Below are 57,671 nucleotides of genomic sequence, written 5' to 3' on the forward strand. Positions count from 1 at the left end.
GTGCAATCAAACTTAATCCTGCCTAAGACTATTGTAAGGCAAAAAGAGAAGTGAAAAAAGTAGTGGAGTCAGTATCCTATTTTCATTATAGGCTGAGATAAGCTTTCATGATTCGTTGATAATTTTATACCTTATCAGGAAATGTATATAGGTGCTGCAGATAGTGTCGCATAAATGCACGCCTGCAGCTTGATGATTACATAGTAACACCTCATACGTGCATGAAACATGGCATAGGAAACGGTTTCCTGATATGTCTACTCTTTCATTAATCTAATTTATAGAGGTGATTATATTGAGTGAAACAGACAATCTCTTTAAAGCATACTCCGTTCAGGAGATAGCATCCATGCTCGGCATTGGAAAAACAAAAACCAGGGAACTTCTTGACAGTGGAATTCTTCCCGTTACAAAAGTTGGGCGGCAATATTTTACTTCACCAGCTTCTATTCAGGAGTTTCTCAAGAAAAACATAGGAAAGCAAATATTCTTTTAGGCCCTTTAGAAAGTTATTGTCAATCAGGCTTGGCTATATTAAAATAGACCTTATACCTGATTTGGCATGAATATCTCATTAAAGAAAGGGAACTATTCATGGCGAGAACAACGAAAGGTACACAACAAAAAAGAAGATCCAAAGGGGATGGATCACTATTTCCAAATAAGAGAGGAGGATGGACTGCCCGATATAGAAAAAAAGGGCTACCGGACAAGGAGTTTAATGCTCCTACCAAAGGAGAAGCGAAAGCATTATTAGATGACTGGAAGATAAAAGTGGCAATACAAGACGCAATTACTTCAAACATCAAAGTACAGGACTATGCGAACAAATACTTATTCCGCAAAAGTCTCATGGTTGAAGCTGGCAAATTCAAACAAACCAGCCTAGATCGATTAGAAAAAACATACGAAAATCATTTAAAAGATACGGATGCTTTTAGCAAAACATTTTCTAATCTGACTGCTGATGATATTACAGCAACGATTAATGCCAAAAAGGAAATCCTGAGTTATTCATCATTAAAGAAAATTTACTTATTTTGGTCTGCAATGATTAAAACAGCAATTTCTCTCGGCGAACTGCCAAAAAACTTTTCTGATATTTTAAATCGGGTGATAATGCCGGAAGAATCCGTTCTTCCTGTAGAAACAAAGGAAATCTCAATCATCCCACCAGAACATGAGCAGATCATAAAAGAAATTGCAATGGAACCCAGTCCAAATAAAAATGAACGCTATTTGTATAGATATGGTCCTGCCATTGTATTCCTTTTAAACACAGGTTTACGTGGTGGTGAATTGCTTGCATTAGGTCAATCTTCTATCGTGCCCTTTTTAGGACGGCGTGGCATTAAAATCACACATACGCTTAGCAGGGTTAAAAACAGAGAGGCCGGTTCCAAAAAAAAGACTAAAATGATTTTGACTCCTCCAAAATACCCAAATAGTTTACGGACTATTCCATTAAACAAGGAAGCTGAATTTTCACTATCATGTATGATGGAGCTATACGATAAAAATCGGGTTTTTCCAGATTTGATATTATCTACGCAAAATGGTGTCAGCCCTACAATCCAAAATTTAGCCAATACGCTAAAGAAAATTTGTAAGCGTGCTGAGATTCCAGAATATAATCTTCATGCACTACGGCACACTTTTGCAACAAATCTGATCCGGCAGACTCACAATATGGGAGAAATAAAGGAAGCTGCTGAAATCATTGGCGATAACTATGAGGTGATCATGCGTACTTATGTTCATACAGACAGTGAACGTAAGGTAAGTTTAATTGATGCTATGATTGCATAAATCATCCGCTTAACAGAGGTAATGGTTGTCTACAGTATGATGGCACAGGCTGTAACAACCAAAATTCTGCCACCTTATCGTCCACCTTACGAAACGATTTTACTTGATTTTATAAGGTTTTTAACGGTTTTTGGCGGACATATCTATAAATATTAAAGCATGAAAACTTATATTTTAGAATTAATTTTTTAAAAAAGGGAATTGGATTATGGAAAAATGGACTTGTAGAAAAAATTGTGAACTTTTTCTTTCCTATAATTTTGCCACCTTATTTTTTTAGACAGAATTATAGGATTTTGAAAAAAGAAAAAGCCTCGAAAACCTTGATTTTCTGGGCTTTTTAAGAGGCGCAGACCGGATTTGAACCGGTGAATACTGGTGTTGCAGACCATTGCCTTACCACTTGGCTACTGCGCCGTATTTAGTTATTTTGCACAATTATTGGGTTTGTAGCTCCCCCTGTTGGACTCGAACCAACGACACTGCGGTTAACAGCCGCATGCTCTACCGACTGAGCTAAGGAGGAATAGATATATTATTTGACTCCTTAGTTTGTGGTGTTGCAGACCTTTGCCTTACCACTTGGCTATGGCGCCATATCTATATTATTCTGTTTGAAGAAGTGTTACACTATATTATATTACCACATTTTCAAAAATATGCAAGTAAAAAATGACTCCAAGGGGATTTGAACCCCTGTTACCGCCGTGAAAGGGCGGTGTCTTAACCGCTTGACCATGGAGCCGTTAAGATAAATAGATAAAAGAGGCGCCAACCAGATTTGAACTGGTGATAGAGGTGTTGCAGACCTTTGCCTTACCACTTGGCTATGGCGCCTGAGTGACTCCAAGGGGATTTGAACCCCTGTTACCGCCGTGAAAGGGCGGTGTCTTAACCGCTTGACCATGGAGCCGTGTTTTATCGGAGCGACCATGGACTATAATAGCATAAGGAAATACAAATTGCAAGTATTTTTTTCAAAAATTTACACTACTTACATTGTTTCCATAGGTTGTATGGTGTATACTGAAATTGACTGTAGTACACTGCATAGGAAAAGCACTTTTTATGGCACATGTTGACGGGAATGCATGAGAAAGGTGGTTTTATATGAAATTTAAGGGGAAAATAGCAGTATGGTTCTGGATGATACTTCTGGCGGGAAATGCTGCGATGGCTTACGGACTGCTGGTATCCAGCGATGTATCCGCTGAGATCGTGGCTGCCCTGGTCGTCTACAATGCCATATTCATTCCCATTGTTGTGAGGAATTATGTAGTGGTTGACGGAGACAGGATGGCAATTTACTTTGGGATCATGAAGGATTCCATGGAAATTTCAGAGATCAGGGAGATACGCAGGACATGTAACCCCATTTCCGCCACAGCGGCGTCACTGGACAGGATTGAGATCAGGGGCAGAAGGCAGGAAATGATATGTGCGGTCCGGGACAGGGAGCGGCTGATCGAGGAGCTGGTAAAGTGCAATCCGCAGATAAAGGTGTGAAAAGAGAGCGGGAGAAAAAGTTCTGAATCTAAAGGTTCAGGGCTTTTTTCTATTTTTTTGCAGATAAGTGTAACTTTTGGATGATACTTTCGATTAATAATCAGAAAGTAAACGATTTCGCGGCTGTGAGGGTATTGAAGAGGGTATTAAATGTTTCATTATTTCGTGCACACTTAGTATATTTACTTTCGGAAACAGAAAGGAAACCATATGACCCGGGAAGCGCTCAGCAGTATGACAGATGACCAGCTCATGGAATTGGTCAGGGATAAAAATTTAAGACAGGCTTATGACGTGCTGGTTCTCAGGCATTACCGGGAGGCTGTGCGCTTCTGCATGAAAATGTTGGGGGATCAGCAGGCTGTCCTTGATATTGTACAAGACAGTTTTGCGGATATCTATGTGCATAGATCCAGGGTTTCTCTGTCCTGTGCATTCAGAACGTATCTTTTGGCTGTGGTGAAGCACAAGGCACTGGATGAGATCAGAAAAAATGCCAGACATAGGACAGAGGAGCTGGTCGCATCCAGGATTGAGGTGCCGGGGCAGTCAGAGCAGTCGCCGGAGGAACTTTATGTGAAAAAGGAAGAATACACAGAAATTCTCCAATGGATCGAAGAATTGCCGAGGGATTACAGACAGGCGCTTATATTATTCTGTGTGGAGGGAATGTCTTATCAGGAAATAGCGGCAGCCATGGGGAAAAATCTTGCCCAGGTCAGGATAATACTGTACAGGGCAAGGAAAAAATTGCAGAGGCAGAGGAGGGAACAGGAATGATGCAGCCGGAAAATGAACTTTTAGAAGCTGTGTGGGAAAAAGCAGAGCGAAAAGAAGAGAATCTGAAACTGGCAGGGGAACTGAGCCGGATGCCCAGGCAGGAGGGACTGGATTCTTTTTTGTGGGAGATGTTCTGCGGAACCGGTATCCGGCATCTGTATGCGCATATGACGGATATTTTATTGCTGTCCTTTATCCTTATGGTGCTCTTTTTCTATATCGGGCTGAAGATGGTGGGGATTGGCGCTGTGACTGCTTCAGGCGCTGTTTTTGCTGCAGCCCCGGTTCTCTATGCAGCTATTTTTTATCTCTCTTTGGTGAAGGAAAAGCAGCAGCAGACCTGTGAACAGCATATGAGCTGCAAATATACTTCTTTTTATCCGATGGCTGCGCGTATGTTTTTCAACAGCCTGATGGGGCTTGGATTTGATCTGGGGTATGCATGCATTCTGGCTGTCAGATTTCAGGCGGATGTTCCCAGGCTGCTGGCAATGGCCTTTGCCTCCCTGATGATCTTTTCCCTTCTTCTGGTTCTCGGAATTGTGAGGGGGAAGAAAATCGCGTGGGGGTCGGCAGTGAGCAGTGTCTGGATCATCGGGAACCTTCTTCTTATGGGGCTGGCAGCGAGCTGGTATCGAACGCTGCTGGAACAGGTTCCGGTGGTTCTGTTAGAAGCGGCAGGTGTGGCAGCCGCGTTCATTTATATCCGTCATCTGCTTCTGTTATGCGGGCAGCGGCAGTGATAGTTCTGGGAAGCGGAATAGTGACAGCGGACCTGCAGTTTGCCGCGGAGAGAAGGTGTAACATCCGCCAGAGAGGTTTTAAAATGTATGAACCGGTTAAAATATGTTAAAAATGGAACTGTACGGTAACTTTGCAGCAACGTGTAAAAATCCATACAGAACCGCTTTAAACGCGAATACGCGGCAGCAAGGAGGAAGAAAAATGCTGGAAGAAAACATGATGATACAATTTTTAAAAAAATTTGATGAATATCCGTTTCTGGTGAAAGCATCAGGGAAGGAGTATCTGATCGGAGAGGGAAGTCCCCTGTTTACGGTAAACTGCCATAAAATGATTCCCATGAAGGAGCTGGTCACGAGCACCTCCCTGGCATTGGGAGAGGCGTACATGAACGATGATCTGGAAATAGAAGGGGATTTATACGAGGCGCTGGATCATTTTCTGGGGCAGATGGATAAGTTCTCCACGGATCGAAAGGTTCTGAAAAAGCTCATTTTCTCCTCCACAACGAAAAAGAACCAGCAGAAAGAAGTCAGGAGCCATTATGATATAGGAAACGACTTTTACAAGCTCTGGCTGGATGAGACTATGAGCTATTCCTGCGGATATTTTCTTCATGAGGATGATACACTGTACCAGGCACAGGTCAATAAGGTGGACTATATTTTACAGAAACTGTATCTGAAAGAGGGGATGAGCCTGCTGGATATCGGATGCGGCTGGGGATTTCTTCTCATAGAGGCAGCTAAAAAATATAAGGTCAAAGGCACAGGAATCACTCTGAGCAAAGAACAGTATAAAGAATTCCGGAAACGAATCCAGGAGGAAGGGCTGGAGGACCTGCTCACAGTGGAGCTTATGGATTACAGGGAGCTTGAGAAAAGTGAGTGGAGATTTGACCGGGTTGTGAGTGTGGGCATGGCGGAACATGTGGGACGTGAGAACTACAAGCTGTTTACAGACTGTATCAGCCACGTTCTGCAGCCGGGAGGTCTGCTTCTTCTGCATTTTATCAGTGAGTTAAAAGAGCATCCCGGGGACCCCTGGATCAAGAAATATATCTTTCCCGGCGGTGTTGTGCCGAGCCTCAGGGAAATGGTCTCCTATCTGGCGGAGGACGGCTTTCATGTGATGGATGTAGAGAACCTGCGGAATCACTATAACCGCACACTTCTGTGCTGGGAGAAGAATTTTAAAGAACACGCAGATGAAGTGAGAGAAATGTTTGATGAGAAATTTGTCCGCATGTGGGACTTATATCTTGCATCCTGTGCGGCCACTTTTCACAACGGTGTGATAGATATCCATCAGATACTGGCGTCAAAGGGAATCAATAATGAACTGCCGCTGGTTCGGTGGTACTGAGAAGAAGAAAAAAGACTGCGGCAGCAGAAGGGGATGGTTTCGATGTCCCGTTTCTGCTGCCGCAGTTATTTACATACATGTCTCTGCCATCCCTGCCAGTGACAGCATCTTTTCCTGAGTAAGGTGATTGAACACAGCGATTACCCGCCCCACACCGATCACAGCGATCACGGTGCCGAGACCGATGCCTGTGAGATGTCCGGCAAACAGCAGGCTGACTGCAATGGTGAAGGAGATATTCAGAAGGTCAAAACAGTTTTTGGTAAATCCCACTTTCCAGCCGGTGCAGTCCGCGATCGCCTGTACAATACCGTCTCCCGGGTTGGGGATCACGCGCATGTTCAGGGACATAGCAGCCCCGGCTCCGGTCAGCGCTATGGCAAAAAGTAAAATAAGGATCCTTCCGGCAAAACTGCCCCAAAAGCTGCCTGCGTAAGCCGTCTCAAATTCCGGGATCCTGTCTGAGAAAAGATTGAGAAACCGGGTAAAGACAAGGCTCAGGGGAAGCTGCAGCACATCCATCAGAAGTACCAGCTTCAGATTCGTCCGGTTGGCATGAGCCAGGACCTGCCCTCCTCTGGCAGAGTATTTTTTATTGCGAACAATGTGGAGGCACATTTCCACCAGGACAAAAATACTGTAAAGGATAAATGTCATGTCTCCGAAGTTCAGATTCCAGATGGAGGAGATGCTGTAAGAGACGGATATGATGGGAGAGACACCAAGTCCGGATTTGGTGTTCAGGGAAATCCCCAGGGCCAGCAGCAAAAGTCCTGCCGCGTAATACAGTCCCCGGTAAAAAAATGGTTTTTTCATAATGCTTATGTACACTTCCTGTTTTCTTTTATTTACACGTTCTTATCTTACCACACAATAAAATAAAAATGAAGAACATTTCGTCCCACTTCCGAATATGTTATAGGAGGCAAAAACCGAAACATAAGCGGGAGGTATGAGGATGGCAGAAAAAAACAGCGGTGCAGAGGGGCGGACAGCACTCGGTGCGCCGTTTCCATGTGATTCTAAAATGATATTGTTTTCCGGGAGGCCCACAAGCTGGTATGAGGTAGAGATGGTGACCGGCAGGGCAAAGCTTCGGGGAACCCTGGTTCCTGAGAGAGAGGTAAACGCCATTGGCTACAATGTGCTGGATTCTTATATTTACGGATATGACCAGAAAAGCGGCCAGTTTGTCCGGGTGGACAGCAGCGGCGCGGCGGAGGTCCTGACACCCAGGCCCCGGGGACTGCCTGCGGCTTTTTATGATGTGGGGACCCTGGATCTGAACGGGTATTATTATCTGTATGCGTCAGGGGAGCAGAGATTTTATACCGTGGACCTGAGGCCGGGTTCCCCCACGTATTTAAGACTGGTGGACCCGGCTGCCGGTTATGGGGAGCAGACGGAGAACTACGGCACAGCGCTCACACAGCCCCTTAAGATCGGAGACTGGGTGTGGCAGTCACAGGAAAATGTTCTGTATGGGGTAGCGGATGACGGAACCGTGTACCGGATTTTTACTGACGGTCAGGTGACAGCCCTTGATACTACAGGGCCTGATCCGGGCAGTACTTTCGGGGCAGCGGTCATGGACCGGAATGGGGTGCTCTATGCGGTGGCAGGCGGGGACGGAACCATTTACCGGTACCTGATCGAACAGGACAGGGCGCAGGCAGCCCGGTTTTCCGCAACCGTGCAGAATGCATACCAGGATGGTACCATGTGTCCGTATGCGGCTTTGGAGGTGGATTTTGGTGATGCGCCTGATATCGGAGGCACAGCGGGAAGCGGGAATTATAATACGCTGCTTGCCAGTGACGGGCCGCGCCACAGAATTGTTGACGGGCTGACCCTGGGACTTCTGATAACCGGGGAGGCAGAAGCGCATCAGAATGCCGCGGCGGATGGGGATGATCTGGAACGCCGGATACAGGATGATGCCCTGACGGTTCCTCTGGATTCCCTGCATGTGACAGACAGCACATATCATGTGATTGCGGGGGTCAGAAACCTTACGGGCACCCCTGCGAATCTGTACGGGTGGATCGATTTTAACAACAACGGGCTTTTTGAGGAGGAGGAATCGGTACACCGGGTCGTGCCGGCCAGTTCCCAGACCCAGATGATCCCCCTGGATTTTACAGTTCCGCCCTCAGTCAGCCTTCGGCCGGGGCATACATTTTTAAGACTCCGCCTGACCACGGATGATCTGCCGGAGGGGACATTGCTGGGACAGGACACGAGAAGCGTAGGACCTGCGTCTGACGGGGAGGTGGAGGACTATATCATAGAAATCCAGGCGCTGGCAGATCTATCTGTGGAGAAAACGGCTGAACCGGATTCCCTCAATGAGGGGGAACGGATCACCTACCGCATTGTGATCAGAAACCAGGGGCCTCATCCTGCTCTTGCAGTGCGTCTGACGGATGATATCCCGGAAGAGATTTTTGATCCTGAATACAGCACAGACAACGGAGGAACATGGAATCCGTGGACGGGAAGCCTGGAGATTGGGGAGATGCAGGCCGGCGAGGAGCGGGTGGTTCTTATTCGCGGCATCTTCCGCAGCGGCACAGCCACTGAGGTGGAGAACACCGCCCGCATCACAACAGGCTCCCAGGATGACAATCCGGATAACAACACGTCCACAGTGGTAACTCCGGTTAACCGTTCGGCTGATCTGTCTGTCACTAAGAAAGCAATCCCTTCTCCGGCTGTTGCAGGGGAACAGGTGGAATTCCTGATAGAAGTCACAAATCATGGGCCGGATGATGCGCTGAATGCCAGGATGACGGATGATATTCCGGCGGTACTGGAAAGACCTGAGATATCTTATGACCAGGGCGCGTCCTGGCAGGTATTCAGCGGGCAGACCGATGTATTTCGTGTGCCTTCCGACAGCAGTGTGACATTCCATATAAGAGGAATGCTTTCGGCGTCGGCCGCAGGCAGTTTTTCCAACAGGGCTGAGGTGCAGTCTGAGACACCGGACCCGGACCTTTCTAACAATACAGATACCATAGAAGTTCCCATTGACCGGTCCGCAGACCTGTCCGTGATAAAAAGGGCAGTCCAGGCTGCAGTATACGAAGGACAGAGAATCGAATTTACCATAGTGCTTGAAAACAAAGGGCCATCGGATGCGGAAAATGTCACACTGACGGATGCAGTGCCGGCGGAGATCGTGAACGCTGAATTTTCCCTGAATGGGGGAGGCGTGTGGAATATCTGGAGCGGCTCCTATACCTGGCCCGATTTCCCGGTGGGAAGCAGTGTGACGGTACAGCTTCGCGGTACGGCAGCCCCCGGATTTACCGGAACAGTGACGAATACGGCGGTGGTGACTTCATCCGTACCGGACCCGAACCCGGATAATAATTCATCCGAGGATACAGTCACAGTGGAACCGGGCGCAGATCTGACAGTGAGCAAGACAGCAGAGCCGGACAGCATCACAGCAGGACAGAGAGTTGTGTACACCATAACAGCCGGCAACCTGGGACCCGGCAGGGCTGAAAATGTTATCATCCAGGATGCAGCGTCCCCGTATCTGATGGAGACAGAGTATTCCATAGACGACGGAAGGACCTGGCTTCCCTGGAGCGGTTCCTATGCCGTCACATCTCTGGAAGCAGGGGAAAGTGTGGAAATCTCCCTGAGAGGCAGGACAGAGCCGTCCTTTACGGGCACACTTCGCAACACAGTGTCTGTCAGTTCGGATACACCGGACCCGAACCCGGGCAATAACACAGATGAGGCGGAAGTGGTGGTGGATGTGTCGGCAGACCTGTCTGTGAGAAAGACGGCAAAACCGAATCCCGCCAAACCCGGCGTACCGGTCACCTATGAAGTTACGGTAAAGAATCTGGGACCGTCGGATGCCGTGCAGGTGATTCTGGAGGATGCCATGCCGGCCGTTTTGGTGAACCTGGAGGTCTCCGCAGATGACGGGGAGAACTGGGAACCCTTCAGCGGCTCATGGACAACGGAATTTCTGGCTGCGGGTACTTTTGTAAGGCTGCTGCTCAGGGGATTTGTGCCCCATAATGCCACGGGACAGTTGGTAAATACCGTGGAGGTAAGCAGCAGTACCAGGGACCCCTATCCTGACAACAACAGGTTCGAGCTTGTGACCCCCATCGCGCCCATGCCGGAGTTATTTATCACCAAGACCGCGTATCCGGACTGCGCCATACCCTGTGAATATCTGATCTACACCATCCTGGTGGAGAACAGCGGTTCCGCAGACGCGGAAGAGGTGGTGCTCACGGATTACGTTCCGCGGGAACTTTGTAATCTGCAGTTTTCCGCAGACGGAGGCAGGACCTGGTCAGAGTGGAATGGGTCAGAAGCGATCGGAACGATCAGGAAGGGAGAAACTGTGACCATACTCATTGCGGGGATGGTCCGTGGCAGAGCCTGCGGGGTTATCACCAACACCGCATCCGTATTCCGCGCAGGCTCGGAGGAATACTATCCGGATGACAGTGTTACCATAACCACGCCGGTAAAACAGTGCTGCTGTTGTGAACCGGGAAGGCCGATCCCTCTGGAAAATAGCAGGGTGTACCGGGATTTCTTCCATAACATGTGATTAATGACACATCCCCCGGGCTGTCCGGCATATCCCTGTGCGGGGAATACCGGGCAGCCCGGCATAATGTAACAAAATGTTCACGTGACAGAATGGGAAGTTCTGGTATAATAGACATATCACTTTATAATTGTCTATTATTTCAAGGCATAAGGGCAGAGCAGGAGAGGAGAAACAGCATGAATTTTGTCATAGAACATCTTTCAAAAGCCTTTGAGAAAAAGCAGGTACTAAAGGATATTACATTTACTTTTGACAGTGGAAAGATCTACGGACTTCTGGGAAGAAACGGGGCAGGTGACCGTGTTATAATAAGACCAAGTTAGCAAGGAACCCAATGAAATCAAGGGTTTGCGGCTACTTTGGTCTTAATTTATTATACCACAATCGAACTGCTTTTTCATTAAAAATCCAGTGTCGTTTTCCAAAGAGTGGGATATTTTAAGGCTAGGGGTCGCAACCGGGTGGTTTGGGACCTGCTTATACTTAGTCCTATTCCAAATATCCTTTTCTTTTGCTTCGTCCGAAGTAAAAACTCTCTTTCGGGAGAACAGCGCTGTTAAAAATAAATGAATATAGAGGACTAAGTGAAGCAACTTTGTTAGCTGACCTTAGTCCTCTTATGCATTTTAGGAGGAAAAGGGTATGCAGATACTATTTATTGTGATTATTTTTTTGATAGTGTTGCCAATGGTCGTAAGTATTTCGTTGGCTGTGACAGCAAAGAAATCAGACGAAAGATTACGCACCATCTGTACTTCTCTTGAAAAGAAGGGCAGGTGAGCGTGATGCGAGAGTATACGACAGGAAATCGAATCGTAGATGCAAGTGCCGAAATCAGTATTACCGGCAACATTACACCACAAGCATGGTATAAGACGATTGTTAAAGAGACGGGAAAACCGCATTTGGCTGCAATCGTTATATTATCAGATATTGTCTATTGGTATCGTCCTACTGAATTGAGGGACGAAAGCACTGGACAGATCATTGCAATTCGTAAAAAATTTAAAGCTGATTTACTCCAGAGAAGTTATCAACAGATTGCGGAACAGTTTGGATTGAGTAAAAAAGAAGCTACTAATGCAATCATCTTTTTGGAGAAATTAGGCGTAATAAAAAGAGTATTCAGGACAATAAACTTGAATGGACTTGTTGTAAATAATGTACTGTATATTGAGTTGATTGTTGAGAAATTGAAAGAATTAACGTATCCGCACTGTTATGATGCCCCTATCCCTTCTATGGGAGACAGGGGGGAAGACATTGTAGAGGAAATCGTTGAAGGACAGTGCTTTACTGTGAATAATAGTGAGATGGCAGTCATTGGTGAGGGAGCTGTCTCCCCAAAAAGAGAGAGGGTATCACCCAAAAAAGAGATACCTGCCACGCCGCAAAATAGCAGGTGCCACTTTTCAGAAGGTACAGCACTATCTGGTAACAGGCAGACAAATACAGATATTAACACAGATATTTCAACGACAGATTATACCAATCCAGTCCAGTCCTATCAAAAAACGTTACAGGCATTTAGAGAAAAGATTGGATACGATGCGTTATGTATTGATCGTCCCTTTGATATTGATCGTCTGGATGAAATTGTGGGAATTGCAGTTGACGTACTGACTTCAACGAAGGATACGATTCGTATTAACCAGGAAGAAAAACCAACAGCCATTGTTAAATCGGTGTTTTGGAAATTAGATATGTTTAGAATACAGTTTATTTTAAATAACCTGTCAGAGACGAAAACAAAAATCAGGAATATGCGTGCAGTGTTGCTAACCGCCTTATATAATGCGACATTCACATTAAGTAATTCCGTTATGAATCAAGTGGTGATGAATGGTGACATCTCCCCTCAATATGCATGAGCAAAGGGGGTGATGAGCAGTTACTAGGGTTAGACAATTACGCATAGAGAAGAATTTGACACAGTGGGAATTGGCGGACAAGCTGGATATCAGTCTCCGCACATATCAGAGAATTGAATACGGGCAACAAAAGCCGTCCTACAAAGTCATTTTAGTCTTGCAAAAGATATTTAACGAGAATATTGAATCTATCCTGCAGGAATTATAACTGCCAAATAAGAAGTGGAGGAAAATATGTTTGATATTAACAAGCTGGAGGTAATGGACATAGTATTTGCCGATGAAGCACATGAGCGTTTCTTTTATGAAAAGGTGCGGGAACTTCCAAATTCACGCAGGGACAGTGAAGAAATTGCTATGATATATACTCTTGGTATCTGTGACAAGACAAGGGCAGCTTTTTCAAATATTGTGGATCAAAGAACTTTTCAGGTGAATCCGTTGGTTTTATTCGCTGGGTGGCAGACATCTGCTTCTGTGAAGGTAACACGGCTGGCGATTAACCTCTATACTGGATTTTCGCAGGAAGTAAAACGGGACGATTCAATAGAAGGATATCATATAGGGGAAGACAGTTCAGATTATGCTGTTGAAGAAATCTTTGATTGCCCATATGCAAAATATTTTCTGGAAGCCGTTAAACTGCGTTATGACATATAGAGGAGGTAGAAACGATGAAAATGTATAAGATTGACCAAATCATGGAGTTATTACAGTTAGGAAAAGAATCAGAAGATTGCTATGTGGGTTTTGAGAATAATGACAAGGGAAATCTTGTTATTATATTAAAGCAACATGAACCAGATTGGGAAGATGATGAGGGTTTCGGAGAAGCGGTTGAAGAAGTCGAACTTTTGGAACATTCTGGAGAATATTAAACATAAGGAGGAGACAGTCATTATGGATAGAGAAATACTTGGAATCGACCATGGTAACAGACAGATGAAAACGGCGAATACCGCATTTTTGTCTACAGTAACACAGAATAAGGTGAAGCCCAGTAATCTAAATCAGATTTTGGAGTTTAAAGGTAAGTATTACTCAATCGGTGGCAGTAGGGAAGATGTGGATACAAAAGTTGATAAAACAGTGGACGATGATTACTACATTCTCACATTGGCATCACTTGCCGCTGAATTGAAAGCCAGAGGAAAGAATCAGGCGGCGGTCAGGCTGGCTACAGGATTACCACCGAGGTGGTATGAATCGCAAATGAAAGCATTCAGGAAATACTTGGGCAGGGAAAGGGAGTTATCTTTTCGTTATCAGGGAGAAGGGTTCAATGTCTTTCTGGAAGGCGTGAGCGTATATATGCAGGGGTTTGCAGCAATCACAGATATATTGGCAGAGACACAGGGAAAATCCTGCCTTCTGGTAGATATAGGAGGAGGAACCGTTGATGGAGTTCCAATAGAAAATATGCGACCCAGTGGAGCACAGCCTATTATAGATAATAATGGTACAATAAAGTGTATATCCAATGTAAATGAGGCATTAATGGCTGAGTTTGGGGAAAAAGCCAAACCATATATCATTGAAACGATAATGCGGACAGGTACATATGCGGGTGACGAAGCCTATCTTCGTGTAATCCGAAAGGCATTGAACCAATATACGGAATACATCTATAGCTTGATAAAAAAGCACGGATACAATCTGCATTTGGAAAAAATAATCTTTATGGGTGGAGGAGCCGCAATCATGCAGAATTTTGGTGATAACGAGGGTAAGGACGTAATCTGTATTCCGGATATACATGCAAATGCAAGAGGATATGAAGAAACTTTAAAGAGCATATGGAAGGCCAGGCAGAATATGGCCGGTTAAGGAGGCCATAAATGGACGATAAATATGTTACAACGCTTCGGCTTTATAAAAATAACCCGGTACATTTCCAGGCACTTACCTGTCTGGAAGAGTACAACCGGGAGCTGTTTACTTCTCAAAATGACTATATTGCCGAGGCGGTAATCTATTATTCAGAGTATCTGAAGCAGAAGGCTGAATATGAGAAATTGGAAAGTATCCTCTCAAACATAAGAGAGCAAGAGGAATACTTCCGTGAACTGACAAAACGTGCATTGGAAGACGTACTGAGATCAGTGCAGACGACTACTATTCCTGCAGTTACTGGAAGTGACACGAAAGCAAAAGAGGAACAGGAACCCCAAAGTGAGAGTGAACGATCAGCGGAGACGGCGAACCAGGCGACAGAAAAGGATTTTAATCTGCTTAATTTCTATAGTTCATTCACTGGATTTGAAGACGAAGGAGAAGATTGAATATGACCATATTATGTGCTATGATAAAATTTATAGGAAAATTATTACTTGGAATTGCGTATGCAATATTAAAAGTTGTATCATTTAGTGTCAAAGTGATAGGCTGTATGTTTTTATTTGTATTTCATATTTTCATGCTTTTAGTAGACATGGGAACCCCTTCCTAATAAGTCAAGGAGAGTACAATTATGGCTATTTGTAAAATTTGTGGCGGAGAAATGCTGGAACATGTGGGTTGTAAAATAGGGATATGCAATTGTAATGGAAAGAGTTACCCGCGTATCATTTTTGGTGCAGAGAAAAGGTTTGAGGATGTATTTGGCGAAGATGATATCTGCCCAGATTGTTTTGCGCCATTTGGGAGTTTTCACCATTTGGGCTGTGATATAGAGGAATGTCCGGTATGTGGAGAAGCAATTTATGGTGATTGCGAATGCCAGTTGATTCTTCCCGATTTAGCGGATATGGAAGAAATGTTAAAGTAATAGTGAATAATGAGTATCACTGTGGTAGGCTGATTCGTCAGCCTGCTTTTTTTTGCGCTTTTCTTGGTACTTATAATGAAAAATAAATGAAGCGGGGTAGTGTAAAGAACATGTCTGGATGCTTTACCAGGAGATTGTAGGGCGGTACTACACTCCGCAATAAAGGGAACCATTTCCAAAGATTAATAAGTTGACCAACCAATTGAAAAGAAGAGGAGGAATAGGAAGCGAATATAAGAGTTTTTACAAAAAAGTAAGAGGTAACGAAGGAGACAAATGCAAATACAGTGTACGACTGGATACGTATGGATGTGGCTGTCAGCACGATTGTGATTATTGTTATGCACGGTCACTTCTGTCTTTTCGTGGATTTTGGAACCCATCAGCGCCGAGCATCGCAGATATTGATAAGATTAAGAGGAAGATTCGGAAGATACCTCCGGGAACCATCCTGCGCATGGGTGGAATGACAGACTGCTTTCAGCCTTTTGAAGCGGAACATCATGTGACTTATGAGACAATCTGTGAAATGAACCGGTGTGGTGTTGGATATCTGATTGTAACAAAATCCCATTTGATCGCACAGCCCGAATATCTGGAAATTTTGGACAAGGATCTGGCCCATATACAAATCACGGTCACGACTTTAGATGATAACAAGGCTTTGACCTATGAAAAAGCAAGTATCCCATCAAAAAGAGTAGAGGCAATAAAAAAATTGCAATCTGCGGGATATGATGTGTCAATCCGGTTAAGCCCCTTGATTGAGGATTTCATGGACTTTGACAGCCTAAATTCATTAGGGATCAATCGCTGTGTTGTGGAATTTTTGCGTGTCAATAGCTGGATCAAGAGCTGGCTGCACGATGTTGATTTCAGTGGGTACAGGTTAAAACAAGGAGGATACTGCCACTTACCACTGGAAAAAAAGATGGAAATCATCAAGAAGATCAGGATACCGGAGATAACAGTTTGCGAAGATGTAACAGAACATTATGAGTATTGGAGAGATAACTTCAATCCAAATAAGGATGATTGCTGTAATCTGCGATTACATAACGGATGATGAAATAAAGAAGTGGAAATGAAAGTTCCTTTAAATATATGCTGACAGGCAGGAAGGGCGTGAAGATGAACCGGATTCGTGACGAACCTAAATCGTAAGGGAAATGACTTGAGTGGGTTACTGAACTTTAGCAGAAAAGGGGAAACCGTTGGATAAAAAAAGTTTTGAGTATGGTGGATATCATTTTTATCCATTAAGGACATTTGAGGATAAAGATGGCGATTTTATGGAACGCGCATGCAAACTGCGGGATGACCGGGAACTAGGGATGACATCCACTGATGAACCATGGAGAAAATATGCATATGATTATGAAGCTTTTTATAAAGCTGCCGGCGGCAAGAAATATGATATTTTTCTATGTGAAGAAAACCGCAGGCAGTACGTACCGTGCGGTCATGGCTTGCAGGAATTTGTTAATGCCCCGATCAAGAGTAAAAATAACAGGGCAGTCCGCTGAGAGTATGATGGCGCGGGTATTAAGAAAAACACATGGAATGGGCTGATCTTCAGTCCGTTTTTATTTTTGAAAATCAATTAAATTAGAAAACCAGTAGGAGGTATGTAAATGAAAACAAAGATGAGAAACTATCTGATCGCTAAGGTAATGAAGGTAAAAGCGGCTATTAACAACAATAAGGCGGAGGGGTTCGTTGATACGGCCATCAAAATTTTAATGGCTGTTGTGATTGGAGCGCTGCTTCTGGCAGGGCTGTATGCACTGTTTGGTGATACAGTGCTGCCAACATTAACACGGCGTATTACTGAAATGTTTAACTATGCTGGATAGAAAGGCAGTTCAAACAATTGTATTTTTGCTGTTGCTTTTGCTGGCATCTGTCACGGACTTAAAGAAGAGAATCGTGCCGGATCTGTTATGTATGCTAATTGCATTAACCGCCGCTATTTCTTTTCGTCCAGAACAGTTATGGGGGATTTTCAGCGCACTCCCATTTCTTCTTGCAGCAGTTTTTTGCGGAGGAATGGGGGGCGGTGATATCAAACTGATGGCAGCCGCAGGACTTGTCCTGGGACTTCCAGCAGGGATTTTTGCAACTATTTTGGGATTATTACTGGTACTTGCTTATTCTGTGTTTTTGAAAATATGTAAGAAAACCCAGGTTATCGCAGTGCCGTTAGTACCCTTTTTATCGGCTGGGTGTGCAGCGGGGTATTTGATTGGATAGGAGGATGGAATGAAAAGAAAAGCATTTTATTGTATTTGTGTAGCGGCTCCAATTACCTTTGTGGGTGCTGTCCTGGCATTTTACAGATGCCGGAGGAAAAAGAGATACTTAGTGAGGTAATCACGGCGGCAGGTATTCCCTGCCGCATTTAAAACGATAATTTTGATTTGATTGAAAGGAATGGATAATAAGTATGAAAATATTAAAAAGCCGTACCGTGCTTGGAGTAATATGCATTGTGGTATCACTGCTCATTTGCTTCGGAGTTACCCCTTTATTTAATAAAGAGGTCAGTAAAAAGGTAGAAATCGTGCGGGTGGTAAAGGATATAAAAATCGGGGATAAAATCACTGGCGATATGGTCAGGACTGTTGAGGTGGGAAGTTTAAATCTGCCGTCTGAAGTCATGAAAAATAAAGAAAATGTCATTGGGAAATATGCATCTGCAGATATGGCTCCAGGCGATTATATCATTAATAGCAAGGTCGCAGACGAACCGGCTGCGGAGAATGCCTACTTATATAATTTATCAGGAGAGAAACAGGCAATATCCGTGTCGGTCAAATCTTTTGCAACGGGGTTATCCGGAAAACTCAAATCTGGTGATATTGTATCTGTGATTGCACCGGACTACCAGAAGCAAGGCGAAACAGTGATTCCTCCCGAACTCAAATATGTCGAAGTTATTGCTGTAACTGCAGGCAGTGGCTACGATGCCAATACAGGAGAAGAAGACCCGGAGGAAAAGGAACTGCCCAGTACGGTGACACTCTTGGCAACACCGGAACAGAGCAGGATACTCGCCATGATGGAGAAGGACGGGAACCTGCACATATCTCTTGTATACAGGGGAACAAAAGAAAATGCAGCAAAGTTTATTACAGAGCAGGAACATGCTTTGCAGGAACTTTACCCGCCGGAAACGGAGGCGGCGGAAGCGGAAACTGGACAGCCCGAGGAACAGATAGAAGGGAGTGCAGAATAAATGCTGAACTTTAAAATCAAAAAGCGCGCAAATCAGCCTGAGAGCGAGGAAGTGCATGAGGTGGGAAAACATCAGGCCCAGATACTGGCTGTCTGGGGTAGCCCTGGATGCGGAAAGACTACGGTTTCTGTGAAGATTGCAAAACACTTAGCGGAAAAGAAGAAAAATGTAATTCTTGTGCTGTCCGATATGACTTTACCCATGATGCCTTGTATCTGTCCAATGGACGAGTTAGAAAACATATGGTCCCTTGGCAATGTACTGGCAGCGCCACATGTTACAAAAGGGCTTATAGAAGAAAACTGTATTGTCCACAAAAAAATAAAGTATCTGGCAATGCTTGGCATGTTAAGAGGGGAAAATGAATACAGCTATGCCCCCTATGAAGCGGAACAGGCTTTGGAATTTCTTACAGGGCTGCGGGAATTGTCCTCATACATTATTATTGACTGTAGCAGTTATATATCTAACGATATTTTATCGGCAGTTTCTCTAATGGAAGCAGATGCTGTTCTGCAGATAGTAAATTGCGACCTTAAATCTATCAGTTACCTGGCAAGTCAGTTACCGTTACTTCAGGAACCAAAATGGAGAATAGAGAGGCATTTAAAAACGATCAACAACATAAAGGGGCAGGAAGCCATTAACCATATGGAACAGGTGCTTGGAAAAGTAAGTTTTCAGATTCCGTCTGCATCCGAAGTTACGGAACAGGGGATGGCTGGGAATTTGTTGATTGGTCTGGAGGGGAAAAAAAGCCGTGGTTTTAAAAATGAAATAGATAAGATTGTTAAGGAGGTATATGGATGTTAGGGGAAAGAAAGACGCGAGGAGTATTTAATGAGGGAAAAAATTCAGAGTGGGGTTCGCGGATGCAGGAACTTATGCCAACACAGGCAGCCCCAGTGGAGCCGGTTGCAAGAGAGCCGGTAGAAGTGGTGAGTAAGAGTGCAGATGACCTCTTTTTTGCAGCCGTGGAGGGGAAAGATTTTGCAACGGTGCTACAGGAGGTACAGGAACACATTGCCAGCCGTTACAGCTCCCTTTTGACTGATGGAAATAATGATGATGTAAAAAGGCAGATGAAGCGTTACATTACTAAATATGTTCAGGAAAACCGGGTTGCAGTTCAGGGAATGTCAAATCAGGAACTTGTTGACAACCTATACACGGAAATGGCGGAGTTTTCTTTTCTAACAAAGTACATTTTTGGAGAGGGAGTGGAAGAAATAGACATTAATAGCTGGAAGGATATTGAGATCCAGTACAGCGGTGGTGGGACTGAAAAGTTGGAAGAACATTTTGACAGCCCTTCTCATGCTATTAATGTGATCCGCAGGATGCTCCATGTTTCAGGAACTATCCTTGATGATGCAAGTCCTGTGGTGACTGGAACACTGGCTAAAAATATCCGTATAGCGGTGTTAAAAACTCCAGTTGTAGATGAAGAGGTAGGTCTTGCCGCTTCAATCCGAATCGTAAATCCCCAGAGTATGAAAAAGGAGGATTTTATTTCTGGTGGAACTGCCACGGGAGAGATGTTAGACTTTTTGAGTGAATGTATTCGGTATGGAATTTCGGTGTGTGTTGCAGGTGCTACAAGTTCCGGAAAAACAACGGTGGCCGGCTGGTTGCTTACTACAATCCCTGACCGGAAAAGAATTTTTACTATTGAAAATGGTAGCCGTGAACTTGATCTAATAAGGGAGGAAAGTGGAAAAGTGTTAAATTCCGTTGTCCACACTCTTACAAGAGACAGTGAGAATGACCGGCAGCGAATTGACCAGATTGCCCTTTTGGATATTGCGCTTCGATTTAATCCTGATATTCTGGTGGTCGGAGAAATGAGAGGGGCGGAAGCAAACGCCGCCCAGGAAGCTGCAAGAACTGGTGTGGCGGTGGTTACAACCATCCATTCCAATTCGTGTGAGGCTACATACCGCCGTATGGTGTCCTTGTGTAAGCGTGCCGTGGATATGTCGGACGAGACATTGATGGGATATGTGACCGAAGCATACCCTATCATAGTCTTTTGTAAGCAGTTGGAAAACCGGCAGAGGGTAATCATGGAGATTATGGAATGCGAGATAAAGCCTGACGGTACACGGAGATATCGTCCACTGTATCAGTACGAGATCATGGAGAACCAGTTGGAAGGAGATTATTTTGTGGTTAATGGGAAACACAGGGTAATGAATTCCATTTCGGATGGGCTTTATAAGCGTTTGCTGGAGAATGGGATGCCAATGGAGACACTTAACCGGTTCCGTTCAAAGGGAGAGGGAGGAGAGGAATCTTGACAAGTATACAGCTTCTTGCATGCCTTGGTATGATAGTGGGTGGATTTCTTCTTTTGGGGATTCGACCAATAGAATTTACAGATGGACTGTTCGGCTTTCTGGCAAAAGAACCTGAGAATATTCGGAATGAAATCCATACAGTAACAAAAAGGAAAAAAGCAAGATTTCTGAAAAAGGCAATCATTGAGGCACAGCAGGTACTTAAAATGACGGGTAGGGAAAAGCAATTTTCGGTTATTTGTGCTGCCGCCCTGGTGTTGTTTGCTGTGGGGGCCTCGGTTGCCATCATGATTGGAAATTTTTTTCTGGCTCCGGTGATGGCTGTTGGATTTATGTTCTTCCCTTTTTGGTATGTAATTCTGTCAGCCAGTAATTACAAAAAAAATGTAGCCGCAGAGCTGGAGACAGCATTAAGCGTTATTACGACGGGCTATCTGCGGACGGAGGACATTCTAACTGCGATAGAGGAAAATATTCAGTATTTGAATCCGCCAGTCCAGAGGGTATTCCAGGATTTTATTGTGCGGATCAACTTAGTAAATCCGGATGTTCATGAAGCACTAAAGGAGTTGAGGGAGAAAATTGATAATGATGTATTCCGCGAATGGTGCGATGCCCTGTGTGATTGTCAGTATGATCGGAGTTTGAAGACAACATTGACACCAATCGTAACAAAATTAAGCGATATCCGTATCGTCAATGCTGAACTGGAATATTTGATTGTGGAGCCGAGGAAAGAATTTATCACGATGGCAATCTTTGTGATTGGTAATATCCCGCTGCTTTATTTTCTCAACAAGAGCTGGTATGACACTTTGATGCACACACCAATGGGACAGGTGATACTTGCCATTACTGCGGCAATCATCTTTGTCTCTACTGCGGTCGTTGTCAGGCTGACAAAACCGATAGAATACAGGAGGTAGGGAGATGTCAGTGTTATTACTGTTATTATTTGGAGGATTTCTCTTTCTGGGAATGTTCTTCCTGGCAGCGGATTTGTTAAAAATGCCATATATGAAGACAGAAAAGGCATTACTGGACAGGGGAAGAAATAGTAAAAAAGGGTCGGCGGCGTTAGATACGTTTTTACTGCAAGGAGCCATGAGATTGTCTCATGTAATCCGAATGGACGAATATCGGAAAAGCCGAATGAAAAATGTGCTGAAAGCAACAGGGATTAATATGACACCGGAAGTATATCAGGCGTATGCACTTACAAAAGCTGGTTTACTGATGGCTGGCATTATTCCGTGTTTGTTTCTTTTTCCGCTCCTAACACCTGTTATTGTGTTTCTTGCTGTCATGGTTTACTTTAAGGAAATTCAGCGCGCAGACGAGATGTTAAAGACGAAAAGAAAGTCAATTGAAGACGAACTGCCACGTTTTGTTGCTAATCTTGAACAGGAGCTGCAGAATAACCGTGATGTGCTTTCAATGGTAGAGAATTTTAGAAAAAATGCCGGTGCGGAATTTGGGGAGGAGCTAGGTGTACTTGTGGCAGACATGAGATCCTCCAGTTATGAGGCGGCACTTACTCGATTTGAAGCACGGTTAAACTCTCCAATGTTGTCTGATGTTGTCAGAGGACTGATTGGGGTTTTGCGTGGAGATAACAGCGTGGTATATTTCCAGATGCTTGCTCATGATTTTAAACAGCTTGAATTACAGAAATTAAAAAGTGAGGCCCAGAAAATACCGCCTAAAATCAGGGTTTTTTCGTTTCTCATGCTTATGTGCTTCTTATTGACTTACCTTGCGATTATCGTGTTTGAAATCATTAAGTCATTAGGAGGTATGTTCTAGCTCCAAATGAAAGGAGGTCAAGGAACTTGAAAAAAATATTAAAAACTAATCGTGGAGAGGGATATATAGACATATGCGTACTGGTATTGTGTGCCATGCTGGTGATTGCATTGGCGGTCAGCGTATTTCCGGTTTTTTTGGCTAAGAATCAGTTAGATACATTTGCTGTGGAATTGTGCCGTGAGGCTGAAATGAGTGGCAGAGTCGGAACTGAGACCACTAGGCGGGAACAGGTATTACGAGAAAGGACCGGACTAAATCCTAAAGTTGAGTGGTCAAAAAAGGGTAATATCCAACTAAATCAGGAGATTACTGTAAAATTGACGTTGCAGCGGGACCTTGGGTTATTTGGGAATTTTGGTTCCTTTCCAATTACCTTAAGGGCTAGTGCTACAGGAAAGAGTGAGGTATATCATAAATGAAGCGCCTGATTTGCTGTTTAAAAGATAGGCGTGGTTCCTCTTTCCCATTTGTGATTGCGGTTACATTGGTATTGATGTTAATAATGTGCGGATTTTTGGAGTTTTATCGGCTAAAGATCATAGCCAATGGCGTAAGGGACGCGGCACAGGAGGCTATCATGATAACTGTAAATGATAATTATGCAAACGTTTATCACGGTGTCAGGGAAGGATACAGTGGAGGATATCAGCCCAATAATGGAGGTTTTAAGTATAGTGTAGATAAAGGAAATGTGCTGTCAAAAATGGATAAAATCCTTGGAACAAAAGTTGAATCCGGGCGGCATGTAAAATATACAGGTGGGGTTCTGGAATATAGCATATCGGATTTAAGTGTTACTGCACGTAATGCGCCGCTTGCACCTGGAACACCGGAAAATGAACAGAGATTTGAAATTGATGCAATCGTAACATTAAAAGTACCGGTCCAGTTTGCGGGAAAACGTCTACCTGAAATGAAAATCAGGCTAAAAGTGCAGGCTGGATATATAGAAGTGTTTTAGAATTCAATAGACAGAATTGGAAAAATGTAGTATGTTTGATGCGACAGAATGTGAACCAGGAAGGAGAACTATATGAATGATAAAGTGAAAAAAGGTATGATTATTGCGGGTTGCGTGGTGTGTTGTGTTATTCTTGCAGTGATGATTGCAAGTAATTTCAGAAAGCCAGCAAAAACAAAGGATAAATTAGCAGAGAGCCAGTCTACAGAAATAGAAGTGAAACCGGAAATCAAAAAGTCCGAATTAGACAAGAAGTCAAAAGAGACTGAAAGTAAAGAAGAGGAATCGAAGAAAGAACCGGAGACTACGGAGGAGCAGAAAGAATCAGAGGAGGAAAAAGAGGGAAATAAGGACAACGGGCAGCCTGTACAGAATATTCAGCCCAGAGTGACTAAACCGGAAGAACCAGATCCAGAAGTATTAAAAAATCCTAATCAGAAACCAGATGGGGAGAGCGTGCAGGGCACGCCGGTTCCGGAAAACCATGATGAAGTAAAACAGCCGGAGACAGACACGGTTCCTGGAGCCGCACCAGAAGGTGAGTCACAGGAAGGAAAAATATATGCCCCAGGCTTTGGATGGATTGATGACATTGGGGAAGGGGAAGGCATTGAAGACAGTAACATTTATGAAAACGGTAATAAAATTGGGATAATGGATTAATTATCAATAGGTTGGTTAAATAGATGCATGACAGAAAGGCTATGAATTGTAGCGCCCTCCTGCTAAGCATAGAGAGAAATCAAAGATATAAATTTTATCGTTCGGCACAGCTATTTATGGCTGTGCTTTTTCATTGGAAAGGAGAACATTTGGGAATTTGAAAAGCAGAATAAGTTGGCTGACAAGGATTGTACTGTTCAGCCTGTGTTTTTTGATCATGTCGGTTCCAGCGTATGCGGCAGGGGAAGGTAATGTGGACGGCGGAGGCGGCAGCATGGGACAAGGTTCTTCGCAAAATTTTTGGTCCCCAGGTGATGAAGGGGTACGTGTATCGGTGATAAGTACAAGTGACCATAAAGTAGTAGGCACGCCTATTGACCTTACCAATAAAAGCCCATCTGATATTAGGCTTCATTTTGGAAAGGTGAGCAAGATGTCTTATACATCAGGTCATGGAATTGGTATATCCGGTTCAAGATACCAGTACATAAGACCAGCACAGAGACTTCCTATAATTATAAGTTCACAAAGTCTGGGACCATCAAGTATTGCGGAAATAAAGCGGTACTTTACGGACGAGCAGACGATACGTGGGATAGCAGGTTATATGGGAATAGATTTTGATATACTTATCAGCGGCGAGTACAGAATTATGATAGAGCCGATTGCGTATGTGACATTGCAGGGAGTAAGAGTTGCTATGACAGCAACGGAAGCGGCTTTATATGATGAGGTTGCAGGCGGGGTGGTATATTCCTGGTTACGTTCAGTTACCTTTCAAAATCTGCCCCTTGCAATGTTTCTCGAAAAATCTGATTTAGGATATCCTGCGTGGAACGGTCCAACTACCGGATTGCGTTCACATCAGGAAATCAAAACTTCGTTGGGACTTGGAATCATACGTTTTAATGGGGAGTTGCCAGAACCATCACCGGAGGTTACGACTTTTGATTATGAATACCGCACTAACACGGAGGTTATCACCAGTATCCGCGTGAGTGGCGGTCAAAGTGATCCGGACCATAAGGTATCTGTGACATTTAAAATACAAGGGAGAAATTATAAGGTGGACAGCGTATATTATCCCGAGGGAGGAAGTCAGCTTGCCTGGGTTCGGTGGACAACACCATCTACAGAGCAGACTATGGAAATTCCAGTAACAGTAAGAGGTGGTGGCCGTACAGACAAAGGGACTATACGGGTTAAGATAGTAAACCTGGACAAGAATCCACCGCCGAATCCAGTTGCAGATGACCGTAATGACAGTTATGCGAGGCCGGCAGTTCCATCAAAGAGTCAGCAAACGTCCGCTGATTGGAGTATTTGGCGACCATACTGGTATTCTTACTGGGTATGGCATAGTGGTGACGATGATGATGATGGATACTGGTGTGATCATGGCTGGTGGAAGTTCAATATTGATAGATATCATGCAAGTTTGAACGCAACAATGCGCGTCCAGCCAGATGATAAATCCCCTACGGCCCATGGCAAAACATTAAAAAGCGGATACGGATTTAACGAATATGTGAACAGTTCTGTGAGCACGAATCAGTCCAGTGCCGTGACTGGAGCCCAAAATGCCGTGACGTATTTTCCGGAGTTTCAATACAAGAAATACTGGCGTTTATTGGAGCGGATGTCGGGTGGGTATCATTCCGAATTTGAGTTCAAAAAAAATCAATACAGTACATTTAAGCGGAGGACACATTTCACTCCGATATGGATGCCAGATGGCAAATATACACCCTATACATGGTTAATAGATGCCTGGACACCAGCAGGAATGTTATCACTAAACCTGACCGATAATCTGACAATCAGCGGTAATTTGTGGACGGACTGGCATATCGCACCACAGAGACTAGATTAAAAAATAAAGTAAAAATAAATAAACAGTTACCAAAGAGGGAGACGCAGAGATCTTCCTCTTTTTGTTATTAGGAAGGAATGAAGTGGCATGTACGATAAAAACAAAACTTTGGATACCCTGAAAAATGAAATCTTCTTGTCAAAAGACAACCTGTATCTAGCGGAGGAAGCGTTAAATTCTGATCAGATACCCTATGAAACGGTAAAGAAGATTATGGAGGTTGGAGGATATAGAAATAAAATAAATGCTTTGCGCAAAGCGTATTTGATGGGTGTAAATTTTGACAACCTTATCGGTCTTGTACATGATTCAGACGGCCCGGAGGAAATCAGGTCAATAGCTGGGGCACTGGAACGGAAACTGGAAATCCAGAAAATTCAGATTGTGGCAGATGGAAAACACGATTACAGACAAATGGATTTAGTGTTTTATGGGTTTTATACTGGCAGAAGCATACAGGAAATGGAACTGGCAACAGATAACCGGTTTGATGAAGAGCAGATTGAAGAAATCCTGTCGGGTTTTCGCTATGGGCTTGCCTATGAACAGGTGGCATTTTATGCGAAAGAAGAATTTGATTGTTACCAGATGCGGACCATAAAAAGGGCGTTTCTGTACGATAATCTGACAGTGGAGGAGGCGGCAATATTTGCTTTACCCAGTAATAACACAAAGAAAATGCGCCAGGAGATTAGAAAGATAGTAGCACAGCGCGGTAAAACAAAGAAATCCAATCTGTAATCGTGAGAAAGGATAAACACATGGAGAAAGAAGCAATGGAAGATATCCTGCGATTGGCAGAGGATGTAAGCAGCCTTGTGATGGACCTTGGACCATTTGGGCTTACGGACGAAGATGAAGTAAAAAAAACACCGCAGGACCGGATACATGAGACATATCAATGGCTGTCCGAACCAAAGGGCTGTAAAGAAGCGTCCGAGTATTTTAAGGAATTGCTTGCAATACTGGATAAGACGGACGCAGAGTATCAAAGAATCGCTGATATATGTGAAAGAATCCATAAGGTCCAGGAAATAAAGCCATGGAAAGAAAAAGTAACTGTTAGAAACAGTCCCAGCTGTCGCAGATGACCAGGGCCTGGATATGTCCATAATATAGGACAGATTAAGGAAACAGAATCCCTTCAAGTAGAGAGGTTTCATAGATTCCTCTGGTAAAAATCTAAATAGAAATGCAAAAAGGAGGGATAAGAAGTTGTGGCCACGTAAAACGATAGTCTCTTCGACGCTTATTGGATTTAGAGACGAAGAGCATTGAACGGATTAAATTAGCAAGTGAAATGTCAAAGAGGTACTATGATGCCCCCATAATCTGTACTTACAGTGGGGGCAAGGATTCTGACGTACTTCTGGATTTGTTTATCCGGTCAGGAGTTGAATTTGAGGCCCACAATTCTCATACAACAGTCGATGCTCCCGATACGGTGTACTATATCAGGGAGAAATTTCGAGGTTTAAAAGAAAAGGGAATCCCATGTATTATCCATATGCCGCCACTGAGCATGTGGCAGTTGATTGTCAAAAAGAAGATGCCGCCCACCAGGATGCAGCGTTACTGTTGTGAAATCCTAAAAGAGAACACAACACCGGACAGACTGGTATCAACAGGTGTGCGCTGGGACGAAAGCACCAAACGGTCCAAAAGGGGACAGTTAGAAGCGGCTGCCCCAAAAGTCGAGAATAGGATTACTCTGATGAACGACAACGATGATAAGCGGCTGGTTATTGAGCGGTGTGCAATCCGTGGCAGGGTAGTGTCCAACCCAATCATTGACTGGACACATAAAGACATCTGGGATTATATCCGTTCCAACCATATGCCTTATAATCCGCTTTATGATATGGGTTATAAAAGAGTTGGCTGTGTAGGGTGCCCGATGGCTGGAAAAAACCGCTACAAAGAGTTTGCTGACTTCCCAAAGTATAAGGCAGCTTATATCCGGGCGTTTGATAAAATGTTAGTGGCAATCCATGCGGCGGGGAAACCTACTAAGTGGAAGAACGGAGAGGACGTGTTCCGGTGGTGGATGGAGGATAAAAATGTAGAGGGACAGTTGTGCCTCGCGGATTTTATGGACATGGGACCAGACTAAAACAATAAATCAACAACAGGAGGTTTACGTTCCAACCGGAACTAATTTATATAAAAAAGTGAATGAAAGCAGTACCGATTGAGTTAAAGGCGGCAAATGAATATGTCGCGCAGAATCATAGGCATCATAGCCCTGTATACCGGGACAAATTCCGTGTCGCATGTACTGAGCATGGCAGAATATGTGGCGTGATACAGTGCGGCAGGCCAGTATCCAGGCATTTAGACGATGGAAAAACGCTGGAAGTAACGCGTTGCTGCACAGACGGTACAGCCAATGCCTGTAGCTTCCTATACGGGCGGGTAGCCCGGATTGCAAAAGAGATGGGATATGAGCGGATTATCACTTATATCCTTATCTCTGAATCCGGTGCTTCCTTAAAAGCGGCAGGGTGGGAATGTGAGAAAGAGATTGCAGGGGGCGGCTCCTGGGATACACCTGCCAGGCGCAGACATACAACAGCACCGCAATGTAAAAAGCAAAGATGGATGAAAAATTTGTGTAAAGAAGGTGATGAGAGTCGAGAATCGGAATTATAGATGCTGATTTATTGGATAAGAACAGGCACCGCATGCCGAATCTGGCATGCATGAAGATCAGCGGATTCCATAAGCAGATGGGGGATCAGATACATTTGCTGACGGAGTATTCAGGCTTCAATGAGTTTGATAAGGTATATCTGTCAAAGGTCTTTACGGCTACGAGGTATCCGCCGGAAGTCTTAAAGATGGAGAATGTAGAATATGGAGGTACTGGGTTTTATTTAGACCAGGCTCCCGAGCTGCCCTACGAAATAGAGCATGCCATGCCGGATTACAGTCTGTATGCGGATTGGCTTAAAGGTAAGGGAGAAGAAGGAAAAAAGAGTAAGAAGTATAAGTATTATCGGGATTATTCTATTGGGTTTTTAACAAGGGGCTGCTTTAGGCAATGCCCTTTTTGTGTGAACAAAAATAAAACGGTATCCGTTCCTGCAAGCCCAGTGTACGAATTTTACAATCCACAGAAAAAGAAGATCTGTCTGCTGGATGATAATTTTCTGGCATGTGGGGAGTGGAGTGCATTATTGGGACAACTACGGGAAACCGGCCGTCCGGTCCAGTTCCGGCAAGGACTGGATATCAGGCTGATTACCAGGCAAAAATCCAGGGAACTGGCATCTTGTAGATTGGATGGCGACTTATTATTTGCCTTTGACAATATCAAGGATAAAGAAACAGTCATAGAAAAGATGAAGATCATAAACCCAATATTCCAGGAATCAAAAAGGATCAAGTTCTATGTATTAACTGGGTTTGATGCAGATGGAAGATATGACTGGACTTTCTGGAAACAGGATATCTTACAGGCATTTGAGCGTATCCGGATTCTAATGGGGGTGCGTGCGTATCCATATATCATGCGGTATGAGAAATATCAGGAATCACCTTACCGGGGAATGTATGTAAACCTGTCCAGGTGGTGTAACCAGCCCCAGATGTATAAGCAGATGAGCTTCCGTGAATTTTGCCACTTGTCAAAAGAAGGGAGCGCCTGCAGAACGTATCTGGAGGAGTATGAAAGAGACTTTCCGGAAATCAGCAGTTATTTTGACATGAAATTTTAAACTCTGATTCAGGAGGTGGTGCTATGAAGTTTACAGATGAAGAATTAGAGATAGCCAGAAGCGTGGACCTGGTGTCTATTGCTGAAAGGCAGGGCTTCACGGTGAAGCGGGTAGGCAGTTACTATACATTGAAAGAACATGATTCTATAAGGATTAAAAATCGTAGGAGCTGGCTGCGTTTTTCCGTACCCGAGGGCCAGGACGGTCACAACGGGGATAACATTGAGTTTCTGAGACAATTTTGCTATATGGATTTTCGTGAGGCGGTTATCTATTTGTTGAACGAGGCCGGTTATCGGTATGAGGATAAATCATTTAAAGATGATACAAGCAGGAAAAACCACGAGAGAAGAAAGGAAGAGCAAAATAAAGAACAAGAAGGGAAAGGGGAGTTTGTGCTTCCCGAACCAAACGACAATTATCGGAGGTTATATGCCTATCTGTTAAAAACGCGCTGCCTGAGCAAAGAAGTAGTTGACTGGTTCGTTAAAAAAAAGCTGATTTATGAAACACGCAGATATCATAACGTGGTTTTTATTGGCAGGGATTCCTTTGGTACAGCACGGTTTGCCAGTATGAGGGGAACGGTGGATAATTATGGAAACCCGTTTAAAGGGGACGTGGAGAACAACGATAAAACCTATGGTTTCAATGTAAGAAACAAGAAAAATAAAGAAGTCAAGGTATTTGAGGCAGCCATTGACCTGATGTCTTATATGGATTATAAGCGTGATGGGCAGTCAAACAAGTTGGCATTAGGGTCAACCTGGGACGGGGCATTGGACCGGTTCCTGCTAGAAAATCCACAGATTAAACGAATAAGCCTGTATCTTGATAATGATAAGGCAGGCCGGAAAGCAGCGGCACTTATACGCAAGAAATATATAGAGATGGGATATCACGTTAAAGTCCGGTTCCCGCCATATGGGAAAGATTGGAATGAATTTCTTGTTGCAGAAAGAAAAAAGGCAGTGATTCAATATTTGAACAGGAATAGCAATCTGGACCGGAAACAGGCAATCGGATAATTTCATAAAAGCAAGGAGATAGTATGGATTATTTTAATTTCAAAGAAGAGTTTCTCTATCAGTTCATTGACCTGATGGAGAAAAGCAAAACGTTAGGAGCGTTGAACTTGGTTATGGAAGGACTACCAGGTGAATCAATCACAATGACTTTCAAGGATAGGTACTGCCCTATGGTCAGCATAGAGGAACTGTTTTTGAGAAGCCAGTATGAAATGCTGCCAGTCAGGATATTGGCTTCGGAGACACTGCAGGAATTTCAGACGGCGGAAACCGGAGGTATCCGATTGAAGATGGATACGGTCAAGAATCCATTGTTTGTAGAGTTCCATGCAGTGAATGCAAACAAATACCAGATGAGGCTGGAAGAATTGGAGCTGCCGTATACCAGACTGGGAGATATGTGTATCTTTTATCGGTTCCGTGTGAAAGAGGAAAGTGAAAAACTTGTATACACCATGCCCGTAGATGAAGAGGACTTACAGCGGTGGGGAATGCATGTAGATCAACTGCATGCGTGCGTGTCAGACAATGCTTTCTCCCAGTATAGTGTGCAGATTGAACCGGTTGCAGCCGTTATACGGGAAGGCTTGGAGGCAGGCTTTACGCTTGGGAGAGGAAAGATTACAAATGAACGCGCAAGTGCCTGGCGGCTGACAGGTCCGGGAGGCGCGGCAGGCATGCTTTATAGGAATATTCTGGATGAATTTGCAGAAATGGTCAACACGGATCTGTACCTGCTTCCAGTAACAGCAGAGGAAACCGCTATATATGCCGCCGACCAGTATACACCTGCTGACCTTCAGATGCGTCTCGAAAGAAAAAAATCCTTAAAGGGATTTGTAAGCCATCCGTTGTCAGAGTCGGTTTTGTATTATAGTCTCAAGAGTAAAACCCTGACGGTGCACCAGTCTTCATTGGTGAAAAAAACCCTGGTCTAAGAGTCGGTACGGGAGTCTACAGATGCAGGAAATGGTAAATAGACGAAGAGGAGAACCAAAATGCGCGAATATGATGAAAACCATGCATATGAGGAAGTCCGGGAGGATTTCATTAAAGAATATAAGGCACAGCTAGAACGCAGAGGAAATGGGGAGAAGTTGGAAATAGTGGCGGAAGGTACTCCTTTTGAATCCTTTACATACAAAGGGAATGGACCTTTATTATGTACCAGTATCTCTATGGAACTGGTGTACAGAAATTGCTATATTTTTGCCATTCGAGAGATTGATGAGGCCGTATCTACTATCTTGGAGATTCAGGATGAGGCAGAATGGATATCCCCGGAGCGGCTGGAACAACTGGAACATGTAATAGTGTTTCCGGTAAATCTATCACATTGCAGGGATAAGCTGGAAGAAAATGATATTGCATATTTTCCCTTCGAAGATATGGCGATCACTTATCAATTCTGCATTGAGGACAATGAGAGGTCGTATCGCAGGGATGTTACAAGGGAATGGCTGAATAGGCAGGGGATAAATGCAAAGGAACTCTTTGAAAAAGTAAGGTATAAAGACCTGGAGCAAATTTGGGGCGAAATTAAAACCATAGAGCAGGTGGGAAAAAAATCAGAGGATTCACAGCAGGCTGCTTTGTATGGCGTCAATGGCTTTGGTGCTGCCCTTTATCCAAAAGTGATGGAGCAGGTAGTAAAAAAAATGGGCAGTGAAGTGCTGATTGTACCTGAAGAAACCTATACGGCTTATATTCAGACACCGGATATTATGAGTGCTGCAAAACTGCAAGAAGAATTACAGGAGGACAATCGTGTGAAACTGGTGACTGGCGATAGGCACCTTGTACTTTCTGGGAAGATATTTAAGTACGATACCGGCAGGAAAAACCTGGTCCCGGCAATGGAACATACCATTGAAAAGCATAGAGTGAAATGAAAACCGCTTTAATCGGGAGAAGCGCAGACGGCCAGAAGGGAAGGAGATAGATGTATTATTATAGTGAGAACGAAGCATATGACGAATTACGAGAGGATTTTATTGATGAATTTCAAGACCAGCTACAAGAAAGAGACAGAGGGGAGGAACTGAAGCTGATAGCTGAAGGCACGCCATTTGAAGCCATTATGCTGAAAGGTGGAGGGGAGTTAGTTTGCCCCAGTATTCCGATGGAATTGGTGTATCTTAACTGCTATGTTGCTGAGAACAACGAGTTAGACGAGGCGGTCACGCAGATTCTGGGTATATTTGATGGGGATGAGTGGATACCGCGCGAACAATTTGAGCAGATAGAGCATGTACTTATATATCCTATGAATTTGGCAGAATATGAGGATAAACTGGTGGAGGGAAACATTGCATATATGCCATATCAGGATATGGCGGTCACTTTCCAATTCTGTATTGAAAGAGGGGAGAGATCGTACTGCGGAGATGTTACAAAAGAGCATTTGGAAAAATGGGGAATCGGTGTGGAGGAACTTTTTGAGAAAGTCAGATACAAGGATGCAAATGAAATAGGAGTGGGTATCGTAAATATGTACGATTCACTTACAAACAGATATGAAAATGATAAAACAATCCTTTTTAGGCCGGCGGATGGTGTGCCATTGGAACTGAAGCAAGTCTACAATGTCTATGGTGTGAATGGCTTTGGTGCAATCTTCTATCCGAAAGTTATGGAACTGGTGTATGATAAATTAGGGGACGAGATGCTGATTGTTCCCAATGATGCCTTTGGTGCTTATGTCCATGCGCAAAGTGTTGGGAATCTGTCAGACTTATATGAGAGCCTGACCAGTGAGAATATAATGAAAGAAGAAACAGGGGAAATACGCCATAAACTATCTGAGCGGGTTTTTAAATACGATCTGGAAAGCAGAAACCTGATTCATGCAGTTCCTCCGAAAATTGAGAAACAAAAATTGAGATAGGTAGGTGGGTTAGTGGATTGATGAACTTAATAAACTATGACCAATTTAAGGTTGCTTATCTACAAAAAATAGCAGAACTTTTAGACCAGCATGGTTATTCCATCAGACCGGTCGTGATAGGGGAAGGGTTATCGCTGGAAAAGGCAACCCTGGATTTAGGCGATAAAATCTGTCATTGCATAGACCTTCAGGAAATTTATTCGGATTATTGCAAAAATGCTAGACCAATGTTTTCTATTGTGAAGGATACATTGGATTGTTTCCGGGAGTTTGGTACAGTACAAAGAGAACAGGTGGAATGCATAGAAAGTGTTTTAGCCTGTGTAACAAACTTTGAGAAAAGCAAAGAAATCCTGCGGGGTAAGGGTATACCATATTTGGCAGTAGGTGACATGGCAGTATATTTCAGGTTTGATTATGAGCTGCCTTTCGGCGGTACAATGGAAAGTATTGTAACAAAAGACCATCTCCTAAAATGGAAGTTTTCAGCCGAAGAATTATTCAATATTGTTAGGCAATGCGAGGCACAGAAAATCGGTGCCTGTGCTTATGACTGGGTGGAAAGCCTTCAACCATATGATTTTGGCCATATACCTGTGATTGCAAGAGCAGAAGATATCTACAATGCGCCATATGAGCTGTATGGATTGAACGGTGCCGGGGCGATACTTTACCCCGAAGTGCTGCGTCAATTTGAAGAGGCTTTTCATGAGCGGGTCATAATCGTACCGTATTCAGAACGAAAAGCGGCCATATTACCGGAAAGCCGTATACAGGATATGTGGGTACAAAGAAAAATCCGGGAGTATACGGAGGATACGGACGCGCGGTTATTTTTGTCCAGGCAGGTTTATTCGTATACAGAGGGGAAGTTTTACAGGCTCAAGGGTGGTATAGAACAATTACAGGCTGTCATTGATCAGAAATTGGAGACAACTATGAATCATGAGAAAACACTGGTCGGTAAAAAGCAAAGCAGATAAAATCTCAAGGAGGACAGACAAAGATGGAATATGAAGAATTCATCCAGTTTTTTACCCATGAAGTCAACTATAATTTAAAAATGCTGGGTGTTCCATGGCGGGCTAAGTATGAGAACACAGGCGGCAGAGAAGAAGTTTTGGTGGTAATCCATGGTGGAGGGCATGATTTTCCTCCGATTAAAGTTCACGATTATTACCAGGAGTTTTTGCAGGGGATGCCCTGGGGAGTCGCTGCACGGAAAGCAACACAGGATTTCTTTGATGATGAGAGCACAAAATGTGCACTGATGGATATGGGGCTTTTTCATGCAGATATGGTAATTCCCACTTTTATGAACACAGAGGAAAATGAGGAACTATTGAAAACCGTTCCATATTCAAGGTTTGAAGATTTAGCAGTTATACTTCAAATTGCATATCAGTCCCTGGGCGGTATCAATCTCAACCTTGTGGTAACAGACGATATCTTACAGGGATGGGGGCTGAGGTATGATGAACTTTATCAAATGGCCCTGGATAATCCGAGGAATGTTGAGTCTGTACAGATGATAGAGTTGCACAAGATGATAGATATTATATCACCCGATGAAACAGTAGAGGATTTACCTCCCTTCTATGTGGTAACGAATACTGGTCAACATTTAGGCGCTGCAGGTATTCTTTACAAAACCAGAATGTATGAACTTGCAGAAACTATGGGGGATGATATCTTATTGGTTCCTATGAGCGTTGACCATTTTTTGGCAATGCCGCTTTTAGACCAAAAGGGCATAGATTATATATCTAATGCACTACACAGTAGTAAAGAGGTAATCACTGGAAGTATAAAGCCCCTGTCTGGGAATCTATACCACTATAATTGTGAAACCGCACAGTTTCGTATGATTACTCCCAGCCAGTTAAAAGAAACGAAAAAACGAGGCAGATAGGGGGAGGGTTTGAGAAACGATAGATATTCAATCATAGAGAAAAGGGAATTTTATGAAACCTTTGTATATGAATTAAACAATAATTTACAAAAGATGGGATTAGGGTGGAAGGTGGTGCTGCCTGACCATATTTCGGATGGCTGTGTGATCAGTTTACAGGGCAGCCCAGAGAAAGGCTCAGAAATATTTCCTTTTGTAGCATATAACCGTCATACACAGTTGGGAGAACCCCTGTGGCTGGTAGTCAGGAATTCGCTAGAGTTTTTATTGCGGGATGACCGGATCACCAAAGCCGCATTTAAAGAGATGGGGGTGTTATCGCCAAATCTAGTAGTTCCGACATTGATGAACGCGAAAAGAAATCAAGAGGTATTGGACAATTTCCCACATAAGCTATATGGAGACGGGGACCTTGCCATTGTATTGAGGATTATTTATCATTCAACAGATTGTTTGCTTGAAGATATGCACCTTAATTTAAGAGTGACAAGTGAAATGCTGAATGAGTTTGGAATGGATTTTGATACCCTTTATCAGTGGTCGCTTGATAATCCGGAAAATCAAAGGGCTGTTTCCGTGGAACCGTTTGGGACAGAACCGGAAAAGAAGGATATCTACATTATGACAACAGAGAGCTTTTACTGGGGTGCTTCTGCTTTTTTATACAAAGAAAAAGTACACGAGCTGTCAGATAAACTGGGTGGCGATATGATACTATTTCCTACAAGTATCAATCAATGCGTGGCATTATCAAATAAAAACAGGGACGGAAGAAAATGGATTCAGGAAACCCTCTACGACTCTAAACAAAATGGTTTTCAGCAGAGGGAAAAAGATTTATCCGATTATATTTATGTTTATAGCCGGAAAACAGATGAGATCCGTAAAACAAGTCAAAGGATGCGGCAGAAGCCAAAAGTGAATAAAAACCATAGCAGGTGACTTTTCAGAGCGATTCAGAAAAGAACCTGCTTTTTTCATTTAATCATAAAGGAGATAAGAATATGAACCTCAAATTATATAAACAGTTTTCAGATGCTTACCAGCAATGTATTCGTTCCGCTTTTGAGGATTCCGCAATTCGCGGGGAAGTTAGAACGGTGGCTAGGGGTCTCCCGACCGAGGGAATCACAATTTTATTTGAGCAGGAGGGGCGGTACTGCCCCGTCATTCCGGTAAGGGAGGCTTTTTTGAGAGCGGAGATGTTTGACACCTGGGAAGAGGAATTGGCAGACCGGGCGATGGAAGTGTTCTCTGATGCGGAAGCGGAAGATCTGCGTATTGCAGTAGGCCAGTTGGAACAGCCGGAATATGTGGCAGTATATGCCGCAAACCATAGAAGTGACCTGGAAGCCCTGAAAAAGAATGATATGCCTTACCAGGTTATGGGGGACATGGTGCTCTACTATATGTTTCACGCACCGCTGGGAGACGGGCGTTATTATCAGGCAGAAGTAACCAATAAACATCTGGCATCCTGGAAAATGAGAAAAAGTGATTTTCATAATTTTGTACTGGAACATTCGCTGGTATCCATGGAGAGCAAAATCTATCCGTTGTGTGAGAAGATTGAAAATGTGCTGGAAGGTATTTCGTGCTGTCTGAACAATGGAGAGGCAGAGGATAGCCTTGGTTATGTGGTCACGGGACCTGGAGGAGCGGCAAGTGTATTATACTGGGATACCTTACAGGAACTTAGCCGCCTGATGCCGGATAGCTTTTATATTTTGCCATATTCAGAGAGGGAGGCTTATATCCTGCCTGATACTATGGGAGCACTGGCACCAGCATTTTCCATTGAAGATGTCCACAAGAATGGGAACCGTCAGGTTCGACACAGCTTGGCTGGGTATGCCATATCAAGTCATGGTTTCCACTATTCACCATCGGAGAACAAGAACAAATTGCTGACCATACGCGAATGGTTGAAGGGTGTAAATGAATGACATATGAAGAATATAAACAGGGACTGATTACAGAACTTGGGCGTCACATTGATGAAGAGCATCAGAGATTGATAGTAATAGCAGAAGGTACGGACAATGAGGAAATAGCCCTTGAACTTATGCAGCCGCCTGTGTGTAGCCAGTCATTGTCAATCCATAGCTTATATAGACAGTGGAAAGAAGGCGAATTAACGGCCCAGGTAAGCAGTATCTGCGATTATTTTGAAAAAAAGCGTGCTATTGAAACGATTGAGCAGTTAGAAAATGTTACGATTTGGGCGGCTAATTTTGAAAAGGCAGCCGAAAAGCTGGAAGGGAATGATATACCATATCTGCCTGTTGGGGATATGGCTGTATATTTTCAGTTCTTTGATGAAGTCTATGACGAGGATGAACAGTGGCCTCTGGATTATAAAAGACCTGTCCAAAATGAACATTTAAAGCAGTGGGGACTTACGGTACAGGAATTATTTGATAAAGTCAAATATTTCGATATGAATGAACGCTTTCAGACGGTTTTGGATACGAGCAGAGCTGTTCTGGCTCATACATTAGGGGCATTAAGCGGGGCGCTTCCAGACACAAAAGACTATTACGGGGTGTACAGCGAGAATGGGATTGCAATCATGTTCTATCCCGAGGGTTTGAGTGAAATCTCAAGGCGTTTGGATGATGACCTGTATGTTATGCCGTTATCAAATGATAAAATCCTTGTCTGTCCAATATCAGGACACAGTTTGGAAACTTTGCAGGAAATAGTAAAAAAGAGCAATGAGATGGATAAAAGAGCAGAAGTGTTCCCTGTCCAGGTCTCTAATATGGTGTTCCAGTTTGATGCCGAAAGCCTTGCAATCCAACCGGCGGCACAGATAGAGAAAAAAACGAGACATAAGGCAAGATAAGATGAAGGCAAATCTTTGAAAGGGGGTGGTTAAGCCCAATCCAATAAAAATTCAGCAGTCATAGAAATTTAATTTGTACCAGTAGCTCGTAACTTATTCGGAAACTGATTACATTCAAACATTTGAAAGGAGGTAAGAGGTAATCCCGGGTAAAATGTGTAGCTACACCCTCTAAGAAGGGAATTGGATTATAAATTAATAAATTTTTGTGAGTTTGACAAATATGCAGTAAAAAGTTATTGCGCCATACATGGGGTTGACGAGAGTGCCAACCTTGGGGATATTACGAAAGTTGATGAGAAAAAGCTACCTTATTTCAACTTTATCTGCGGTGGAAGCCCGTGTCAGGATTTCTCCCTAAGTGGGAAGCTGGCCGGTTCCGTCTGGAGGTGCAGAGATTGCGGGCATGAGGTAAACCCGCTGCAGGTACATTGGAGCAAACGGGATTTTTGTGAAAAATGCGGCTCAAAGAATCTGGATAAAACAAGGTCCTCTCTCCTTGTAGAGTGGCTTCGGGTTATCCGGGAAGTAAAGCCGATGTTTGGAATTTATGAGAATGTAAAAAATATTGTTCAGGCAAGGTTTCTAAACAGCACATTCCGTCTATTTGAGCAGGAATTGCAGGAATATGGATACAACACCTATTGGAAGATATTGAACGCGAAAAATTATGGGATTCCGCAAAACCGGGAACGGGTATACCTCGTCCTGATTAAAAAGGAATGTGATAATGGAAAATTCGTATTCCCAGAGCCAATGGAAAACGGGAGGCGGCTGATGGATATCCTTGAAGATGAGGTAGATGAGAAATATTATCTGTCAGATGATAAAGTGCAGAAACTGATTACAGACATGAAGGAGCGGAAAGCGCTTCTGTATATGCCTGGGGAAGAGGAACTGAAACAGTGGGAAAATAAACTGTATAAAGTTGGACAGGTTCAGGGGTATCTTGGCGATCCCCAGACTGGCAGGGTATACTCTGCAATCGGTTCCAGCCCTACTTTGCTGGCAAGCGGTGCCGGAAGAAATAAAATAGCCGTGGTCGGAAGTATTGGAAATTCCCAACAGAGTGTTATACTATCAGGGATGGGAACTGCCAATACCCAGCTTGCGAGCCACGACCAGACAAAGATTTTGCAAGTGGGGGCAATCCGTGGAAGATATAATGAAGAGGGAAGAGTCGAACAGCACCTGGAACTAAAGGATAAGCCTTGGTGCAGCTATGCGATTACCTCCGTACAGAAGGATAACATCATTCTGGTGCGGCAGGACACCGTAAAAGGCTACGAGGAATGTATGGCAGAGGGAGTTGTAAATATCGCCTATCCGAATGCTGCCGGAAAACGGGGCCGGGTACAGGGACATGGGACCATCTGCCCGACAATCACTGCGCAGGGAAATTCCCTGTGCAGGCTGGAATCAATCCTTCGTATCAGGCGGCTTACACCATTAGAGTGCTTCAGGCTGATGGGTTTTGATGATGAAGATTACCAGAAGGTCCTGGAAGCGGGCATCAGTAACAGCCAGGCATATAAGCAGGCAGGAAATTCGATTGTAGTGAATGTCTTAACCAGTATTTTTGAAGCTTTATATAGCGCTATGCCTTACCTGTTTGAAGATGTAAAGATAGGAAGCTTTTTTTCCGGGATAGGTGCCTTCGAGAAAGCACTGGAACGATTTTATGGGAACCGTCAATGACAGAGATATAAAATCTTAATATAAAGAACATCAATGCAGAATGGATTGGGAAAAACAGAACTATTTTAAACAGCAGGTCAAGGGATGCTATCAAATGCGGCAACCTAGTATCAAAAACAAAAGTGGAATTCTGCTATCAGGTTTAATTGACTGATAGCAGATAACCTTGGAATGTGATATCACAAAGCCTTTGATGATATCATACTCCATACTGCCTGCTATCAGATATATGAAGCTGATAGCAGGCAGTATGTGATTTGAGGGGAAACTGCTGTCAGTTTCCCTTTTCTGCTATCAGATTTTCGCGTAATATCCGCGGAATTGATAGCAAAAAATTGTGAATGATATCAGCTTTTTGAGGCTGATATGGGGGTATTAGGGGATCTCCCCTAACAAGATGGATTTTGTACGGCAAAATCCGTATCTTGCAGAGGACTGGCAAAGCCAGTCCGGACCGGCCCCTTAGATTTTCAGAAGTAAAGAGGGCAAAAAGAAAAGGGAAGGAGCTGGAACTGTAATAGAACCTATTGTGAAAGAGCAGATATTGGTGGTCAGGGATACTGGTGAAACCAATATGTTTGACGTGACTGCAGTTACGAAAATTGCACTAAAAATGGGATTTCTCGAACTGGCGGAATATTTGCAGAACCATAAAAGCGAATATTGCCATTTTATTATATGGGGGAAAACTTCCGAACAAGAGCATCAGAAAAAGGAGGACATTCCCAAACAGGACAGACAGAAAAATAGATAATACAGAATGTAAAGGAGACAGAGTATTGAGGTATGAACCAGAGGAATTTGAACGATTAAAAGATTACGTGGACGAATTCATGAAGAGAGGACCATTGGGAGACATTTTTACCCCATTTTTCTATAAGCCGTATCCTTACAACCAAACCGAAAATGTTCTGGATACGCTCCGGTTTGCGGATGCCAGGAAGCTGCTTATTGATTACTTATATAAGGTCAGCCGTGCAAAAAGCATTGAGGTTACAAGGCAGACAGAAGGCTTGATCGGAGAACTATGGGAATATGGATATCCTGACAAAAATAGAGAGTCGGACTTTTTGAAAAATCTGGCCTGGGATATATGCAGAATGACAAAATCTGTTGATTACTGGCAATGGGAAGCGATGCGTTTACCAGGAGAATCGGAGTCGGACGTAGTGAGACGTACCTATCAGGAGATAAAGAATCCGGAGAAGCGGCGTGAGTTCATGCAATTCTGGATTGACTATTTGGAACGTATGAGGCCCAAATATGAACTGGAAATACAGGCTGCGGAAGTTTTAACAAGACTAAACAAAGGATTTACGCACATGGAAACTCCATTTATGGAGAGAATTAAGGTACTCGTAGAAAATAAAAAATTTTTAGATTCTCAAAAGTATCATGATGCCAGTATTTACTATATCCTAAAAAAAGAACAGGATGGGGCCGTCAGTTACAAGGGAGTTGCTGAATATGAGCAGGAAATGGCAGTCTATTTTTCTATTTCTAAGGAAGAAGTTACTGAAATTTATATAGGTGATACATCGGTTCATGAGGATCTGTTTAAACCGATGGAAGAAGGCTATAAAATAGCGGCGATTACGATGGATGGCCACTTTAATGTCTGGGACGAACTTGACAGGGAGGGCCTCGACGCGTTGCCCCATAGAGAGGGATTTGAGGATTACCTTATTTACTGTAAAGAAAGAAATATCACAGCGGCGTCTATTACAGCGTCTATCGGATGGAGTGTAGGAGATCTGCTTGATGAGGTAAAATTACAGAAGCAGGATTATATGAATCATGTGAGCCAGGCAGACAGAAAAAGGACTCGATAGTGAAAAAACTGAAATGGCAGGTAAACCGCCATGTAAAGGGCAGGGTAAGAAAAATGGCTATAACGGTTATTTAGAAAAGAGGAGACAGGACATTGAAATATGAACCGGAAAAGTTTGAAGCATCAGGGATACATGAGGTGAGAGAACTGGGAATGGGGAAGGATTTATCCAGGGATATCTGCAATATGCTGAACGCTGTTGGGGGTGGGGAATGGAATGCAGCGCGCTTACCCGGAGAATCAGAGGCACATGCGGTGGAAAGAATGTGCAGGGAAATAAATAATCCAGAGAAGAAACAGGAATTTATGCAGTTCTGGCTTGACTATCTGAAACGCAAGCAGCCAGAATATGGGCTGGAAATACAGATTGCAAGAGTCCTGACGGAATTAAATAGTCTGCCCCCAAAGATACAAAACCCCCAGATGGATGTACTCAAAGTGCTTTGTGAAAACAAAGAGTTTTTGGATTCGCAAAAGTACCAGGGAGCCATTATCTATCATATTTTAAAAATGGAGGCGCACGGAGAGGACACCTATCAGGGATTGGCAGAATATGGGCAGGACAGGGCTGTTAGTTTTTCTCCTTCTGCGCATAAGACTGTTGAATTTAATATTGGATACGCATATACAGATAAATATCTGTTTGGGCTGCTGGAGGAAGGGTACAAAATTGCTGCAATGACAATGGACGGCCATTTGGACGCCTGGGAGGAACTGAGCAGGTGGGGCATTGGAGCAATCCCCCATAAAATGGGGGTAGCGGATTACCTGGAATACTGTAAAGAAAACAACATTTCAGCAGCGGCTATTAAGGCTGCTACTGGGTGGGAGGTATTAGATTTATTTAAGATGGCAGAACTGGAAAAACAGGACTCTGCTTATAAACCGCACCTGGAGAGCAGACACAACAGCCGTTGATAAAGAAATAGGTGAGGTGGAATATGGAAGCAAAACAGACAGAAACTGAGAGATTGATCTATGACAGTAAGGAGTATCTGAAACGAAACCACTTTGGAGAATACACCCTGCTGTATATCTTGAACAAGGACAGGGTGAAGGGCAGCCCATACCAATATGCAGCAGTTGCGAGTACCGATGAAGCCAGGTTATTTTTCAATGTGTACGCTAAGGAAGACCAGCCTGATATTTACCGGATTGGAATGTGCAGTACAGATGATGACCTGTTCTATGACTTGGAATTTGATGATTGTACGATAGCAGCCATGACAATAGAGGGCCATTATGATACATGGGAGGAACTGGCTGACACCCCATTGGAGGAAATTACATATTTAGGGGGACTGGAAACTTATCTGGAATATTGCAGGGAAAATAACATCACAAAGGAATCCATACAAAAAGCTGTTGGCTTGGAGGTGTGCGACATTATGGAGAGACTGGATAAAAATAAGAGTATTCCTTTACAGGGAATGGATGAGGAGTACCAGCAGCTACAGAAGGTTGTGGATACAATCCTAAATGGAACAGATGAGCGTGATTTGAGATTGGCGCAGGACATGCTGAATGGTATATGGTCTATTGATCAAAAGGAACCTATTTTAAAGCGCACGGATTTACAACAGGCTGCCTGCGATATCTGTATTTTAGTCCGGGATCATATGCCGGAGGTTTGGGCGGAAAAGCTGCAGTCTGGAGATACCGAAGTTGACCTGGCAAAAGAGACATACGGCAGGCTGGCAACATTATATGGAAGGAAGACCGAAGCGCAGTTTCTGCGAAATGCTGAGATGGGGGAACTTCCGGAGACGGCCCGTAAAAAAATAAGTGAGATTCTGGCGGTATTAAAAAAGTATGAAAACAAGGATAAGAAGCCGCTATCAGGACATAGCCGGTAGGATACCGGGCAAGGAGGCATTATTTGAAACAATTGAATACGGCCACGGAACTGCTGGCCTATCTCGATGACTTTTCTATACCATTTTCACTGAATGAGGAACATGCCCAGGTTCTGTTGGACTATATGGAGGGAAGTGCCTATGGGCTACACGTAGATGAAAAAGGGCAGCTCTATTGGGTGGATTTAGAGGGAGAACAAATAGAAGAAATCACCATGGACGAGGTTACATTCCTTGCCTGTGAATGGAACAATGAATTCATCTTAGATTCCAGACAGAGACTGGAAGAGAAAGCTGGAAGCAGTGAAGAGAGGGAAATCATAGACAGGATAAAACAGCTAAAAAAAGATGAGAGGCTGTTAGACGATATATATGAACAGACCTCCTTATGGAAACAGGTAAATCAAAAAGCGACACCGGCGAAGAAAAATTCCCGCTGATAGAATGAATTATGGAAAGAAGGGGATGATTTGGGACGAATTGAAACATCTGGAAAATTAATGGAATATCTTGACGAGTTTGATATACTTTTTCCACTTACCCGCGCGGAGGCTGAACAGGTAGTGGGGTATACAACTAAAAGTGGCTATACATTAGAAACAGACGGCCACGGACAATTGTATAAGGTGGACATGGAATCTGGTGATTCTTTGGAGACGGATATTGACCAGGTGATTGATGCTGCGTGTGAGCAGAACTACAAGATGATATCTGATACCAGGGACTATTTTAAGTTAAGCAGACACTCTGAATGGCAAATTCTTCATAAAACCCTGGAAGGATTGAAAGCGGACGAGAAAATACTAAATGCCGCTTTCCAGAGGACCTATTATCAAAAGGAGCTGCGTGGAAAGATACAGGAAATCCTGCCTCCCGTGGATATCACGGCTGGGCGGAGATCAGTAAGATGATAAGTAAAGTATCAAGAGGGAAGGAATATAGCTGATTGCTGTGGTTCCTTCCTTTTCTTTTGCTGTTTATTCGATGAAAGGATGTGAGTAGAGACTGAGAAGCGTAAAAAAGATGAACTGCCGGAAAGAAATTCGGCTGTCATGCGAGGAATTGGAGGAGCTGAACAGGAAGGCAAAAGAGAGAGGGCTATCCGATTCGCAGTATCTGAGGATGCTGATAACCAACCGCCCCAGAGATTATCCGGAACTTCTGGAAGCATTACAGAATCTCACGAATGAGATAAACCATATCGGGATAAACATCAACCAAATTGTCAAAAACAACAACAGCGGCTTATACCATGAATCCGATAAAAAACGTCTGTATGTTTATATGAAGCAGATCAAGGAGGCAGTCATGCAGGTAGTCAGCCATTTGGACATAGCGGGTAATTAAGTATGGCTATCAGTAAAATTCTGCATATGGGATGTGCAAAATCGGGATTTCAGGCAAAGCATCTCGCAAATACGATTAATTATATTACGAAGGACAGCAAAACTGAAAATGGGTTGTATGTTTCAGGCCATAACTGTCTGCCGGAGACTGCACTGAAACAAATGCTGAACACTAAGCGAAGGTACGATAAGATGGGGGGACGCCAGGGATACCATATCATTATCTCATTTGAAGAGGCGGCAGATACCGTTGATAAAGATGTTGCCATGAAGATTATAGGGAAATTTGTAGAGGAGTACCTTGGAAAAGAGTTTGAGGCAGTCTATGCGCTTCATGATGATACCGATCATATCCACGGCCATATTGCATTTAATAGTGTCCGCTGTATTGGAGAAGGGAAGAAATATGATTACCGAAATGGTGATTGGGACAAAATCATACAGCCGCTTGTCAACAAAATCTGTGAAGAGTACCATATGGCAACGCTGGACATGGATAAAGTACGTCAGAACAGAAAGAAAAAAAAGGAACGCATCTGGGACCAGGGTAAAGATGGTAAATTTAGTTGGAATGATATGATCCGCCGTGACATCGACCAGGTGGCGGCCGAGGCGGAAAACTGGGATGAGTTCCTTATTGGAGTGGAGGAACGGGGATATGAGATAAAACAGGGAGCGCATATTCTGTTAAAGCCGCCAGGTATGGATAAGGGACGCAGGCTGGATACCCTGGGCGGCGATTACACAGAAGAAAAATTACGGGAACGGCTAAGTATCCCCATATCTGCAAGAGAAAAGGAACTGCCGGAGCCAGTATTGGAACTGCCGCCCAGAGTCAAAAAAGTGACTGGTTATATTCCCAGAAGAAAGTCCCCATTGACTGGATACCAGAAGATGTATTTTACAAAGTTATACCGGCTGGGCGTCCTAAAAAAACAGCCTTATTCCGATGCTTGGAAATATAAAGAAGATATCCGGAAACTTCATGAGATACAGGAGAAATATAATTTCATTTCGGCTTATCAGATACATACAGACAAGGACTTGGAAAATATCAGGAAAGCATTGGCTGAACAGGCAAAATCGCTTAGGCAGGAGAAAAAGAACCAAAAAGAGAACCGTGAAGCCAATACAGAGATATTTGAGCTTTGGGAAAAGCTCCAGGAACTGAAGGTTGAGGTTTCTTTATATGAGGAGGGGTATCAGGAATTTAAGGGAGAATACCTGCAGGCAGAGCAGCTAAAAACGCAGTTGTTGGATATGGGGTACACGTTTGAATCAGCAGAGCGGTTGTACCTGAATTTCCAGGAGAAAAATCGCCGGCTCAATGAGGTTCTTGCGGAGGTAAGACGACAGCAGAGGATAGGGAAGAAAATCATGCAGGAGCAAAAGGAGAGAATGCAGAGCAGAGACAAGCAGAAAAGCAGGGAAAGAGGAGGAGAAAGTCGTGATCTATGAGCAGGATAAACTGGAAAAACTGGCTTCTGAAATAAAAAAATATCTTTTGGAATGTAAGCTGGGAGACGCATATATTGAGAGCTTCCGTGATTTAGTACCAGCAGGGGGGAAAATACCTGGGATTAGAGCGGTCTTAGACAATCATAGATTGAGGGACCATCTAACCTGCTTTTTGATGTACCGTTCTTCGCTCTTACCAGACCAGGACAGAAAGCAGGGCGTGAGTCTGGCAGATAAATTAGATGAGGTCGGAGCTGTCAGGAAAGCAGATAAGAAGGAAGAAATGGCGGAAGTGGCATGGGAACTGAACGAAGTGATGAAGGAAACAGACTTTATCCATTATCTTGATGCAGGATACATGAGAGCCGGGGACAACCAGTCCGATCCGGTAAGACGTATCTACAGGGATATTGGAGACCGGGAAAAGCGCCAGGACATCATAGACTATTTAGAGACTGTTTTGGAAAAAGTTCACAGTGAAAAAATTATGGCTCTTATTTCTTCTTTAGAGAATATAACGGATAAGGTTCCGGCCCGATCAGGAAAGGTACGGTAGGGGATTGCTTGATATATAGGAGGAATAATTTGAAGTATCAATTTTTCGACAATGATGGGAAAGTGACTGAATCAGAACAAAAAAGTTATACAGACGCACTAAAATTTGCAGAGGAGCGAGGCATTACATGCCTATCCATGCCATATAAGCTATTCATTGCGTCTTTTCGTGAAAAAATCAAATTGCTGGAAAGCCACACCCAGTATAGTAAGATTTCGGAATATGCAGAAAAAATGATTATCTTGAACCAGGGTGCAGGATATCAGGCCATAGCTGCGAATGATTTCATGAAAAAAATTATTGTAACACCGATTGACGATATTAGGGGATGGCTTGAGGAACATGGAAAAAGCGAGTTTGAACCAGTATCCCAGGATTGGCAGGAAGGTAAGGCGGAAAAACAGAAAAATAAAGCAAATTCCCCAAAAGTAAGATAAGAAATGAATCGAGAGGCAGCCGATTGGATTGTCTTTTTTTATTGCAGGAGGCAGATATGACAATAGAAGAACAGAAATATTTAGAAGAGTGCCGTAAAAAGCTGGGGGCGGACCAGATTGAAGTAATACAGATGGCTTTCCAATACGGGCTGGGCATTAAAGACGTGCGGCGGGTTGCAATCCCAAAGCTTAATGCGGAGCAGATGCGTCAGACCGTTTTTGCAATGCTTGAAGATGTAGACGGGGAACTGGTTGATTTGTGCTGTCAGGGCACATTTGACCAGTACCAGATACCGGAAATTGTTTCTGGTTCCGTCTCTGGGCTTACGAAGGAAGAAATCATGTCCTATGCGACACCGGATCTGCCGGCGAGCCGGATGAAAAAAATGAGGACACAATTGATTGAGGCCAAAAAGAATGCTGGTAATTCCGCAGAAGGCGCGGCGTTTAAGGAGTATACAGAAAACCTGATAAAAATGATGGAGACATCTCTGCAGCAGTTTAAAGAGAATAACGAGAAGTTTGAGGTGCTCTCAACACTGGTGAAAGAACACGTCCTGGACGAGAAAAACCAGGAGATTAAGGATTTATATGAGAACCTAAAAGATAAAGACAGTTTGATCAAAAAACTGCAGGAAGAAGCTGCGGTGCAGGAAACACAGATAAAGAAGCTGGAGGAGGAACTTACAGCGGCAAGAACACGGTCAAATGCCGAAGTGGTTGAGGGAAAGACAGAGAAGGTAACTGCACCTACCGTTCCTCCATCTTATTGGAGACCGCAGCCGCCGCAGACAAAAAAAACTATCCTTGAGAAGCTGTTCCCGCAGAAGACATCGGATATTCTGGATAAAATCGCTGCGGAAGGATTATCGTCAGAACAACTTGAAGAAGTCAGGTCTGCCTTTGATTCAGGATTGGCCGATGATGAAGTAAAGCGGATTATCAAAAAGGAATTGACTGCTGATAAAATGCGGAAAATGCGTGAGATTATGCTGCTGGTACGGGAAAGGAGACATACAGATGCGTGAGGCTGGTGTGGTGTCATTAAATATCAGAATGGTCCGGGAGTGCTACCAAATGATGGATTTAATGGAAAAGCAGGACTTTGTATTTACCCAGGAGGATAAAAGGATACTTTTAGGTTATGCGTTCCATCAGCAGGACTTAGACTGTGTGCATGATGCGGTCATTCATATCGCTGCGGTCAGGGAAAAGGAAAAATCCCAGGGGAACCTGGAGGCTGGGATTATAGAGCAGTATGCCATCCGGGGCGGGAGCGAACTGCAGGAGAGAATCAAAGAGTATATCATACAGTTAGAAGTGGCAAATATCAATCAGGAAATAGCAAATCAGTTACTTGTGAAAATCCTGCAGGATAAGAATGTGGACTATGAACTGGACCGGATGCTGGAGGAGCTGCGGAAACGCGAAGATGAAAAGAAAAAAGAGAATGAAGCAGTTAGGAGGTGAGTTCTATAGGAGAAATACAGGAAGCTACCCAAATCCTGCGGGTGTCATTTGAGGGAATTGAGATATTCATGAAAATTGTCGGAGGCGGGCTTCATACGGCTAAGGATATTGGAAAATTCATCGGCAGGTTGGTGGAGATGGAACGTTTATCCGGAAGGACAACCGTAAAAGACCTTCTTAAAACAGGAGGCGATTTGCAGGTTTTCCGTTTTGATACGACTGATATTAATAAGGTGAAAAAGCTGGCTGATAAATATAAAATCCGCTATGCACTCCTTCCAGATATCAATAAAGCGGATGGTAAAAGTGAAATCCTTTTTCATTCTGATGCCACACCTAGAGTGAATCAAATCATGGGGGACATCGAGGGGAGCAAGATTGAATCAATCCAGGATTATCTGGATAACGGGGAGGAGAAGGAACTGAAAGAGACTTACGGGATAGACAAGAAGGATATGTCGGACCCAAACAAGCAGAGCGCCCCTAAAGAACAGTCCATCTCTCCATGGGGATTTAAGGCAGTTGGGACATATCTGGCACAGACACCAGGGGCGGGTGTTGGGGAAATCAGTAATGCCATAGATATGCCATGGGCGGAAGTAGAGCCTGTACTGAAATATATGGAAAGCCTGGGAATCCTGGAGATCAATGACGATGGCAGCATGGCCTTTAAAATGGACAAACAGGAGTTTGCTGCGTATGAGAAACAGGGAAAATGGCAGCATGCGGAGGACATGGAGCCTATTGTGCGGGGGATGGAGCAGCCGCATAAGGCAGAGGCTGCACAGAAGCAGATGTCTGAGATGAATAGCCGCCAGAGGAAGGTACTGCAGCATGCAAAGGAAGCTGTCAGAGACGATCCAAATATCCATCAGATTTTTATTGCCAGGAGCCTTGCGGTGGAAGAGACTGAAAAGAGAATTCTCACACGGATTCCGTTCAAAAAGAATGAGTACCTGTGGATAGATAAAAATTCCATATCCCATATCAGTGAGGAGAAGAGGACCATATTTACAAATCTTCAGAAGGATAAGGAATACAGTGTGGTGAATAACGAGGGGCAGGTGATTGGAAAACGCACCGGTGAAGAGCTATACAGCCAGAGTTATGATCCGGTCTTAAAGGAAACCAGAGACATGCTGCACAAGAAAAAAGAAGAAAACCGGAAACTGCAGATGGCAGGCCAACTGAAAAAGCGGGGAGGAAGGTAATGGAAAATAAGAAAAAAACTTCTGTCTGGCTGATTGTACTTGGTGGTGTGCTGGCGGCATATGGCGGGTATCTTCTTAATGGCATCTGGGAACAGGGGATTGATATCAATACCTTTATGGAGCGTCTTAACATGGTTATGGCCCGCCCATTTGGAAATTACTTTAATGATACAACTTTTAAGGGGATATTACTTGCAGAATTCGTATATATGATTGCGATTGCCATGTATCTGACCAGCAGGAAAAACTATATGCCGGGAAAAGAATATGGTACAGCCAAATTTGCAGATATCAAACAGGTGAATCAGGTGTTAGCCGAGAAGGACGAGACAGAGAACCGCATACTAAGCCAAAATGTCCGTATGAGGATGGATTCGCGTAAAACGAAGCTGAACTTGAATACTTTGGTCATCGGGGGAAGTGGAGCGGGAAAGAGTTTCTTCTTTTGTAAGCCTAATTTATTACAGCTTAACCGTTCTTCTTATATAATCACTGATCCGAAAGGGGAAATTTTAAAAGCCTGCGGGGGATTCTTACAGAAACACGGTTATGTTGTCAAAGTCCTGAATCTGCTGAACATGGAAGAGTCTGACTGCTATAATCCATTTATGTATATCCGGAAGGAATCAGATGTCGTAAAATTAATTACAAACCTGATCGCCAATACAACCCCGAAAAACTCCCAGAGCAGCGATCCCTTCTGGGAGAAAGCAGAGTCGCTATACCTGCAGGCGCTGTTCTACTATGTTTGGCTGGAATGCCCCAAAAGTGAACAGAACTTTTCCACGGTACTGAAATTACTGGGAGAAGCAGAGGTACGTGATGATGGCTCGCCATCGGACTTAGACCGCAGGATTAAGCGCCTGGAGCGTAAAAAGGGAAGCAATCATCCAGCAGTCAAACAGTATTATAAAGTAATCAGAGGAGCGGCTGATACGGTCCGGAGTATTGTAATCAGTGCAAATTCCAGACTGGCTTTTTTGGAAAATCCACAAATCCTCCGTATCCTGGACCATGATGATATCAATATCCCGGAGATAGGGGTGGGAAGAAATGGTGACGGAAAGACAAAAACAGCTCTTTTTTGTGTGATTCCGGATTCCGATAAATCGAACAACAGCATTGTAGGGCTGCTTTACAGCCAGATATTCCAGGAACTGTACTTCCAGGCTGACTTTATTTACGAAGGAAGATTACCAATCCATGTGACCTTTATGCTTGATGAGTTTGCTAATGGTGTGACACGTTCTGCGTCCAAAACGGTAGAAATAACCGACAAAACCGCAGCCTGAAGCCATGAATGGCTTTGGAGAACTGCATAACTGAAATCTCAAATGATGGGGTAACGCCCGGAAGGGGATTCACTGATACTCCGAGTAGCGTCAGCCAGATACAGTGGCTGGGGTTATAAGCGCGGGAAAGTCGTGCGAAGCACACCCTAACGCTGAAAGGCGAGGAAAGATTCATAGAGGTATGAGTTGTGTGTGACAGTGCGGGTGGGGCTGCCATATGGCTAGAATGACCCAAAGGAGGTCTGACAAAGTTCCGAATGTACGGCTCTAAACAAATAGCCTGTAGAAATGCAGGTGTACCAGGGGTACGCAGGCGGGGCAAAGTAAAATTTGTTAGTATGAAATGCCTTCTGTGCTTATAGGGCATAGGTATCTTGAGGATTTTCCTTGAAGATAATGCTTGCAGGGCTAAAGGAGCGGCCTAAGTGGTAGCAATCCTAAGTTATGTGGAACGTGGAAAGCAGCCAATACGGGAGCTGACTGTATCAGCGACAAAGTATCGTAGTTGCAGCGAAAAGGAAGGGGGAGAAAAACTTCTATAATAAGTGCATTAGTGGTTGTGAGAGTAGAGGCACAGTACCAGGGAAACCGTGATAATAAGCGGTGGAGGGATAGCCTCAAGCCGATACTAAGAGATTATGTTCTTAGTCGGGGGAGCGCCGTGTGATGGGAAACTATCATGCACGGTGCGGGGCAGGGGAAAAACCCGAGGCGGCAGTGCCAGAGGTTTACCTATTGCCATTTGCATTACCGGATGATTATTGCAGTTTACTTAGTACCATGAGGTCACGAGAAATTTCATCGATCATTATTATACAGAACCTTGCGCAGATTAAAGCATTGTTTGAAAAGACATGGGAGGTCATCCCGGGGAACTGTGACACTTTGGTCTACCTTGGCGGGAATGAACAGAGTACACACGATTATATTTCTAAGATGCTCGGGAAGGCTACGGTAGATAAGCGGAGTTCTGGTGAAACAAGAGGAAAAAATGGCAGCAGCAGCCGGAACTTTGATGTGCTGGGAAGGGAACTACTGACACCGGATGAGGCCAGAAAGCTGGATAATAAAAAGTGCCTGATCTTTATCCGGGGATTTGACCCGATTGTAGATTCAAAATACAATACCCCGGCGCATCCTCTTTTCAAGGAGACGTTTGATGGAGGCGCACCACCATATCATCATACACCAATCCGTGAGAAAAGTACAGTGCCAGCCTGCGAATTGCTGAACCGGCAGTCTTTTGAATATTATGAACGCCAGAGGGACCAGGGGCTGAATGTTCAGATAGATGAAATAACACTGGACGAATTGCTGTCATTGCAGGAACCTGATATGCCGGCAAAGATATTTTCAGAAGATGAACTGAAAAAGAACCGCAAAATAACTGAAATCGAGAATATAGAAAAGCAGGATTTGGGACAGATTACAGAAGAGCAGTTTAATGAAATGCTAATAAATAATGATTATACATTAGAGCAGTTAGAAGAAATACGTCTTGGATTGGTAGGAGGTCTTTCCTACCAGGATATATTGACTTACTTTAAATCAGATAAAAGTGCCGGACAAATGCGTGAAATACGCGAACAACTGACCGGCCATCAAGAATCTTAATTTTCCCTATATTTCTTATGCCTAAGATGGCAGATATATGGGAATCTGTTGCAAAAAATAGAGGGCGCACGCAGCAGGTTCTTTTATACCTGCTATTTTTGCGCCCTTTTTTAAAGAAAAGGAGATTTTAAGTGAAGAATTTGACTGAAAAAAAGAAAAAAGCAAAAAAAATGATTAACAGAATCAGCAGTATAACCGCTGGGGCAGCCATGGCAACCATGTTATATACAACAAATGTATATGCGTCTGGCGCGGAAGTGGTGACGGCACCTTTGAATAATCTGAAGAATCTCGTAATTGCCATCATAGGTGCCGTTGGCGTGATTATCCTTGCAAAAAACGTAATGGAGTTTGCCCAGTCTTACCAGCAGCAGGATTCGAGTTCCATGAATTCTGCGATAAAGGGCATCGTTGCCGGCTTGATTATGGCGGGGATTAGTACAGTCCTCACGTTCCTGGGTATCAGTTGATTGTGCTGTTTTAATGAAAACGTGGAGGGAACACTATGCTGGAGTTAAGGCGCGTAGTTTTTTTTGTTGATATAGGAGACAATTTACTTGAAAAGGCAAAAGCCAGTCAGGAATGTAGAGAAGAGTGTAAAAATTTATTCATAAGCCTGGGATTCCAGGTGGATACCGATTACAGAGAAAAAAACCCAAATTTCTATACTCAATTAGGATATCATGCAAACGAGTTTTATGTTGCAAAGGGAGAGGAACATTTGCGGATAAGGGATTTGGAGATATCGGGTAATATATATCCTGACTCACTGGCTGATATAGCGAAAAAATTGCGGAACGGTAAAACCTTTCACTATAAAGGGGCCATTGATTTGCAAGCAGCCTATATTCTTACTGAACTTGAAGCGAAAGATTATTATGAGAAAAACCTGGAAGCATACGAGGAAAAGGTAATCGAAGCCATGAAATTAAATCACGAAAAGTGTGAAAAAACATGGTTATACAATCCTATGGCTGAATTTAAGGAGGATATTCTTATCTGTGTTGGTTATGATGCCATTAGTTTTTTTCATTTGAAAACGGCTGAAGTTATCAATGATATGTTGGATAAAGGATTAATTAAATCGGACAATTCACTGCTCGCACCGGGGTATGCACTTCCGGAGTTTTACACGGAGACGGGTAAATATAAGCTGCCGCATCTAAGGAGGTAGTGATGCAAACAAATTTCAAGGCTTTTGTTCTTTCAAAAGAATTATTTTAAATGATACTCTAGTAATCATAATATCCAAATACGGAAATGAGGTGATGGTAAATGGATATTTTTAATTTGGGCGAGGCAATCCTTTCGCTTCTTGAGGTCGTGTTCGGCTTTTGGAACGGGCAGGTGAACATGGTGTTTGAACTGCTGGGGCAGTCCCCGACTTCTTTCAAAGGAGGCGGCCCATGGGGAGTTATAACCGGGATTGAACCGATTTTCGTTGCTGTTGGTTCAAGCCTGGTTGTTTTATTTTTTGTGATTGGTTTTTGTTCGGAAAGTGTAGATGTGCGGGAAGAGATGCGGTTTGAAGTGATTCTCCGTATGTTGATCAGGATTGGAATCGCGCAGTGGCTGGTGGTATACAACGTCGATATTATGAAAGCCATATTTACAAGTGTTGGGAATCTTGTCGGACTGATTGGAGGGAGTGAAGCCACACAGGTTACGATAGACCCGGCGCAGGCAGATATTATCAAGAATCTGGGATTTGTGGAAAGCCTTGTATTTTTAATCCTGGCGGTATTTTTAAGCCTGATTATTTTGATCTGCGGATTTTTCCTTATTTATAATGTTTATTTCCGATTTTTAAAAATACTTGTAATCGTACCGTTTGGCAGTATCGCTTATGCAACGGTTGCAGGAAATCGGGGAGTGAGTGCCACAAGCGTACAGTTTACGAAGTATTTCATAAGCGTAGTTTTTGAGGCGGTGACTATGGCTTTGGCGATTATTCTTTGCAATACGTTTATCAGTTCAGGATTACCACAATTTACAGGAGACTATGCAGATTGGACAAAGACTTTGATCTATCTGGGAGAAATGACATTCACGGTTGCCCTGACTGTGGGAAGTGTAAAGGGCGCCCAGAGCCTGACAAGCAAGGCCCTGGGGCTGTAAGTAAAGGAGGCTTTGGGTGTGGAAACAGCGGCGCAGGATAAAAGCATACAAATGACGCTATTTGAGTATTTCGCAGACGTGGAGCAATTTTCCCTGAAAGATGCAAAGGAATGTGTATACCAGTATGCGGAAAAGGATGTAAAGGAACCCAGCATCCGGGCGCGTATCTACGAAGGGATTAATAAAGGTCTTTTTAAACGGGTTGCCAAAGGCGTCTATACGGTTACGAAGAAAAATGCAGAGAATGAGGATATTACCTGCATGCTCATACAGGGAAATGGACGTGATCTGAGTTTCCTTGAGGATAACAGCATTGACGCAATTATCACTGACCACCCATATCTGCTGAAAAAAAGTTTAAAAGGGGGAAACCGGGACTTTGCCTCCTATGATTTGTTCCAGTACACACAGCAGGATTTGGACGAAAAATTCCGTGTTCTAAAGAAGGGGCACTTCCTCGTGGAGTTTCTGCCGGAGGAAAACGGTGATAATTACGAATATCTTTACCAGGTGAAGGCCATGGCGAAGGAAAGCGGCTTTGAATATTACGCGAAGGTGGCATGGCGGAAGGGTACAATCGTTGCCAATACGGGGCGGAAGGCAAAAAATACTGAGGATATCCTGCTCTTTTCAAAAGGACGTGCGCGTGATATGCGACCGGACGCAAAGAAGGACAAGGCAGAACCGGAGATGAAACACTATATGTCCGGAGCGAAAGGGATGCTTCCTACGGCTTTTGACATTCAGCCAATCTCAAAAGCTGATAGGGTTCATCAATCGGAGAAGCCGGTGGAACTGCTAAAACAGATACTGGAATTTGTTACAGATAAAAAAGAACTGGTATTGGACCAATATGCTGGTTCCTTTGCCCTTGCGGAAGCTGCCCTTGAATCAGAACGGGATTCCATCTCAATTGAGATTAGTCAGGAATATTTTGAAGAGGGGAAAAAGAGGATTGAAAATGTAAAGAAAGGTAAGGTGAGATAAATGGATATCGAAATCAGCAGGGATTTACAGCACTATAAGGAGAGCTTCCTGATGGGGCTGACCGTGAAGCAATTTACATTCAGCGTCCTATCCCTGGGGGCGGGAGCGGGAATTGTACTCGGTTTATACGATAAAATCGGCATGACATTAGCGTGCTATCTGGCAACGCCTGTTGTGGTGCCGATTGCACTCACAGGATTTTATAATCACAATGGGCTTAGTTTCTGGCAGACGGTGGGGAGAATGGTCCAGATGTCTTTTTTCAATAAGCCCTGTTTATACCAGTCCACGGAAAATGTGGATTGGATAAAGGACGCCTATGGAGAAGAGCAGAAAATTGCTACACAGCAGCAGAAAAAAGAAAAAAAAGGACTGTCTGACGGACAGGAGGATTTTAACATGGTAAAGAAAAAAGCAAAGCGCATGATCCTACTGACAGTGGGGGCTTTAGTTGTGGCAGTGGCAGGGATACTTGCCTTTAGGCTCATGAAATAAAAGATATGAAATAATCCCACATATGTGGGAAGTAGTTTAGCGACCAGCAGGTTACGGGATTCGCTAAACTACTTCCCGTAGCCTGCCTTGGATTAAAGGAGGTTTACGGAAGTGGGAATTTTTACAGATCGTTTCATACAGTTAAAAAAAGCGGACAAACCATTGTTTGCAGCCCCGAAGAGTGTTCAGCAGCAGATTGAGATTCTGAGGATTGCAAAGGATGGTATTTTTGAGAATACAAAGAACCGGTACAGCAGGGTATACCGTTTTGCTGACATAAATTATGTCACGGTGTCGGAGGGAGACCAGTATGAAATCTTAAAGCAGTATTGCAAGCTGGTTAATGCGATTGATGTTGCTTTTAAGATTACAATATACAACAAAAACAGGAACATGAGCCAGTTCAGGCAGAATGTCCTGATACCAGATAAAGATGATGGCTATGACCATCTTCGGGACGTTTACAATGATATCGTAGAGGAACGGATTGTAGCGGGAAAACAGGGGATTGAACAGGAACGCTTTCTTACGGTTACTGTGGAACGGAAAGATTATGAACAGGCAAAAGCATTTTTTAATACCTTTGAAGGAGGGATGCAGCAAGAATTCCATGCGATAGGCTCAA

General features: G+C 43.7%; 62 protein-coding genes, 5 tRNA genes and 3 pseudogenes (1 of these 70 running past the window's edge). 64 read left to right on the plus strand and 6 right to left on the minus strand.

Annotated elements, in window-relative coordinates; all coding sequences use genetic code 11:
- Positions 1 to 295: 295 nt before the first annotated feature.
- Together MUB35_RS17175 and MUB35_RS17180 are read left to right on the plus strand one after the other, a co-directional pair.
- Positions 296 to 496: a helix-turn-helix domain-containing protein gene (locus MUB35_RS17175; RefSeq protein ID WP_243148421.1), complete on the plus strand. Its 201-nt coding sequence runs from the start codon at positions 296 to 298 to the stop codon at positions 494 to 496.
- A 98-nt stretch (positions 497 to 594) separates the two neighbouring features.
- Positions 595 to 1,809 (plus strand): site-specific integrase, encoded by a 1,215-nt coding sequence (locus MUB35_RS17180; RefSeq protein ID WP_059085258.1) that lies wholly within the window; start codon positions 595 to 597, stop codon positions 1,807 to 1,809.
- 345 nt (positions 1,810 to 2,154) lie between these two features.
- On the opposite strand, the gene MUB35_RS17185 is transcribed toward MUB35_RS17180, so the two are convergent.
- From MUB35_RS17185 to MUB35_RS17205, 5 genes are all read right to left on the minus strand, one after another.
- Positions 2,155 to 2,226, minus strand: a tRNA-Cys gene (locus MUB35_RS17185).
- 36 nt (positions 2,227 to 2,262) lie between these two features.
- Positions 2,263 to 2,335, minus strand: a tRNA-Asn gene (locus tag MUB35_RS17190).
- 147 nt (positions 2,336 to 2,482) lie between these two features.
- Positions 2,483 to 2,554 (minus strand) — tRNA-Glu (locus MUB35_RS17195).
- Between the two features lie 21 nt (positions 2,555 to 2,575).
- Positions 2,576 to 2,646 (minus strand) — tRNA-Cys (locus tag MUB35_RS17200).
- Positions 2,647 to 2,650: 4 nt separating this feature from the next.
- A tRNA-Glu gene (locus MUB35_RS17205) sits at positions 2,651 to 2,722 on the minus strand.
- A gap of 197 nt (positions 2,723 to 2,919) precedes the next feature.
- Between MUB35_RS17205 and MUB35_RS17210 the strand changes: the two genes are divergently transcribed.
- The 4 genes from MUB35_RS17210 (at position 2,920) to MUB35_RS17225 (ending at position 6,204) form a co-directional block, all read left to right on the plus strand.
- Positions 2,920 to 3,315 carry a PH domain-containing protein gene (locus tag MUB35_RS17210; protein ID WP_033143244.1) on the plus strand — a complete coding sequence of 132 codons (396 nt, stop codon included), beginning with the start codon at positions 2,920 to 2,922 and terminating at the stop codon, positions 3,313 to 3,315.
- A 210-nt stretch (positions 3,316 to 3,525) separates the two neighbouring features.
- On the plus strand, positions 3,526 to 4,095 hold the full coding sequence (locus MUB35_RS17215; RefSeq protein WP_244806574.1) for an RNA polymerase sigma factor: 570 nt from the start codon (positions 3,526 to 3,528) through the stop codon (positions 4,093 to 4,095).
- Positions 4,092 to 4,838 carry a hypothetical protein gene (locus MUB35_RS17220; protein ID WP_033143245.1) on the plus strand — a complete coding sequence of 249 codons (747 nt, stop codon included), beginning with the start codon at positions 4,092 to 4,094 and terminating at the stop codon, positions 4,836 to 4,838. The genes MUB35_RS17215 and MUB35_RS17220 overlap by 4 nt, the downstream gene beginning before the upstream one ends.
- Before the next feature lie 202 nt (positions 4,839 to 5,040).
- Positions 5,041 to 6,204, plus strand: coding sequence for an SAM-dependent methyltransferase (locus tag MUB35_RS17225; RefSeq protein WP_033143246.1), 1,164 nt, complete (start codon positions 5,041 to 5,043; stop codon positions 6,202 to 6,204).
- A gap of 69 nt (positions 6,205 to 6,273) precedes the next feature.
- Here MUB35_RS17225 and MUB35_RS17230 read toward each other — a convergent pair whose 3' ends face one another.
- Positions 6,274 to 7,020 carry a DUF6198 family protein gene (locus MUB35_RS17230; protein WP_227245238.1) on the minus strand — a complete coding sequence of 249 codons (747 nt, stop codon included), beginning with the start codon at positions 7,018 to 7,020 and terminating at the stop codon, positions 6,274 to 6,276.
- A gap of 142 nt (positions 7,021 to 7,162) precedes the next feature.
- Between MUB35_RS17230 and MUB35_RS17235 the strand changes: the two genes are divergently transcribed.
- The 58 genes and pseudogenes from MUB35_RS17235 to MUB35_RS17520 form a co-directional block, all read left to right on the plus strand.
- Positions 7,163 to 10,798 (plus strand): DUF11 domain-containing protein, encoded by a 3,636-nt coding sequence (locus MUB35_RS17235; RefSeq protein ID WP_244806575.1) that lies wholly within the window; start codon positions 7,163 to 7,165, stop codon positions 10,796 to 10,798.
- 179 nt (positions 10,799 to 10,977) lie between these two features.
- Positions 10,978 to 11,124, plus strand: coding sequence for a hypothetical protein (locus MUB35_RS17240; RefSeq protein ID WP_331477553.1), 147 nt, complete (start codon positions 10,978 to 10,980; stop codon positions 11,122 to 11,124).
- A gap of 462 nt (positions 11,125 to 11,586) precedes the next feature.
- Entirely contained in the window at positions 11,587 to 12,672 is a 1,086-nt protein-coding gene (locus MUB35_RS17245; protein WP_006567846.1) for a DUF6017 domain-containing protein, read from the plus strand.
- A gap of 37 nt (positions 12,673 to 12,709) precedes the next feature.
- Positions 12,710 to 12,880 (plus strand): annotated as a pseudogene (locus MUB35_RS30835) (helix-turn-helix transcriptional regulator); the annotation flags it as partial.
- A gap of 26 nt (positions 12,881 to 12,906) precedes the next feature.
- Positions 12,907 to 13,332, plus strand: coding sequence for a DUF6075 family protein (locus tag MUB35_RS17255; RefSeq protein ID WP_180215615.1), 426 nt, complete (start codon positions 12,907 to 12,909; stop codon positions 13,330 to 13,332).
- Positions 13,333 to 13,346: 14 nt separating this feature from the next.
- On the plus strand, positions 13,347 to 13,550 hold the full coding sequence (locus MUB35_RS17260; protein ID WP_006567843.1) for a hypothetical protein: 204 nt from the start codon (positions 13,347 to 13,349) through the stop codon (positions 13,548 to 13,550).
- A 22-nt stretch (positions 13,551 to 13,572) separates the two neighbouring features.
- Positions 13,573 to 14,499 (plus strand): ParM/StbA family protein, encoded by a 927-nt coding sequence (locus MUB35_RS17265; RefSeq protein WP_006567842.1) that lies wholly within the window; start codon positions 13,573 to 13,575, stop codon positions 14,497 to 14,499.
- An 11-nt stretch (positions 14,500 to 14,510) separates the two neighbouring features.
- On the plus strand, positions 14,511 to 14,954 hold the full coding sequence (locus MUB35_RS17270; RefSeq protein WP_006567841.1) for a hypothetical protein: 444 nt from the start codon (positions 14,511 to 14,513) through the stop codon (positions 14,952 to 14,954).
- 188 nt (positions 14,955 to 15,142) lie between these two features.
- Positions 15,143 to 15,439 carry a hypothetical protein gene (locus tag MUB35_RS17275; RefSeq protein ID WP_006567839.1) on the plus strand — a complete coding sequence of 99 codons (297 nt, stop codon included), beginning with the start codon at positions 15,143 to 15,145 and terminating at the stop codon, positions 15,437 to 15,439.
- Positions 15,440 to 15,641: 202 nt separating this feature from the next.
- Entirely contained in the window at positions 15,642 to 16,505 is an 864-nt protein-coding gene (locus MUB35_RS17280) for an SPL family radical SAM protein (protein ID WP_173794383.1), read from the plus strand.
- 148 nt (positions 16,506 to 16,653) lie between these two features.
- Positions 16,654 to 16,965 (plus strand): hypothetical protein, encoded by a 312-nt coding sequence (locus MUB35_RS17285; protein ID WP_006567837.1) that lies wholly within the window; start codon positions 16,654 to 16,656, stop codon positions 16,963 to 16,965.
- A 108-nt stretch (positions 16,966 to 17,073) separates the two neighbouring features.
- Positions 17,074 to 17,295, plus strand: coding sequence for a DUF6133 family protein (locus MUB35_RS17290; RefSeq protein WP_006567836.1), 222 nt, complete (start codon positions 17,074 to 17,076; stop codon positions 17,293 to 17,295).
- Positions 17,285 to 17,692: a prepilin peptidase gene (locus MUB35_RS17295; RefSeq protein ID WP_006567835.1), complete on the plus strand. Its 408-nt coding sequence runs from the start codon at positions 17,285 to 17,287 to the stop codon at positions 17,690 to 17,692. The genes MUB35_RS17290 and MUB35_RS17295 overlap by 11 nt, the downstream gene beginning before the upstream one ends.
- A gap of 193 nt (positions 17,693 to 17,885) precedes the next feature.
- Complete coding sequence (gene cpaB / locus MUB35_RS17300; RefSeq protein WP_006567834.1) at positions 17,886 to 18,677, plus strand: Flp pilus assembly protein CpaB; 792 nt, start codon at positions 17,886 to 17,888, stop codon at positions 18,675 to 18,677.
- Positions 18,678 to 19,490, plus strand: a complete 813-nt coding sequence (locus MUB35_RS17305) for an AAA family ATPase (RefSeq protein WP_006567833.1) — start codon at positions 18,678 to 18,680, stop codon at positions 19,488 to 19,490.
- A 59-nt stretch (positions 19,491 to 19,549) separates the two neighbouring features.
- Positions 19,550 to 20,977 (plus strand): ATPase, T2SS/T4P/T4SS family, encoded by a 1,428-nt coding sequence (locus tag MUB35_RS17310; protein ID WP_432764437.1) that lies wholly within the window; start codon positions 19,550 to 19,552, stop codon positions 20,975 to 20,977.
- The gene (locus MUB35_RS17315) at positions 20,974 to 21,903 is read left to right on the plus strand and encodes a type II secretion system F family protein (protein WP_008724712.1); all 930 of its coding nucleotides are present in this window, start codon (positions 20,974 to 20,976) and stop codon (positions 21,901 to 21,903) included. The genes MUB35_RS17310 and MUB35_RS17315 overlap by 4 nt, the downstream gene beginning before the upstream one ends.
- Positions 21,904 to 21,907: 4 nt before the next feature.
- The gene (locus MUB35_RS17320; RefSeq protein ID WP_006567830.1) at positions 21,908 to 22,783 is read left to right on the plus strand and encodes a hypothetical protein; all 876 of its coding nucleotides are present in this window, start codon (positions 21,908 to 21,910) and stop codon (positions 22,781 to 22,783) included.
- A gap of 26 nt (positions 22,784 to 22,809) precedes the next feature.
- Positions 22,810 to 23,205, plus strand: coding sequence for a DUF4320 family protein (locus MUB35_RS17325; RefSeq protein WP_008724714.1), 396 nt, complete (start codon positions 22,810 to 22,812; stop codon positions 23,203 to 23,205).
- 158 nt (positions 23,206 to 23,363) lie between these two features.
- Positions 23,364 to 23,747, plus strand: a complete 384-nt coding sequence (locus MUB35_RS17330) for a hypothetical protein (protein ID WP_330367881.1) — start codon at positions 23,364 to 23,366, stop codon at positions 23,745 to 23,747.
- A gap of 72 nt (positions 23,748 to 23,819) precedes the next feature.
- Positions 23,820 to 24,410 (plus strand): DUF6550 family protein, encoded by a 591-nt coding sequence (locus MUB35_RS17335; protein WP_006567827.1) that lies wholly within the window; start codon positions 23,820 to 23,822, stop codon positions 24,408 to 24,410.
- 217 nt (positions 24,411 to 24,627) lie between these two features.
- Positions 24,628 to 26,283: a hypothetical protein gene (locus tag MUB35_RS17340; protein WP_006567825.1), complete on the plus strand. Its 1,656-nt coding sequence runs from the start codon at positions 24,628 to 24,630 to the stop codon at positions 26,281 to 26,283.
- An 87-nt stretch (positions 26,284 to 26,370) separates the two neighbouring features.
- A complete protein-coding gene (locus MUB35_RS17345) occupies positions 26,371 to 27,024 on the plus strand; it encodes a hypothetical protein (protein WP_006567824.1) in 654 nt (217 codons plus the stop codon).
- Between the two features lie 20 nt (positions 27,025 to 27,044).
- The gene (locus tag MUB35_RS17350) at positions 27,045 to 27,374 is read left to right on the plus strand and encodes a hypothetical protein (RefSeq protein ID WP_006567823.1); all 330 of its coding nucleotides are present in this window, start codon (positions 27,045 to 27,047) and stop codon (positions 27,372 to 27,374) included.
- Between the two features lie 161 nt (positions 27,375 to 27,535).
- Entirely contained in the window at positions 27,536 to 28,396 is an 861-nt protein-coding gene (locus MUB35_RS17355) for a phosphoadenosine phosphosulfate reductase family protein (RefSeq protein WP_006567822.1), read from the plus strand.
- 62 nt (positions 28,397 to 28,458) lie between these two features.
- Positions 28,459 to 28,935, plus strand: coding sequence for an XF1762 family protein (locus MUB35_RS17360; RefSeq protein ID WP_006567821.1), 477 nt, complete (start codon positions 28,459 to 28,461; stop codon positions 28,933 to 28,935).
- Positions 28,936 to 28,967: 32 nt separating this feature from the next.
- Positions 28,968 to 30,002, plus strand: coding sequence for a hypothetical protein (locus tag MUB35_RS17365; RefSeq protein WP_006567820.1), 1,035 nt, complete (start codon positions 28,968 to 28,970; stop codon positions 30,000 to 30,002).
- 23 nt (positions 30,003 to 30,025) lie between these two features.
- Entirely contained in the window at positions 30,026 to 31,030 is a 1,005-nt protein-coding gene (locus MUB35_RS17370) for a DUF3991 and toprim domain-containing protein (RefSeq protein WP_006567819.1), read from the plus strand.
- 23 nt (positions 31,031 to 31,053) lie between these two features.
- Positions 31,054 to 31,968, plus strand: coding sequence for a DUF5688 family protein (locus tag MUB35_RS17375; RefSeq protein ID WP_006567818.1), 915 nt, complete (start codon positions 31,054 to 31,056; stop codon positions 31,966 to 31,968).
- Positions 31,969 to 32,028: 60 nt separating this feature from the next.
- Positions 32,029 to 32,922: a DUF5688 family protein gene (locus tag MUB35_RS17380; protein ID WP_006567817.1), complete on the plus strand. Its 894-nt coding sequence runs from the start codon at positions 32,029 to 32,031 to the stop codon at positions 32,920 to 32,922.
- A 50-nt stretch (positions 32,923 to 32,972) separates the two neighbouring features.
- Positions 32,973 to 33,917, plus strand: a complete 945-nt coding sequence (locus MUB35_RS17385; protein WP_006567816.1) for a DUF5688 family protein — start codon at positions 32,973 to 32,975, stop codon at positions 33,915 to 33,917.
- 20 nt (positions 33,918 to 33,937) lie between these two features.
- The gene (locus MUB35_RS17390; protein WP_006567815.1) at positions 33,938 to 34,900 is read left to right on the plus strand and encodes a DUF5688 family protein; all 963 of its coding nucleotides are present in this window, start codon (positions 33,938 to 33,940) and stop codon (positions 34,898 to 34,900) included.
- 23 nt (positions 34,901 to 34,923) lie between these two features.
- Positions 34,924 to 35,829 (plus strand): DUF5688 family protein, encoded by a 906-nt coding sequence (locus tag MUB35_RS17395; protein ID WP_006567814.1) that lies wholly within the window; start codon positions 34,924 to 34,926, stop codon positions 35,827 to 35,829.
- Between the two features lie 144 nt (positions 35,830 to 35,973).
- Complete coding sequence (locus MUB35_RS17400) at positions 35,974 to 36,771, plus strand: DUF5688 family protein (RefSeq protein ID WP_244806576.1); 798 nt, start codon at positions 35,974 to 35,976, stop codon at positions 36,769 to 36,771.
- A 62-nt stretch (positions 36,772 to 36,833) separates the two neighbouring features.
- A complete protein-coding gene (locus tag MUB35_RS17405; RefSeq protein ID WP_233458277.1) occupies positions 36,834 to 37,775 on the plus strand; it encodes a DUF5688 family protein in 942 nt (313 codons plus the stop codon).
- Positions 37,772 to 38,677 (plus strand): DUF5688 family protein, encoded by a 906-nt coding sequence (locus tag MUB35_RS17410; protein WP_006567811.1) that lies wholly within the window; start codon positions 37,772 to 37,774, stop codon positions 38,675 to 38,677. Before MUB35_RS17405 ends, MUB35_RS17410 begins: the two co-directional genes overlap by 4 nt.
- 183 nt (positions 38,678 to 38,860) lie before the next feature.
- Positions 38,861 to 40,375 carry a DNA (cytosine-5-)-methyltransferase gene (dcm, locus tag MUB35_RS17415; RefSeq protein WP_006567810.1) on the plus strand — a complete coding sequence of 505 codons (1,515 nt, stop codon included), beginning with the start codon at positions 38,861 to 38,863 and terminating at the stop codon, positions 40,373 to 40,375.
- Positions 40,376 to 40,904: 529 nt separating this feature from the next.
- Entirely contained in the window at positions 40,905 to 41,129 is a 225-nt protein-coding gene (locus tag MUB35_RS17420; protein WP_006567809.1) for a DUF5049 domain-containing protein, read from the plus strand.
- A gap of 25 nt (positions 41,130 to 41,154) precedes the next feature.
- Positions 41,155 to 42,207: a hypothetical protein gene (locus MUB35_RS17425; protein WP_006567808.1), complete on the plus strand. Its 1,053-nt coding sequence runs from the start codon at positions 41,155 to 41,157 to the stop codon at positions 42,205 to 42,207.
- 92 nt (positions 42,208 to 42,299) lie between these two features.
- Positions 42,300 to 43,124, plus strand: coding sequence for a hypothetical protein (locus MUB35_RS17430; protein ID WP_006567807.1), 825 nt, complete (start codon positions 42,300 to 42,302; stop codon positions 43,122 to 43,124).
- Positions 43,125 to 43,147: 23 nt separating this feature from the next.
- A complete protein-coding gene (locus MUB35_RS17435) occupies positions 43,148 to 44,062 on the plus strand; it encodes a hypothetical protein (protein ID WP_006567806.1) in 915 nt (304 codons plus the stop codon).
- Between the two features lie 23 nt (positions 44,063 to 44,085).
- Positions 44,086 to 44,502: a hypothetical protein gene (locus MUB35_RS17440; protein WP_006567805.1), complete on the plus strand. Its 417-nt coding sequence runs from the start codon at positions 44,086 to 44,088 to the stop codon at positions 44,500 to 44,502.
- A gap of 30 nt (positions 44,503 to 44,532) precedes the next feature.
- Positions 44,533 to 44,973, plus strand: a complete 441-nt coding sequence (locus MUB35_RS17445; RefSeq protein ID WP_008724729.1) for a hypothetical protein — start codon at positions 44,533 to 44,535, stop codon at positions 44,971 to 44,973.
- A gap of 112 nt (positions 44,974 to 45,085) precedes the next feature.
- On the plus strand, positions 45,086 to 45,409 hold the full coding sequence (locus MUB35_RS17450) for a plasmid mobilization protein (protein ID WP_006567803.1): 324 nt from the start codon (positions 45,086 to 45,088) through the stop codon (positions 45,407 to 45,409).
- Between the two features lie 2 nt (positions 45,410 to 45,411).
- Entirely contained in the window at positions 45,412 to 46,866 is a 1,455-nt protein-coding gene (locus tag MUB35_RS17455) for a relaxase/mobilization nuclease domain-containing protein (RefSeq protein ID WP_006567802.1), read from the plus strand.
- A complete protein-coding gene (locus tag MUB35_RS17460) occupies positions 46,856 to 47,422 on the plus strand; it encodes a hypothetical protein (RefSeq protein WP_006567801.1) in 567 nt (188 codons plus the stop codon). The genes MUB35_RS17455 and MUB35_RS17460 overlap by 11 nt, the downstream gene beginning before the upstream one ends.
- A 29-nt stretch (positions 47,423 to 47,451) precedes the next feature.
- Positions 47,452 to 47,859: a hypothetical protein gene (locus MUB35_RS17465; protein WP_006567800.1), complete on the plus strand. Its 408-nt coding sequence runs from the start codon at positions 47,452 to 47,454 to the stop codon at positions 47,857 to 47,859.
- Positions 47,860 to 47,915: 56 nt separating this feature from the next.
- The gene (locus MUB35_RS17470; protein WP_008724737.1) at positions 47,916 to 48,887 is read left to right on the plus strand and encodes a hypothetical protein; all 972 of its coding nucleotides are present in this window, start codon (positions 47,916 to 47,918) and stop codon (positions 48,885 to 48,887) included.
- Positions 48,880 to 49,329: a hypothetical protein gene (locus tag MUB35_RS17475; protein WP_006567798.1), complete on the plus strand. Its 450-nt coding sequence runs from the start codon at positions 48,880 to 48,882 to the stop codon at positions 49,327 to 49,329. Before MUB35_RS17470 ends, MUB35_RS17475 begins: the two co-directional genes overlap by 8 nt.
- On the plus strand, positions 49,326 to 50,540 hold the full coding sequence (locus MUB35_RS17480; protein WP_006567797.1) for a PcfB family protein: 1,215 nt from the start codon (positions 49,326 to 49,328) through the stop codon (positions 50,538 to 50,540). Before MUB35_RS17475 ends, MUB35_RS17480 begins: the two co-directional genes overlap by 4 nt.
- Positions 50,540 to 51,775, plus strand: a pseudogene (locus tag MUB35_RS17485) (VirD4-like conjugal transfer protein, CD1115 family); the annotation flags it as partial. The gene MUB35_RS17480 and the pseudogene MUB35_RS17485, both read left to right, overlap by 1 nt.
- 801 nt (positions 51,776 to 52,576) lie before the next feature.
- Positions 52,577 to 52,997 (plus strand): annotated as a pseudogene (locus tag MUB35_RS31025) (type IV secretory system conjugative DNA transfer family protein); the annotation flags it as partial.
- A gap of 619 nt (positions 52,998 to 53,616) precedes the next feature.
- The gene (locus tag MUB35_RS17495; protein ID WP_025531137.1) at positions 53,617 to 53,916 is read left to right on the plus strand and encodes a hypothetical protein; all 300 of its coding nucleotides are present in this window, start codon (positions 53,617 to 53,619) and stop codon (positions 53,914 to 53,916) included.
- Positions 53,917 to 53,951: 35 nt separating this feature from the next.
- Positions 53,952 to 54,620: a hypothetical protein gene (locus tag MUB35_RS17500; RefSeq protein ID WP_006567793.1), complete on the plus strand. Its 669-nt coding sequence runs from the start codon at positions 53,952 to 53,954 to the stop codon at positions 54,618 to 54,620.
- Positions 54,621 to 54,721: 101 nt separating this feature from the next.
- Positions 54,722 to 55,564 (plus strand): hypothetical protein, encoded by an 843-nt coding sequence (locus MUB35_RS17505; protein WP_006567792.1) that lies wholly within the window; start codon positions 54,722 to 54,724, stop codon positions 55,562 to 55,564.
- 18 nt (positions 55,565 to 55,582) lie between these two features.
- Positions 55,583 to 56,551 (plus strand): DNA-methyltransferase, encoded by a 969-nt coding sequence (locus MUB35_RS17510; protein ID WP_006567791.1) that lies wholly within the window; start codon positions 55,583 to 55,585, stop codon positions 56,549 to 56,551.
- Positions 56,552 to 57,046, plus strand: coding sequence for a PrgI family protein (locus tag MUB35_RS17515; protein WP_006567790.1), 495 nt, complete (start codon positions 56,552 to 56,554; stop codon positions 57,044 to 57,046).
- Between the two features lie 111 nt (positions 57,047 to 57,157).
- A protein-coding gene (locus MUB35_RS17520; RefSeq protein ID WP_006567789.1) for a VirB4-like conjugal transfer ATPase, CD1110 family crosses the window boundary here: on the plus strand, positions 57,158 to 57,671 show its 5' portion. Its footprint extends 1,883 nt past the window's final position; 514 of the gene's 2,397 nt are visible here — the first part of the coding sequence; it begins with the start codon at positions 57,158 to 57,160; its stop codon lies beyond the right edge, outside the window.

The organism is Blautia sp. NSJ-175 (assembly GCF_022867815.1).
Taxonomy (GTDB): domain Bacteria; phylum Bacillota; class Clostridia; order Lachnospirales; family Lachnospiraceae; genus Blautia; species Blautia celeris.

Bases quoted from the DNA above. Each gene is read 5' to 3' on its own strand.
- MUB35_RS17455 (WP_006567802.1), top strand. From the start codon at position 45,412: ATGGCTATCAGTAAAATTCTGCATATGGGATGTGCAAAATCGGGATTT.
- MUB35_RS17240 (WP_331477553.1), top strand. From the start codon at position 10,978: ATGAATTTTGTCATAGAACATCTTTCAAAAGCCTTTGAGAAAAAGCAG.
- MUB35_RS17365 (WP_006567820.1), top strand. From the start codon at position 28,968: ATGCCGAATCTGGCATGCATGAAGATCAGCGGATTCCATAAGCAGATG.
- MUB35_RS17220 (WP_033143245.1), top strand. From the start codon at position 4,092: ATGATGCAGCCGGAAAATGAACTTTTAGAAGCTGTGTGGGAAAAAGCA.
- MUB35_RS17375 (WP_006567818.1), top strand. From the start codon at position 31,054: ATGGATTATTTTAATTTCAAAGAAGAGTTTCTCTATCAGTTCATTGAC.
- MUB35_RS17390 (WP_006567815.1), top strand. From the start codon at position 33,938: ATGAACTTAATAAACTATGACCAATTTAAGGTTGCTTATCTACAAAAA.
- MUB35_RS17270 (WP_006567841.1), top strand. From the start codon at position 14,511: ATGGACGATAAATATGTTACAACGCTTCGGCTTTATAAAAATAACCCG.
- MUB35_RS17210 (WP_033143244.1), top strand. From the start codon at position 2,920: ATGAAATTTAAGGGGAAAATAGCAGTATGGTTCTGGATGATACTTCTG.
- MUB35_RS17255 (WP_180215615.1), top strand. From the start codon at position 12,907: ATGTTTGATATTAACAAGCTGGAGGTAATGGACATAGTATTTGCCGAT.
- MUB35_RS17450 (WP_006567803.1), top strand. From the start codon at position 45,086: ATGAACTGCCGGAAAGAAATTCGGCTGTCATGCGAGGAATTGGAGGAG.
- MUB35_RS17495 (WP_025531137.1), top strand. From the start codon at position 53,617: ATGATTAACAGAATCAGCAGTATAACCGCTGGGGCAGCCATGGCAACC.
- MUB35_RS17475 (WP_006567798.1), top strand. From the start codon at position 48,880: ATGCGTGAGGCTGGTGTGGTGTCATTAAATATCAGAATGGTCCGGGAG.
- MUB35_RS17370 (WP_006567819.1), top strand. From the start codon at position 30,026: ATGAAGTTTACAGATGAAGAATTAGAGATAGCCAGAAGCGTGGACCTG.
- MUB35_RS17235 (WP_244806575.1), top strand. From the start codon at position 7,163: ATGGCAGAAAAAAACAGCGGTGCAGAGGGGCGGACAGCACTCGGTGCG.
- MUB35_RS17230 (WP_227245238.1), bottom strand. From the start codon at position 7,020: ATGAAAAAACCATTTTTTTACCGGGGACTGTATTACGCGGCAGGACTT.
- MUB35_RS17260 (WP_006567843.1), top strand. From the start codon at position 13,347: ATGAAAATGTATAAGATTGACCAAATCATGGAGTTATTACAGTTAGGA.
- MUB35_RS17295 (WP_006567835.1), top strand. From the start codon at position 17,285: ATGCTGGATAGAAAGGCAGTTCAAACAATTGTATTTTTGCTGTTGCTT.
- MUB35_RS17320 (WP_006567830.1), top strand. From the start codon at position 21,908: ATGTCAGTGTTATTACTGTTATTATTTGGAGGATTTCTCTTTCTGGGA.
- MUB35_RS17310 (WP_432764437.1), top strand. From the start codon at position 19,550: ATGCAGGAACTTATGCCAACACAGGCAGCCCCAGTGGAGCCGGTTGCA.
- MUB35_RS17275 (WP_006567839.1), top strand. From the start codon at position 15,143: ATGGCTATTTGTAAAATTTGTGGCGGAGAAATGCTGGAACATGTGGGT.
- MUB35_RS17245 (WP_006567846.1), top strand. From the start codon at position 11,587: ATGCGAGAGTATACGACAGGAAATCGAATCGTAGATGCAAGTGCCGAA.
- MUB35_RS17350 (WP_006567823.1), top strand. From the start codon at position 27,045: ATGGAGAAAGAAGCAATGGAAGATATCCTGCGATTGGCAGAGGATGTA.
- MUB35_RS17385 (WP_006567816.1), top strand. From the start codon at position 32,973: ATGTATTATTATAGTGAGAACGAAGCATATGACGAATTACGAGAGGAT.
- MUB35_RS17470 (WP_008724737.1), top strand. From the start codon at position 47,916: ATGACAATAGAAGAACAGAAATATTTAGAAGAGTGCCGTAAAAAGCTG.
- MUB35_RS17330 (WP_330367881.1), top strand. From the start codon at position 23,364: ATGATAACTGTAAATGATAATTATGCAAACGTTTATCACGGTGTCAGG.
- MUB35_RS17345 (WP_006567824.1), top strand. From the start codon at position 26,371: ATGTACGATAAAAACAAAACTTTGGATACCCTGAAAAATGAAATCTTC.
- MUB35_RS17515 (WP_006567790.1), top strand. From the start codon at position 56,552: ATGGATATCGAAATCAGCAGGGATTTACAGCACTATAAGGAGAGCTTC.
- MUB35_RS17505 (WP_006567792.1), top strand. From the start codon at position 54,722: ATGGATATTTTTAATTTGGGCGAGGCAATCCTTTCGCTTCTTGAGGTC.
- MUB35_RS17305 (WP_006567833.1), top strand. From the start codon at position 18,678: ATGCTGAACTTTAAAATCAAAAAGCGCGCAAATCAGCCTGAGAGCGAG.
- MUB35_RS17265 (WP_006567842.1), top strand. From the start codon at position 13,573: ATGGATAGAGAAATACTTGGAATCGACCATGGTAACAGACAGATGAAA.
- MUB35_RS17340 (WP_006567825.1), top strand. From the start codon at position 24,628: ATGTCGGTTCCAGCGTATGCGGCAGGGGAAGGTAATGTGGACGGCGGA.
- MUB35_RS17500 (WP_006567793.1), top strand. From the start codon at position 53,952: ATGCTGGAGTTAAGGCGCGTAGTTTTTTTTGTTGATATAGGAGACAAT.
- MUB35_RS17180 (WP_059085258.1), top strand. From the start codon at position 595: ATGGCGAGAACAACGAAAGGTACACAACAAAAAAGAAGATCCAAAGGG.
- MUB35_RS17290 (WP_006567836.1), top strand. From the start codon at position 17,074: ATGAAAACAAAGATGAGAAACTATCTGATCGCTAAGGTAATGAAGGTA.
- MUB35_RS17335 (WP_006567827.1), top strand. From the start codon at position 23,820: ATGAATGATAAAGTGAAAAAAGGTATGATTATTGCGGGTTGCGTGGTG.
- MUB35_RS17215 (WP_244806574.1), top strand. From the start codon at position 3,526: ATGACCCGGGAAGCGCTCAGCAGTATGACAGATGACCAGCTCATGGAA.
- MUB35_RS17380 (WP_006567817.1), top strand. From the start codon at position 32,029: ATGCGCGAATATGATGAAAACCATGCATATGAGGAAGTCCGGGAGGAT.
- cpaB (WP_006567834.1), top strand. From the start codon at position 17,886: ATGAAAATATTAAAAAGCCGTACCGTGCTTGGAGTAATATGCATTGTG.
- MUB35_RS17435 (WP_006567806.1), top strand. From the start codon at position 43,148: ATGGAAGCAAAACAGACAGAAACTGAGAGATTGATCTATGACAGTAAG.
- MUB35_RS17395 (WP_006567814.1), top strand. From the start codon at position 34,924: ATGGAATATGAAGAATTCATCCAGTTTTTTACCCATGAAGTCAACTAT.
- MUB35_RS17360 (WP_006567821.1), top strand. From the start codon at position 28,459: ATGAAAGCAGTACCGATTGAGTTAAAGGCGGCAAATGAATATGTCGCG.
- MUB35_RS17225 (WP_033143246.1), top strand. From the start codon at position 5,041: ATGCTGGAAGAAAACATGATGATACAATTTTTAAAAAAATTTGATGAA.
- MUB35_RS17410 (WP_006567811.1), top strand. From the start codon at position 37,772: ATGACATATGAAGAATATAAACAGGGACTGATTACAGAACTTGGGCGT.
- MUB35_RS17405 (WP_233458277.1), top strand. From the start codon at position 36,834: ATGAACCTCAAATTATATAAACAGTTTTCAGATGCTTACCAGCAATGT.